This window comes from Pseudomonas sp. P4_D7 (assembly GCF_056401755.1).
Genome location: NZ_JBFUIR010000049.1, coordinates 1 through 56227, shown reverse-complemented (window position 1 = coordinate 56227; position 56227 = coordinate 1). Strand labels below are relative to the sequence as shown.

The following is a 56227-nucleotide window of genomic DNA, read 5'->3' as shown; positions in this document are numbered from 1 at the left end:
ACTGATGGCCGAAGTGCGCGAGAAAGTCGGCGGCGGTCCGGTGTATCTGAGCTTCGACATCGACGGCATCGATCCGGCCTGGGCACCGGGCACCGGCACCCCGGAAATTGGTGGTCTGACGACCATTCAGGCGATTGAAATCGTTCGCGGCTGCCAAGGCCTCGACCTGATCGGTTGCGATCTGGTAGAAGTCTCGCCCGCTTATGACACCACCGGCAACACCTCGCTGCTGGCCGCCAACCTGCTGTACGAAATGCTCTGCGTACTGCCTGGCGTGGTCCATCGCTGAGGGTCGGGTCATGAACGAACGTGATCAGGTTCTGCAAGCGGCCGCCGATCTGGTGTCCGCCTTCGCCCGTAACGATCGCGAAGCTTACTTCGGCGCCTTCAGCGCCGATGCGAGTTTCGTTTTCTACACCCTCGAACAGCCGCTGCTGTCGCGCGACGCCTATCAGGCCTTGTGGGACAGCTGGCGCGCCGAGGATGGCTTCGAGGTGCTTGCGTGCACGTCGAGCAACGCCTTCGTCAGCCTGCAGGGTGACGTAGCGATTTTCATCCATGACGTGGCCACCGAGCTGCGCATGCAAGGGGAGCAACACTTCAGCCAGGAGCGCGAGACGATTGTTTTCAAGAAACAAGCGTCGAGCCTAGAACAACAAGGCCATTGGCTGGCCTGCCACGAACATTTGTCCGCAATGSCGGAAGGGCTGCCATCCCCTTAGCCAAGACAGGTGACGCTCACGCACGATGAGCGCGCCTTTATGATCGGAGCAGATCATGAATAACAACAACAACGACCAAAGCCTTACGCAAATTGAAACCCACGGGGTCGAACAGATCCCGGACCACGAACGCAGCGCAGGCCCGACGGACTTGTTCCGGATGATCTTCGGTGGTTCGAATACCTTTGCCACCGCCGTGCTCGGCAGTTTCCCGGTGCTGTTCGGTCTGTCTTTTCAGGCCGGCGTCTGGGCGATTGTGTCGGGCGTGCTGCTTGGCTCGCTGATCCTCGCACCGATGGGCCTGTTCGGCCCGCTCAACGGCACCAACAATGCCGTGTCGTCGGGTGCGCATTTCGGCGTGCATGGGCGCATCGTCGGTTCGTTCCTGTCGCTGTTGACCGCTATCGCGTTTTTCTCGCTCTCGGTGTGGAGTTCGGGGGATGCGTTGATCGGCGGTGCAAAACGCCTGATCGGTCTGCCGGAAACCGACCTGACTCTGGGCCTGGCCTACGGTCTGTTCGCAATTCTGGTGCTGACCGTGTGCATCTACGGCTTCCGCTTTTTGCTGTGGGTGAACAAGATCGCGGTGTGGAGCGCCAGCCTGTTGTTCCTGCTGGGCATCTTCGCCTTCGCCGGTCCTTTCGATGTGAACTACGCCGGTACGGTGAGCCTCGGTCAGCCAGGCTTCTGGGCCGCGTTCATCGGCGCCGCGCTGGTAGCCATGAGCAACCCGATTTCCTTCGGCGCGTTCCTCGGCGACTGGTCGCGCTACATCCCGCGTGACACCTCCAAACAACGGATCATGGCAGCGGTCGTGCTGTCGCAGATCGCCACGTTCATCCCGTTCCTGTTCGGCCTGGCCACCGCAACCATCGTCGCGATCAAGGCGCCGGACTACATCGCGGCGAACAACTATGTCGGTGGTTTGCTGGCGGTGTCGCCGAGCTGGTTCTTCCTGCCGGTGTGCCTGATTGCGGTGATCGGCGGCATGTCCACCGGCACCACCTCGCTGTATGGCACCGGGCTGGACATGTCCAGCGTATTCCCCCGCGTGCTCTCGCGAGTGAAAGCGACGCTGCTGATCGGCGTGCTGTCGATTGCCTTCATCTTCATCGGTCGCTTTGCCGCGAACCTGGTACAGAGCGTGTCGACCTTCGCCGTGCTGATCATTACCTGCACCACGCCATGGATGGTGATCATGATCATCGGCCTCTTGGTGCGTCGCGGCTTCTACTGCCCGGATGACCTGCAAGTGTTCACGCGTGGCGAACAGGGCGGACGCTACTGGTTCAGCCACGGCTGGAACTGGCGCGGTCTGGGCGCATGGATCCCGAGCGCGGCGGTCGGTTTGTGCTTCGTCAATTTGCCGGGGCAGTTCGTCGGTCCGCTGGGTGAAATGGCCGGCGGTATCGACATCAGTTTGCCGGTGACCCTGGGCCTGGCTTCGGTGGTGTACCTGACGCTGCTGAGCCTGTTCCCGGAACCGCGCGAAGTGTTCGGCCCGACGGATGCCCGCAGCCAAGTCGGGGAGTCGTCGGCTAAAGCGCAAGCTGCCTGAGTAAACGCCTACCCCCTGTGGGAGCGAGCTTGCTCGCGAAAGCGATCTGTCAGTCACATCACTTTTGAATGTGCCGCCGCCTTCGTCGGATCGCCGCCCGGAGCAAGCTCGCTCCCACAGGGAGATTCGAATCAGCCTCACATAAAAAAGACAATCGGAGACACGCCATCATGGCTTTGGATTTATTCGTCGTCCTCATCTACGCCGCCGGCATGCTCTTGCTTGGCTACTTCGGCATGCGCAAGGCCAAGACCAACGAGGACTTTCTCGTCGCCGGTCGTAACCTCGGCCCAAGCTTGTACATGGGCACCATGGCCGCGACTGTTCTGGGTGGCGCGTCGACCGTCGGCACCGTGCGTCTGGGCTACGTGCATGGCATCTCCGGCTTCTGGCTGTGCGCGGCTCTGGGTTGCGGCATCGTTGCGCTGAACCTGTTCCTCGCCAAACCGCTGCTGAAACTGAAGATCTACACCGTTACCCAGGTCCTGGAAAAACGCTACAACCCGATGGCCCGCTCGGCGAGCGCGGCGATCATGCTGGCCTACGCACTGATGATCGGCGTGACCTCGATCCTGGCGATCGGCACCGTCCTGCAAGTGCTGTTCGGCCTGCCATTCTGGGTGTCGGTATTGCTCGGCGGTGGCGTAGTGGTGATCTACTCGGCGATCGGCGGTATGTGGTCGCTGACCCTGACCGACATCGTCCAGTTCATCATCAAGACCGTGGGCCTGATGTTCATCCTGTTGCCGATCTGCCTGTACCGCGTCGGCGGTTGGGACGAACTGGTGCTGAAACTGCCGGCGACTGCCTTCAGCTTCACCACCATCGGCTGGGACACGATCATCACCTACTTCATGATCTACTTCTTCGGCATCCTGATCGGTCAGGACATCTGGCAACGGGTGTTCACCGTCAAGACCGCCAAAGTCGCGCAATACGCCGGCAGCATCGCCGGCATCTACTGCATCGTCTACGGCCTGGCCTGCGCGCTGATCGGCATGGCTGCACACGTGCTGATTCCGGATCTGGACAACGTCAACAACGCCTTCGCCGCCATCGTCAAACTGTCGCTGCCGGACGGCATCCGTGGCCTGGTGATCGCTGCAGCACTGGCGGCAATGATGTCCACCGCTAGTGCTGGCCTCCTTGCCGCCGCCACCACGCTGACTGAAGACCTGCTGCCAAAACTGCGTGGCGGCAAACAGTCGAGCCTGGGCGTCAACCGCCTGTTCACCCTGCTGACCGGTGTCGTGGTGCTGGGTATCGCGCTGGTGGTAAATGACGTGATCAGCGCCCTGACGCTGGCGTACAACCTGTTGGTAGGTGGCATGCTGGTTCCGCTGATCGGTGCGATATTCTGGAAACGCGCAACCACCGCCGGCGCCATCGCCAGCATGGGCCTGGGTTTCGCCACCGCACTGCTGTTCATGTTCAAGGACGGTCTGGATGCCAATACACCGATCTACTACAGCCTGGCGGTGGGTCTGGTGAGTTTTGTCGTGGTCAGCCTCGCCTCGCGCCGTCCTGTCTCGGTGGCCCGCGCGATCTAAGCTGAAACATAACGACTTGATGCTTTCTTCGACGAGTGTGGCGTCGGTTGCCACACTCGTTTTTTTACGCTTGGAGAAAAGTACCGATGAAGATCGTTTCTCGTGATCAGTGGTTTGAAGTGCAGCACCTGAGCGATGGCATTCGGTTGATTCACGAGCCGTATATCCGCCCGTTCTACCGCTGCAACCTCTGGCATGTGCAGGGCCGTGACAAAGACCTGCTGCTGGACAGCGGCTCAGGACTGGTCAGCCTGCGCGAACAGTTGCCGTGGATTACCGAGCGGCCACTGGTGGCAGTGGCCAGTCATTGCCATTTCGACCATATCGCCGGGCATCACGAATTTGCTGAACGGCTGGTGCATCCGGCCGAAGCGGACATTCTGGCCGCGCCGGATGGCGAAAACGACTTGAGCCGCGCTTTCGTTGGCGACGACATGTTCGAAGCGCATCCGGATTGCCCGTTGTGCTACGCCGAATACCGGGTCAAAGCCGCGCCGGCGACCGGGTTTGTCGAGGACGGCGATGTGCTCGATCTGGGCAATCGCACGCTGCAGGTGCTGCATACACCGGGGCATTCGCCGGGCGGCATCAGCCTGTATGAAGCGGCGACTGAAACCCTGTTCAGCGGCGACATCATTTACGACGGGCCGCTGATCGAAGACGCCTACCACTCCAATCTTGAGGATTACGCCGCCAGCCTGCGACGTTTGCAGGCGTTGCCGATCCGCACGGTGCATGGCGGGCACTTCGGCAGTTTTTCCGGGGAGCATTTGCGTTCGATGATTGACGAGTGGTTGCGCGGCCACGTCTGAGGCCTGCTTCACTCAAGCACAACAACAATCAGAAATATCTGCCATGAGAAGAGCTGCCGTGCGTGCCGCCGTGCACCGATATATCCGGCGTCTGTTGGAAACCCGCGAATTCAACGACAACACCAGTCTGGTGCAACTGGGCCTGGAGAAAGCCGATATAGAAGATCTGATCTTTCATCTGGAAGATGAATTCGGCCTGACGGCGTTTACCGCCGAGGAAGACCGCATGCTCAAGACCGCGAAGACCGCGAATGACTTGAGCCGGTTTTTGCTGGAAATCGGGCGGCACTGAAAACAAAAGATCGCAGCCTTCGGCAGCTCCTACACGGACTAATGCAGGAGCTGCCGAAGACTGCGATCTCTTGATCTTGAATCCTTGATCTCGGATCGGAGGCGTTACCGGCGCCGTTGTTGACGGCGGCGCTGCTCGTCATCGGTGCGGATCGGGACAGGTTGCAGAGGCGGTTCGATCAAGCCAAGGGCAACACCCAAGTCGTGCAGCCAGTTTTGAATTTTCTCTTTCATCGTCATGCCCCCTTCAGGGTGGTGCTGAGCGGCCGGAATTCTGAGGTCGCTTCGCACTGATAATAGTCCGAAGTCCTACGTAATGCTCGGCCAAATCCGCAATGATCTGTTACTGAATTGAACAGAATATGCCGCCATTGGTTCAGGCTGTTTCTCGGGTTTCAATCTGAGCCGCAGGATAGACAGCCTGTTGCACCTCGATCCAGGCATTGAGGTTGGCGCCGACCATGCCCTTGCGCCACATGAGCCACGTTGTCGCACCCACAAATGGCTCGGCCAATGGATGCACCGCGACGCTGTCACGCCCCGGCAGACTGGCCAGCATCGACTCCGACATCAGCGCCACGCCACTGCCGGCAATCACACAGGCGAGCATGCCCTGATACGACTCGATCTCCATCGCCCGGCCCATAGTCGCGTGATAGTGCGAAAACCACGCCTCCAGGCGCATGCGGTAGGAACAGCCGCGACGAAAGGTGAACACCGAACGCCCTTCAACATCCCGCGCGCTGCGCACCGGCGGATGATCGATTTCAGTGATCAACACCAACCGCTCCTCGCACAACGGCACGCCGTCGAGCCCGGCGAGTTCCAGCGGGCCGTCGACCAACGCGGCATCAAGGCGCCCGGTGAGCAACCCCTCCAGCAACTCGCCACTCGGTGCTGACTGCACTTGCAGATTCACCGCTGGATAGCGCTTGTGATACTGCGCCAGCAGCGCCGGCAGATGAATCGCCGCCGTGCTGTACATGGTGCCCAGAGCGAAGTCACCGGCGGGTTTGCCGCCCATCACCGCCGCACTGGCCTGATCGCGCAGGGCGAAGAGTTTACCGGTGTAGTCCAGCAGGACTTTTCCTGCAGGCGACAGTTGCAAACGCTGACGCTCACGGACGAATAACTCGACACCGAGCTGCTCCTCCAGTTGCTTGAGTCGGGTCGATAGATTCGATGGCACGCGGTGCAGGCGTTCCGCAGCGCGGGTGATGGAACCTTCCTCGGCCACGGCCTGGAAGATCCGTAGTTGGCTGAATTCCACAACCTTTCTCCAGAACAGAACAAGTTACTCACTATTATTCAATTTTAAAGAAAGTCAATCAGTCCTAGCCTGACGGTCATTGAAGCCCTCACGGAATTCCGACCATGTCGCCGCTTATTCGCTTATCTGCCTGCTTCGTGGCCCTGATGATGGCCATGGGCATCGGACGTTTCGCTCTCACCCCGCAAATGCCGCACCTGCTCAGCGAAGGTCAGATCGACCTGACAGCCGCTGGTCTGATTGCAGCGGCCAACTACCTCGGTTACTTGCTCGGCGCGGTGGACGCGATGTTCGCCCATCGCCCGCAACAGGTTCGGCGGCGCCTGCACGGTGGCTTGTGGCTCTGTGTGCTGCTGACCCTGGCATCGTTCTGGGCCGATGGTTTTTGGTCGCACCTGGTGCTGCGCTTCGGCACCGGGGTGGCGAGTGCCTGGGTGCTGGTGATGATCACGACTTTAAGCCAACCGTTGGCTGCGGCAGCGGGTCGTCCACGTTTGGGCGCACTGGTATTCGCCGGACCGGGTTTAGGGATTTTTCTGACAGGATTGTTGGCACTGGTCTCACATCTGCTCAACCAGACTTCCGCGACGTTGTGGCTGATTTACGCAGCGGCTGCGCTGGTGATGATGCTGGGGGTCTGGCGACTGCTGCCTAAGCCCGTCGCAACGGCTGCGGTTGCAGTGGCGGCAGGCAATCCATCGAATCGCGGCATCGGGCGGCTGGCCGTGATTTATGCGCTGTACGGCGTCGGCTACATCATTCCCGCGACCTTCCTGTCGCAGATGGCCACTGGGCAATTTCACGGACAATGGCAGGCGGACTTGTTCTGGCCGTGCTTCGGTCTGGCCGCGGCGCTTGGCGTGTTGCTGGTGAGTCTACGGCGTCACGATCCCGAAACGACGCGCCACTGGTTGATGGCGACGTTGTGGCTGCAAGCGGCCGGTGTCTTTGCCTGCCTGCTCGGCAGTGGCCTGGGCCTCGCACTGGGCGTGATCCTCTGTGGCACACCGTTCCTCGCCTGCATGCAACTGGTCATGCAACGCTCGCGGGAACTGGCGCCGCATGCCACCCAACGCAATGCCGGCATGCTCACCGCGTGCTTCGCCGTCGGCCAACTCAGCGGCCCGTTGCTGGCGGCGTTGAGCAGCCATTTCAGCGGCGGTTTGCAGCCAGCATTGGTAATCGCCGGCAGCGGATTGTTGATTGCCGGCGGTCTGGCGATGCAATCGACTAGCGCTGGCCCAGCGCTTTGCGCAAACGCCGACGCAGCCACTGCTCGGCGCTGACAAAAGTGATGCCGAACAGCACCAGTACAGCGCCAACGACGAAGTTCACAGTCAACTGTTCGCCGAGCAGCAACACGCCAAAGGTCACGCCGAACAGCGGCGTCATGAACGAAAACACCGCGAGGTTGGCTGCCAGATAACGGCGCAGCAGCCAGAACCAGATCAGGTAACTGAAGAACGACACCACCAGGCCCTGGAACAACACGCTGGCCACCGCCACGGTGGTCAGGCTGACGTGGGTGATCTGGCCGCTGAACAGCGCAATCAAGAGCAGCCCGATGAAGCCGACGATCAATTGATAGAACAGGGTCAGCGTCACCGGTGCTTCCGACAGACGCGAAGCGCGCACTACCACCGTGGTCGCGCCCCAACAGGCACCAGCCAATACGCCAAAGGCATCGCCGAGCAGCATGCGCCGGTCGAGGTTGTCCCACGACACACCGCCGGCAAAGGCAATCGCGATGCCGATGAAGGCGAGCAGGATGCCAAGCCATTGCAGCGGCCGCAGTCGCTCACTGGCCAGCAGAAAGTGCACACCCAACGCGGTGAAAATCGGTGCGGTGTAGAGGAACACCGACATGTGCGCAGCAGTGGTCAGTTGCAAGCCTTCGGCGATGAAAAAAAACTCCAGACCAAACAGCGCACCGGCCAGTAAGCCACCGCGCCAGGTCGTACCGACCTGATCCCAGCCGCCTTTCCAGCAGATCAGCAAACCGACCAGCAACGCGGAAATTCCCGAGCGCCCCGCCGCTTGCATAACCGGTGCGATGTCCGCTGCGGCCCACTTGATCATCACCTGTTGCACGCCCCAGATCAGGCAGAGGCCGATCATCACTTGCAGGGCAAAACTGTCGGCATTGCGCCGCTCGACACTCACCGCAACACCTCGAATACACACAACATGGCAGGCCATCCAATGGTCAGAAAACAGTGTCGAGGATTATCAATGACTCGAGCGCAAAAAGCCGTCTGGAAAAGACATTTTGTGCTTCATTGGCGCCAGTGGTGAATGGCTGTCGGCTACGCCGTCATTCGCGAACGAGCTCGCTCCCACTTTGGAATGCGTTCGCCTGTGGGAGCGAGCCTGCTCGCGAAGAGGCCGGCATTGCCAACCCAGACTACCGATCAGATATGCCAAACCGTTTAGCCAACAAAAACCCGACGCTACAAGCCACAGCAGTAGCAAACGTCCCCCACGCCCAATCCATCAGCGTCACCTGCACCGACCAGCCACGCAACGTCGCCCAATTGGTCAGGTCATAGGTGCCATAAGCCACCAGCCCCAACAACGCGCCCCGCTTCGCCGCCCACTGCCAGGTCGCCGCAGGCAGCACCACAAACACCACGCAGCCAAAAACATACAGGCAATAAAAAACCGCTGCAGGAATCAGCAGCGGTTTTTCGAGCATCAGCGGGCCGAGCAGTTCGCGATAGGTCGGCGCCATCAACAGGCCGAGCCAGATACCATCGAGCAATAAAAACATCACCAGTGTGGCGACGTAGGCAATCAGCGTTTTTTTCATCGACCCGATCTCGTGTGTGTCCCATGCAAGATGGGCCACCCAAGGCTCAGGTTAGTTCAATGCGATCAGCATGAATAACGATCTTGCCTTCCTTGTACAGCGAGCCGATGGCCTTCTTGAAGTTGCCTTTGCTGACGCCAAACAGGCTGCTGATCAACGCTGGATCGCTCTTGTCGCTGACCGGCAACGTGCCGCTGTTGTCACGCAACTTGGCGAGGATCTTCGAGTTCAGGCTGCTCGCAGCTTCCTGGCCAACCGGTTGCAGGCTCAGGGCGATCTTGCCGTCGGCACGCACTTCCTTGATGTAGCCCTTCTCAAGCATGCCGGCGCGCATGAACTTGAAGATCTCATTCTTGTGAATCAGACCCCAGTGCTTGTTGTTGATGATCGCCTTGAAGCCCATGTCGGTGGCTTCGGCAACCAGCAGATCAACTTCCTGACCCTGACTGTAATTGGCCGGAGTCTTGTCGAGGTAGCGATCCAGTCGCGCAGTGGCGGTGATACGGCGGGTGTGCTTGTCGAGGTAGACATGCACCACGCAGTATTCGCCGGCGGTCATCTGGCGCTTCTCTTCGGAATACGGCAGCAACAAATCCTTCGGCAGCCCCCAATCGAGGAACACACCGATGCTGTTGACTTCAACGACTTTCAGACTGGCAAATTCGCCGACCTGCACTTTCGGTTTTTCCGTGGTGGCGAGAAGTTTGTCTTCGCTGTCCAGATAAACAAAAACGTTGAGCCAATCTTCATCTTCGGTCGGAATATCTTTCGGGATATAACGATTAGGCAAAAGAATCTCGCCATCGGCACCGCCATCCAGATATAAACCGAAGTTAGTGTGTTTAACCACTTGCAAACTGTTGTAACGCCCGACTAAAGCCATTTCCAGAACCCTCATTGCGTGGGCGGCATTCTACCCGTTTTTATCGTGGCCGTCGGGTGACAGATCGGCACGCTTGTGAAACCGGTTCAACACCTTGATTTTCCTCGGGCGCAGCAGGGCCGAGGTGCCGCTCGTCAGACAGGCACGAACGCTCATGACTGAATATTTCAATGCACGCGCACATAAATGTTGTTATTTAAAACAGCAGGTTAGCCGGATATTTCGAATATTGGATCGAGAATAATGCAGCAATGCGGTTGGTTATTCCGGGGGATATTTACCAAGCAATTGTCAAGTTATTCCTGTACGATGCCTGGCCGAGTTACTTTTCTACAGGTTAATGGCCGCCATGCGTGTAAAAGCATCCTCCAGCAAAGCAAAGCCAGCTCCAGCCGTTGAAACCAGCGAATCGATCAACGATCAGATCGCAGCGTTTCTCAAGTCTGGTGGCGAGATCCAGCAAATTGCCAAAGGCGTCAGTGGCCAGACATTCGGCCCGTCCAAGCAGATCAGCCTGGGCAAGAAGTAACACCGGTTTTACACCCGTCCAGAGGCGCTTTGAGCTTTGAAGCGCCTGGACTGGCACCGCGTAACCTCCCTCCTTTTTAAACAAAATTCCTTGTGAATCGACGAACGGCCTTCAATGCCGATCATTCGCCGGTATCCTTGCACGCGTCTAGATCAAGCGTTTCAGCAGGCCCGCATTCCTGCGCTCGCTGTTCATGGAGTGACGCATGCGCAAATCTTCCTGTTTATTGCTCGTAAGCCTGATAGTCGGCTCGACCGCGCACGCGCAGATTTTCCAGCGTGAACTCGGCGACTTCGATCTCAAACTCGGTACCACGCCCACGCGCAGCATGGCTCAAGGCCTGGTCAAACCGGCAGCCGTCGGTTCGTTCCATGGCGGCCTCGACCTGAGCCACGACAGCGGCCTCTATGTCGGCCAGTACGCACCGAGCATGGGCATCTCGCCGGGAAAGAACCTCGAGATCGACTCCTACGTCGGATTTAAACAACCTTTCGATCAGACCCTCGGCTATGAAGTCGGCATGATCCACTACAGCTATCCCAAGGTAGACACTCTCGACAGCCAGGAGCTGTTCGGTGGCCTGACCTTGCTCGGCAGTCGTTTCGGCGTGGCCTTCAGCAATGACCCGGATAAACAGAACAACACGTTGTTTGCCGACCTGGGCGGCAACCAGCCATTCGGCATTGGCGTCAGCATGAAATACACCACCCACCAACTGAACACGCCAGTGGCCGTGGACGGTGGTTATGTCGGCAGTTTTACCGATTGGTCGGTGAAATTGTCCCGACCATTCATGGGCGTCGACCTCGATCTGATCTACAGCGACTCCAGCCTCAGCGGCAGCGATTGTTCTGCCTACTCCGGGCACAACAGCGAGTGCGACGGCCTCGTCACCCTCAAGGCTGCGCGCGCGTTCTATTGATCGGCTGAACTGCCGGGTTCATTCTGCGTTCACATAGGAATCAGTTCCTCGAAGCCAGGCTCACGCAAGGATTCGCCCATGTCTCGCTGGTTCAAACAGATCGCCGCGCTACTGATCTTCACCCTCGCCCTCGGCGCTTGCAGCCGTGTCGGCCTGGCCTATCGCAACCTCGACGTGATCATTCCATGGACGCTCAGCGACTATCTGGACATGAACGGCGAGCAGAAAGACTGGTTCAACGAACGCCTCAAGGACCACCTGAGCTGGCATTGCACCACGCAATTGCCGGGCTATCTGGACTGGCTTGATCGCCTGCAGACCATGGTCGAATCCAATCAGGTCACCGATGCCGCGCTACAGGCGCGCACTACGGAAGCCAAGCAGGCCATTGCCGAAACCGCTCGAGAGATCACCCCGTCGGCGATCGAGTTGCTGCAAGGGCTGGATGACAAACAGGTCGCCGAGATGAATGACGCGTTTGCCAAGGATTTGCGCAAGCGTCAGCAGGAATACCTGAAACCACCGCTTGATCAGCAAATTGCCGAACGTGGCGCGCGCATGGTCAAACGCCTGAACGACTGGCTCGGCCCCTTGAGCGCCACCCAGGAACAGCGGGTAATGGCGTGGTCGACCGCGCTGGGCGATCAGTACACGCAATGGATCGCCAACCGCGCCCATTGGCAAAAGCAATTCAGTGCAGCCGTCGCGCAACGCAAAAGCCCCGAATTCCCACAGAGAATCGAGACGCTTCTGGTCAATCGCGAGAGTTTATGGACAGCCGATTACCGCAAGGCCTTCGCCGAAACTGAAGCACAAGGACGATCTCTGGCGGTGGACTTGATGGCCGAAAGTACGCCGCAACAGCGTCAGCGGTTGTTGAAGAAAATCGAAGGAGTGCGCAAAGACTTCAACGAGCTCAAATGCCTCAAGGCCGCGCGAGAAACCTGAACAAAACGAAGATCAATGTGGGAGCGAGCCTGCTCGCGAAAGCGGTGCATCAGTTACTTCAAATGTCACTGACAGACCGTATTCGCGAGCAGGCTCGCTCCCACATGGGGATATCTTTGGACTCAGGCGATCTGGGCTTTAGACGCCACTTCCTCAAAGGTCGCCTCGGCCAGCGCATCCTCTTGCTCATCCAGCACCTGACGCGGGTGATCGTTGCCAGGAATACTGCTGTCGATCAGGCTCAGCAGGCTGGAACCGCGAGGCGTCAGAACAAAATTGTTTCCCGTGCTGCCCTCTTCATCCGGACGCGGTGCGATGTAACCGCGCAACAGCAGCAACCTTTCATAGTCGCAAGCCAGCGTTTTCAGGTGATCCAGATTCTCGATCGGCTCGCCGGCGCTGGCTTTCGCCGCCGCATAATCTTCGGCGTAAGCCCGAGGGGCAAAGCTATGGCCGGCACTGTTCTGCACTTCGTGCAGCAAGCGTTCAATCAAATCCCAGTTATAAGTCGTCATCCTGATACAACCTCCGGTGCGCGTGATTTATGGCGCGTTCATAGGTTGTGACCTGAGCGGTTCCCAGCCGTTCAGCCGCATTTCCCGGGGCGACCGACCGGCGGTCTGTCGATCCTGCGCTGGGTTAAACGACTAGTCTGATACAGGCTTCAACCCCGCAGGAGAAATCATCATGAACGTTGAGAATCATCCGGTGGTGTCGCGCGAAGAGTGGCTCGCCGCCCGTAAGCAGCATCTGGCCCATGAGAAAGCTTTCACCAAGGAACGCGATCGCCTCAGCGCCGAGCGTCGAGCCTTACCATGGGTGAAGGTCGACAAGGACTACCACTTCCAGGGTCCGAACGGCGAGTTGAAATTGGCTGACCTGTTTGGCAAACACAGCCAACTGGTGATTTACCACTTCATGTTTGCCAAGGACTGGGAGGAAGGTTGTCAGGGTTGCTCGTTCCTCAGTGACCACATTGATGGCGCTAACCAGCATCTGGCCCATCACGACATCGCCGTGGTCGCTGTGTCCCATGCGCCCCTCAACGAATTCCAGGCGTTTAAACAACGGATGGGCTGGAAGTTTGACTGGGTGTCGTCAGAGGGTTGCGACTTCAATTATGACTTCGGTGTTTGTGCCCGGGCTGAAGATGTCGCGGCGGGAAAGGCTACGTACAACTACGAAAAGACTGACAGTGCTGAGGAGGAAATGCCGGGGTTGAGTGTGTTTTATCGCGATGAGGCCGGGGAGATTTTCCACACCTACTCGACCTACGCTCGCGGTCTCGACATGCTGGTCGGCGCCTATAACTACCTCGACCTCACGCCCAAGGGCAGGAATGAAAACGAGATCATGGAGTGGGTGCGGCATCACGATCGCTATGAGCTAGCGACAAAATCCAGTTGCTGCCACGGTAAATGAAAGCCTTTTGTGGGAGGGAGCTTGCTCGCGCCCATAGAGTCTGAACTTTTCGCCAGTTTCGCCGCTCAACCGGTTAACCCGCCTTAACCGGAACTGAGGCCTGCCCATGAAAACCCTGATCAAGCTCACCCTCGCCGCCACCTTGGCCTGCGCCCTGCCCGTCTGGGCCTGCACGCCGGAGGAAGCCACCGAAAAGCGCGAACAACTGGCCAAGGAAGTCGCCAAGCTCACCGAACAGAATCCGGCCAAGGCCAAGGAGATCAACGCCGAGTTGCAGAAGATGGATCTGGGCACGGCCAGTGCCGATCTGCCGGATAAATGTCAGTTGATTGATCAGCGGTTGAAAGAGTTGGGCACGGCGGAGAAAAAAGCGGAAAGCTAAAAGCCAGATCAAAAGATCGCAGCCTGCGGCAACTCCTACACCGATCCCTGTAGGAACTGCCGAAGGCTGCGATCTTTTGCTTATGAAAATGCATTAATGCATTTATTTATTTGCATTAGCGCATATCCACATCTACGGTTACATCGAGCAACGAGATCGGAACCCGCCATATGACATGGCAACCCGTGAACACCGATCGCTCGGCAACACCGCAACACCCACACAAGCTGGACGCTTGTTTTCACTCATGGAGGATTGAAAAATGTTAACAACAGCAGCAACACAATTCACCGGCGAATCACTGCCAAGGTGCCTAGCCGGTCACTTGCTCGACCCGCAGCTAGTCGAAGCCGCTGAACAGCTCAGCGCCCTCGCCGCCGGCAGCCTCAACTTCAATATGCAGAAACAGACCCAGACCAACTGGTGCTGGGCCGCCGTGTCCGCCTCGGTCGGTAACTATTACGGCACCGGCAACTGGACGCAATGCGGCGTGGCCAGCACTCAGCTCGATCGCAATTGCTGCAATCAGCCGGGGCCGTGCAACGTCTACGGCTATCTGGATTCCGCTCTGCAAACCACTCGCAGCTACAACGGCATGAATCAGGGCTCGCTGCAGATGTCGGCCATCCGTAACCAGATCAGCATGGGCCGCCCGGTCGGACTGCGCTGCGCCTGGTACGGCGGCGGTGCGCACTTCCTGACGATCTACGGCACCAACGGCGATTACGTATTGGTTGCAGACTCCATCTACGGCTATTCGACCCGCGCGCTGAACGCGTTCCCCCGCGCCTACAACGGCGGCGGCAACTGGACCCACACTTACTTCACCGTGAAAAACTAGGAGGGCGAGATCATGCAACTGACTTATCCAAAGGCGCCTTCCAACGGCGTACAGACCTTGCGCCCGGCGCTGCAAGCGGCACTGCAAACCCAAGGCTTTGGCGCCAATCGCCAGTTCGCCAATGCAGCACCTGCGAAGATCAGCCTCAGTGAGGCCTATCGCGGCTACTCACTGAATCTGGAAGACCTGAGCCACGGCAAAGGTCTGAAAGACGCACGAATCGGCGACTGGCATTACCTGGTGTTTGCCGACGGCGTGACGATTGCCGATGCGCAACTGGCCGAGGTGCGCGGGCATGTCGAATTCGCCTCGTTGAACCACGGCGATCACGCCGCCGCTACGGTGGCTGCGCTGAAACTGGCGGAACAAGCGCCGCAATTGCAGGGTAAAACCGTTGAGCTGCGCGTGCTGTTTGTCTCGGCACTGCACGTTGTCGCAATCTGGCTGCACGCCGACGGTGAGGACGTGCTGATCCCGATCGAGCCGACGCCGAAGGAGCTGGCGGTCACGCGGTTGTACAGCGAGGCAGCCTTGCTCGCAGCATTGAAGCCGGCGGCCGATCAAGCCAAACGGCGCTTTGATGCCGACACCAGTGGTCAGCTCGGCAACTGATGGACGAAAAAAACCCGGACACTGTCCGGGTTTTTTATGCACGCTTGAAACGCCTTACTCAGCCGCAGGCTCTGCTGGCTTGCGACGCTTGAGCGGTGCCATGCCGTCGCTGCTCACCAACGAGTCAGGCTTCGGACGATTGACGCTCTTGCGCTTGGTCGGCGTCTTGGCGGCAGTTTTCTTCTTGTCACCCTTGGCGTCGGTCTTTTTCTTCTTCACACCAACGGCTTTGCCCGAGGCCTTGACCTTTTTCGGTCCGCCGTAGGTGCCTTTGACTTCCTTGATGGTGCGGCGCTCGAAGCTCTGCTTCAGGTAGCGCTCGATGCTCGACATCAGGTTCCAGTCGCCGTGGCAGATCAACGAGATCGCCAGACCGTCGTTGCCGGCACGACCGGTACGGCCGATGCGGTGCACGTATTCGTCGCCGCTGCGTGGCATGTCGAAGTTGATCACCAGATCCAGGCCATCAACGTCCAGACCACGGGCCGCGACGTCGGTGGCGACCAGAATCTTCACGCCGCCCTGCTTCAGACGGTCGATCGCCAGTTTGCGATCCTTCTGGTCTTTCTCGCCGTGCAACACGAACGCTTTGTATTCCTGAGCCACGAGGCGGCCGTAGATGCGGTCGGCCATGGCGCGGGTGTTGGTGAAGACGATGGCCTTCTGGTAGGTCTCGTTGGCCAGCAGCCAGTTCACAATCTGCTCTTTGTGCTGATTGTGGTCGGCGGTGATGATCTGCTGACGGGTGGTCGAGTTCAGCTGGCTGACCGCGTTGAGCTGCAAGTGCTCAGGGTTGTTCAGTACCTTGCCGATCATCTCGCGCAGGCCGGAACCACCGGTGGTGGCCGAGAACAGCATGGTCTGCTGACGGTTCGGGCATTCGTCAACCAGACGCTGTACGTCTTCGGCGAAGCCCATGTCGAGCATGCGGTCAGCTTCGTCGAGCACCAGCACTTCGACTTCTTTGAGGTCGAGGTTGCCGGCGTTGAGTTGCTCGATCATCCGGCCCGGGGTGCCGATGAGGATGTCCGGCACTTTGCGCAGCATCGCGGCCTGGACCTTGAAGTCTTCACCGCCGGTGATCAGGCCGGACTTGATGAAAGTGAACTGCGAAAAGCGCTCAACTTCCTTCAGCGTCTGCTGGGCCAGCTCGCGAGTCGGCAGCAGGATCAGCGTCTTGATGCTGACGCGAACCTTGGCCGGGCCGATCAGGCGATTGAGGATTGGCAGTACGAAAGCGGCGGTTTTGCCGCTACCGGTTTGCGCCGTCACCCGCAGATCACGCCCTTGGAGCGCCAGCGGGATGGCCGCGGCTTGCACAGGCGTTGGCTCGACAAATTTCAGCTCGGCCACAGCTTTAAGCAGGCGTTCGTGCAGGGCGAATTGGGAAAACACGGGTGCTACCTCGAAGATATGCAAAAAAACAGCTGCATAGGTTACCGGTTTCGAGCGCTCAGGCCGAGTTTCTTTATACAAACGGACGTAATCAGTGGCTTTTTTGTTGCTCGATTTGTCTTCAACGGTAATACACGGCGTCTTAAATGCTCTAATCGCCCATCGCGTCTTACAGAAGAATCGTTGCTCATATGGATTTCAAACAGCTCTGGCACAACGCCCAAGACCTCTGGGGCACCCTCGAACAGCATCCGTTCTTGCAGGCTGGCCTCGCACTGACCGTGCTATTGGTCATCGCACTGGTGCTCGGACGAGTGGCGCGTTACCTGATCCTGCACGCCAGCCGCATGCTCGGACGCCAGCCGGCGTTGCACTGGATCAATGACTTTCGCCATAACAAGGTGTTTCAGCGTGTGGCGCAGATGACGCCATCGCTGGTCATCCAGTTCGGCCTGCATCTGGTGCCGGAACTGAACAAAACCGCGATGACCTTTCTCGGCAACGTCGCGTTGTCGTTCACCATTCTGTTCCTGCTGCTCTCGGTCAGCGCTCTGCTCAATGCCCTGCTCGACATCTATGCGCGTACCGAACATGCGCGTACACGTTCGATCAAAGGCTACGTGCAACTGGCAAAAATGGTCTTGTACGTATTCGGCGCGATCATCATCGTCGCCACATTGATCGACCGTTCGCCGCTGTTGCTGCTCTCCGGTCTGGGTGCAATGTCGGCGGTGATTCTGTTGGTCTACAAGGACACCCTGCTGTCGTTTGTCGCCAGTGTGCAGTTGACCAGCAACGACATGTTGCGCGTGGGTGACTGGATCGAGATGCCACAAGTCGGCGCCGACGGCGATGTGGTCGACATCACCCTGCACACGGTCAAGGTGCAGAACTTCGACAAGACCATCGTTTCGATCCCGACCTGGCGGCTGATGTCCGAGTCGTTCAAGAACTGGCGCGGCATGCAGCAGTCCGGCGGGCGGCGGATCAAGCGCAGCCTGTTCATCGACGCCAGCGGTGTGCGTTTCATCCGCGATGACGAAGAGGAAAAGCTCTCCCAGGTGCACCTGCTCACCGACTACATGAGCCGCAAAAAAGCCGAGCTCAAGGCATGGAACGAGGCGCAGGGCAATGTCGCGGCGATGTCGGCCAACCGCCGGCGCATGACCAACATCGGCACGTTTCGCGCCTATGCACTGGCGTATCTGAAGAGTCATCCGGAGATTCAGCCGAACATGACCTGCATGGTGCGGCAGATGCAGACCACGGCGCAGGGTATTCCGCTGGAGATTTACTGCTTCACCCGCACCACGGTGTGGGCCGATTACGAGCGGATTCAGGGCGATATTTTCGATTATCTGCTGGCGGTGTTGCCGGAGTTCGGGCTGAGTCTGTATCAACAGCCGAGTGGTGGGGATTTGCGCTCTGGCCTGCTGCCGGCGGTGCTCGGCGCGGCGAGCATTCCCGAACCACAGAAACACCTCATGTAACCCAAAGATCAAATGTGGGAGCGAGCCTGCTCGCGAATGCAATGTGTCAGTCGACCCATACTTATCTGACCCAGCGCCTTCGCGAGCAGGCTCGCTCCCACAGGGGTTATGCAGCGACCGTTTTTTTTCGGATGCCCAGTCGGCTGATCCATACGGCGGCAAGGATGACGCTGCCACCGAGGAACAATCTTCCAAGTTCCTCATGCTGATTCCAGATCAGCAGATTCAGCAGCAACCCCACCGGCACATGCAGGTTGTTCATCACCGCCAACGTGCCGCCGTTGACCATGCACGCGCCCTTGTTCCACCAGTACATGCCCAACGCGGTCGAGACCAGGCCGAGGAACAGCAACACGCCCCACTGCAACGGCGCTTCCGGGAGGAAATTGGCTTTGCCGAACATCAGGAATGCCGGCAACACCACCGCCAACGCGCCGAGGTAGAAGAAGCCGAAACGCCGATAGTGCGGTAGATCGCTCGGGTGTTTCGCCACCAGATGCTTGTACATCACCTGCCCGGCGGCGTAGGTGAAGTTGGCCAGTTGCAGCAGCAGGAAGCCCATGAAGAAGTCCGGGCTGATGCTGTCGAAACGAATCACCGCCGCCCCGCCCACCGCGACCAGCGCGGCAATCAGCGCCCACGGATTGAAGCGCCGGTTCAGGGCGTCTTCGATCAACGTCACGTGCAGCGGCGTGAGGATGGTGAACAGCAACACTTCCGGCACCGTCAGCACGCGGAAGCTCAGGTAGAGGCAGACGTAAGTTACGCCAAACTGCAAGGCGCCGATCATCAGCATGCCGCGCATGAACGAAGGTTCGACCGAGCGCCAGCGGGTCAACGGAATGAACACCAGCCCGGCCAGCACGACGCGCACCAGCACCGCGAAATAACTGTCAACGTGACCGGCCAGGTATTCGCCGATCAGACTGAAGGAAAACGCCTGGATCAGCGTGACAAAAAGTAGATAGCCCATGCTCGCCCCTAATTTGAATGGCGGCGACGATAGCGGTTTTTGCGCCAGACCGCGAACCCTCGAACAACACAAATCCCCTGTAGGAGTGAGCCTGCTCGCGATGGCGGTTGTTCAGACACATCAGCATTGACTGACACACCGCTATCGCGAGCAGGCTCACTCCTACAAGGGAAATTGCGTTGTTCATCAAATCGCAGACAAAAAAAAGCCCGATCTCGCTAATGCGTTCAATCGGGCTACAGCACTCAGGAGCAACAAGTGCAAAGGGAGGTTCGATGCGCGTAGAGCCTTGAAGGGGTTGCGCCAGGTCACTTAAACAATCGGCGATTATCTGGGGATTAACCTATCAAGCGACCTGGGACAGCTTGGCATTGGCCTGATTCAGGCCCTTCTCCTGAAAGTCGCCACCGAGGTTCATGCCCTCGGCGTGAATGAACGTCACGTCGTTGATGCCGATGAAGCCCATGACCTGACGCAGGTACGGTTCCTGATGGTCGGCCGGGCCGCCGGCGTAGATGCCGCCGCGAGCGGTGAGCACGTAGGCACGTTTGCCGCTGAGCAGGCCTTGGGGGCCGGTTTCGGTGTACTTGAAGGTCACGCCGGCACGCAGCACGTGGTCGAGCCAGGCCTTGAGGGTGCTCGGGATGGCGAAGTTGTACATCGGCGCGGCCATCACCAGTACGTCGGCGGCGAGCAACTCATCGGTCAATTCGTTGGAACGATCCAGCGACGATTGCTCGTTGGCGTTGCGCTGATCGGCAGGCTTCATCCAGCCACCCAACAGATTGCTGTCCAGGTGTGGCACCGGGTTCACGGCGAGGTCACGCACAGTGATCTGATCGTTGGGATGCGCTGCTTTCCACTGACTGATGAAAGTCTGGGTCAGTTGACGGGAAACCGAGTCTTGCTGGCGGGCGCTGCTTTCGATGATCAGAACGCGGGACATGGTGTGTAGCCTCCATCCGAGAATGTTGTAGGTCGATGGAGTGAAGGTTAAACAGAGTCGAATCGATGAAAAAGCGCAAATAATTGCTGCAAAGCATCGAATAATTCGTTTAGATGCTGACACACATCTGACACACCGCTATCGCGAGCAGGCTCACTCCTACAAGGGATCGACCGTTATTTCGGGGTGCAGGTCAGTTTGATGCGCAGCTTGATGATCTCGCGGGTGAACTTGGCCGTGGCGTTTTTATGTTTGCCGGCTGCCACTTCGATGTTGCGGGTGCGCGGCGCCTCGGGTCCATTGGTGAAGACGGCCTTGCACACTGCGTCGACATCACCGTAGTTGGCCACCCGAATCGAGCCGATGTCGTTATCGGTATCGAAGGTCTCGTAATCGATCTTCATGCCGTTGAGATCCTTCTGCACATCGATCGGATAAGCAAAAGCGGTCAGCGGCAGCAGCGCCAGCAGCACACAACAGAATTTTTTCATTCGGCAGTCTCCATGAGGGACGGCCAGCTTAGGACAAGAGGAGCTATTGATGAAAGCGCCCCGCGTGACCCTTGATCAATGGCGAACATTGCAGGCCGTGGTCGACCACGGCGGATTCGCCCAGGCCGCCGAGGCCCTGCACCGTTCGCAATCGTCGGTGAGTTACACCGTCGCCCGCATGCAGGACCAGCTCGGCGTGCCGTTGCTGCGCATCGACGGGCGTAAAGCCGTGCTCACCGAAGCCGGCGGTGTGTTGCTGCGCCGCTCGCGGCAACTGGTGAAACAGGCCAGTCAACTGGAAGACCTCGCCCATCACATGGAGCAAGGTTGGGAAGCCGAAGTGCGGCTGGTGGTCGATGCAGCCTATCCAAGCGCACGCATCGTCCGCGCGCTGACCGCGTTCATGCCGCAGAGTCGTGGCTGCCGCGTGCGTCTGCGTGAGGAAGTATTGTCGGGTGTCGAGGAGGTGCTGCTCGAAGGCGTGGCCGATCTGGCCATTACTGGCCTGAGCATTCCCGGTTACCTCGGCGCGGAATTGAGCGACGTAGAGTTTGTCGCCGTCGCCCACCCCGATCACCCGCTGCACCGGCTCAACCGTGAGCTGAGCTTTCAGGATCTGGAAACCCAGATGCAAGTGGTGATCCGCGACTCCGGCCGCCAGCAACCACGGGATGTCGGCTGGCTCGGCGCCGAACAGCGCTGGACCGTTGGCAGCCTCGCCACAGCGGCGACGTTCGTCAGTAGCGGCCTCGGTTTTGCCTGGCTGCCTCGCCACATGATTGAACGAGAGCTGAAGGATGGCACGCTCAAGCTGCTACCGTTGGACAGGGGCGGCAACCGCAACTCCAGCTTCTATCTGTATTCGAACAAGGACAAACCCTTGGGCCCGGCCACGCAAATCCTCATCGAACTGCTGCGCACCTTCGACACTTTGCCGCTGGACGCCCCGTTCGCCGCCCCTGAACAAGCCTGACACGGAGTTCACCGATGGCGTATTTCGAGCACGAAGGTTGCAACCTGCACTACGAGGAATATGGCCACGGTGCGCCGTTGCTGCTGGTTCACGGGCTCGGTTCGAGCACGCTGGATTGGGAAATGCAGATCCCGGCGCTGGCCGCGCACTATCGGGTGATCGTCCCGGATGTTCGGGGCCACGGGCGTTCGGACAAACCGCGCGAGCGCTACAGCATCGCCGGTTTCAGCAACGACCTGCTGGCGTTGATCGAGCACTTGAACCTCGGCCCGGTGCATTACGTCGGGCTGTCGATGGGCGGCATGATCGGCTTCCAGTTCGGCGTCGATCATCCGCAAATGCTCAAGAGCCTGACCATCGTCAACAGTGCGCCCGAGGTCAAAATCCGCAGCCGCGACGACTACTGGCAGTGGTTCAAACGCTGGAGCCTGATGCGCGTACTCAGCCTTTCGACCATCGGCAAAGCCCTCGGCGGTAAACTTTTTCCGAAACCGGAACAGGCGGATCTGCGACAGAAAATGGCCGAACGCTGGGCAAAAAACGACAAACGTGCTTATCTCGCCAGCTTCGATGCGATTGTTGGCTGGGGCGTTCAGGAACGACTTTCCCGAGTGTCCTGTCCAACGCTCGTCATCAGCGCCGACCGTGACTACACACCGGTGGCACTGAAAGAAACCTATGTAAAACTGCTGCCGAATGCGCGGCTGGTGGTGATCGCCGATTCGCGCCACGCCACCCCGCTCGATCAACCCGAACGTTTCAATCAAACGCTGCTGGAGTTCCTCGCCGCAGCCGATATTCAATCTCAGGATCACTGACCCATGTTGAAAAAACTCGCCCTCGCCGCTGGTACTGTGCTGTTTGCCGCCAACCTGATGGCTGCCACGCCAACCAAGGCACCGCATGTGCTGCTGGACACCACCAACGGCCAGATCGAAATCGAACTGGATCCGGTCAAGGCACCGATCAGCACCAAGAACTTTCTCGATTACGTCAACAGCGGCTTCTACAACAACACGATTTTCCACCGTGTGATCCCGGGCTTTATGGTCCAGGGCGGTGGTTTCACTCAACAGATGCAGCAGAAAGAAACCAAGGCTCCAATCAAGAACGAACACAAAAACGGTCTGGCTAACGTTCGTGGCACCTTGTCCATGGCTCGCACTTCCGTACCTGATTCGGCGACCAGCCAGTTCTTCATCAACGTCAAGGACAACGACTTCCTCGACCAGGGCGATGGCTACGCAGTATTCGGCAAAGTGGTCAAAGGCATGGACGTGGTCGACATCATCGTCAACTCGCCGACCACCACCAAACAAGGCATGCAAAATGTGCCTTCCGACCCTGTCTTCATCAAGTCGGCCAAAGTCATCGACTAAGCTGTACAGGGCGTATCGAGCGGCGCTGGCCTGATCCCGCGCGCCGCTCACACCGATAAAAGGAGAGCCCGTTCCCCGGGCGGTTATCTGATGCTCTATCGCCGTTTCGAACAACTGATCGACGTGTTCCGCGACGCCCCCACGGCATCCCCGCCGGATCGCGTGCTGCCCTTCTACACCTATTACCTGAAGCAGGTCTGGCCGAGTTTTGCCGCCCTGCTCACCGTCGGACTGTTCGGCGCCTTGATCGAAGTGGCGTTGTTCAGCTACCTCAGTCGCATCATTGACCTCGCCCAAGGTGCACCGAATCCGAATTTCTTTCAGGAGCATGGCCTGGAATTGGCCTGGATGGCCGTGGTCGCGCTGATCTTGCGCCCGGTCTTTGTCGGCCTGCACGACCTGCTGGTGCACCAGACCCTGAGCCCGAGCATGACCAGCATGATCCGCTGGCAGAACCACAGCTACGTGCTCAAGCAGAGCCTTAACTTTTTCCAGAATGACTTCGCTGGTCGTATCGCCCAACGCATCATGCAGACGGGCAACTCGCTACGTGACTCTGCGGTGCAAGCAGTGGATGCGTTGTGGCATGTGCTGATCTACGCGATCAGCTCGCTGGTGCTGTTCGCCGAGGCGGACTGGCGCCTGATGATTCCGTTGCTGACGTGGATCGCCGCTTACATTGGCGCGCTCTGTTACTTCGTGCCGCGGGTCAAGGAGCGCTCGGTGGTGTCCTCCGATGCACGCTCCAAACTGATGGGGCGGATCGTCGATGGTTACACCAATATCGCCACCCTGAAGTTGTTCGCCCATACCAATTACGAGCAGCAATACGCCCGCGAAGCAATCGAAGAACAAACCGAAAAAGCCCAACTGGCAGGCCGCGTTGTGACCAGCATGGACATCGCCATTACCACCATGAACGGCCTGTTGATCGTCGGCACCACAGGCCTGGCCTTGTGGCTGTGGACGCAGTCGCTGATCACTGTCGGGGCGATTGCCCTGGCCACCGGTCTGGTGATTCGCATCGTCAACATGTCCGGCTGGATCATGTGGGTGGTCACCGGCATTTTCGAAAACATCGGCATGGTCCAGGACGGCTTACAGACCATTTCGCAACCGGTCAGCGTCACCGATCACGAGCAAGCCAAACCGCTGGACGTGGCCCGTGGCGAAGTGCGTTTCGAGCACGTGGATTTTCACTACGGCAAGAAGCGCGGGATCATCGGCGATCTCAATCTGAACATCAAACCGGGTGAGAAAATCGGTTTGATCGGGCCATCCGGCGCCGGCAAATCGACGCTGGTCAATCTATTGCTGCGCCTGTACGACGTCGAGGGTGGGCGGATTCTGATTGATGGCCAGAACATCGCCGAAGTCGGTCAGGAAAGCCTGCGTGCACGGATCGGCATGATCACCCAGGACACCTCGCTGCTACACCGTTCGATCCGCGACAACTTGCTGTACGGCAAACCGGATGCGACCGATGCCGAGTTATGGGACGCGGTGCACAAAGCGCGCGCCGATGAGTTCATTCCGCTGCTGTCGGACGCCGAAGGGCGCACCGGGTTTGACGCGCACGTCGGTGAGCGCGGGGTGAAACTGTCCGGCGGCCAACGCCAGCGCATCGCGATTGCGCGAGTGTTGCTCAAGGACGCGCCGATCCTGATCATGGACGAAGCGACCTCGGCACTGGATTCGGAAGTCGAGGCGGCGATCCAGGAAAGCCTGGAAACCCTGATGCAGGGCAAAACTGTCATCGCGATTGCGCACCGACTCTCGACCATTGCCCGTATGGATCGGCTGGTGGTGCTGGAGAACGGCAAGATTGCCGAGAGCGGCACCCATGCCGAGCTGTTGGCCCATCGCGGTTTGTATGCACGACTTTGGGCGCACCAGACCGGAGGGTTTGTCGGCATAGATTGATGCACTGGACTTCCCTGTGGGAGCGAGCTTGCTCGCGAAAGCGTCGTATCAGTCGCCACTTGCGTTGCTGATCCACCGCTTTCGCGAGCAAGCTCGCTCCCACAATGGACATGCAACAGCTCACAAGGCCGCCACAGCCCGCAAACCAAGGGCGCTGGCGGTTTTTTTGTGGCTGCTGGAAATCCGCAGAAAGCCTGCTGTACTCAGCCAAGGTTTCGGTACGAAACCTGTCGTAAATCTGCAGGGATGCACAACTCGATGCAGTCTCGATAGCAGGGCTATCAAGGACGCCTCTCATGTCTCTGTTCAAACGTTCAGTCACTGAGTTGTTGGGTACGTTCTGGTTAGTATTGGGTGGTTGCGGCAGCGCGGTGATCGCCGCGTCTTCACCGTTGGGAATCGGGGTGCTGGGGGTGGCCCTGGCGTTTGGTCTGACGGTGCTGACCATGGCATTCGCCATCGGTCACATCAGCGGATGTCACCTAAACCCGGCCGTGTCGGTCGGTCTGTTCGTCGGCGGTCGGTTTCCGGCCAAAGAGTTGCCCGCCTACATCATCGCGCAGGTGCTTGGCGCGATTCTCGCGGCGGCGCTGATCGCGCATATCGCCAGCGGCAAGGAGGGTTTCGATATCGCTGCAGGCCTCGCTTCCAATGGTTATGGTGAGCATTCGCCGGGGAAGTATTCCATGGCGGCAGGGTTTGTGACCGAGCTGGTGATGACGGCGATGTTCGTGATCATCATTCTGGGCGCGACCGATAGACGCGCACCACCGGGGCTGGCACCGATCGCCATCGGCCTGGGCCTGACGCTGATTCACCTGATCTCGATTCCCGTCACCAACACCTCGGTGAACCCGGCCCGTAGCACGGGACCGGCACTGATGGTCGGCGGCTGGGCAATTGCGCAGTTATGGATGTTCTGGGTCGCACCGTTGATTGGCGCGGTGGTCGGTGGCGGGATCTATCGCTGGTTGGGCAAAGAAGAGTAGCCAAGGCATACACAAAACAAATGTGGGAGCGAGCTTGCTCGCGAAGGCGGTGTGTCAGCTGATATCCATGTCACTGCAACACCGCTTTCGCGAGCAAGCTCGCTCCCACAAGGGATCTAGGTTTGGCGATAAGGCAACGCGGTTTTCGCTTCTTCGGCATAAGCGAGGACGCCGGCGCGTTCCTGTTTCAGGAAATCCTTAACCGCCGCTTTCAACCCCGGATGACGCAAGTAATGCCATGAATGGGTGATCACCGGCTCGAAGCCACGAATCAACTTGTGCTCGCCCTGAGCGCCAGCATCGAAACGCTGATAACCCTGCGCGATCGCGTAATCCATGCCCTGATAAAAACAGGTCTCAAAGTGCAGTCGATCAAACTCTGCCAGACAGCCCCAATAGCGCCCGTAGAAACTGTCGCCACCGACCAGACTGAAGGCCATCGCCACCGGCCGTGAGCCTTGTTTGGCCAGTACCACGCGAATCGCCTCGGGCATCCGTTCGGCCAGCAGACTGAAAAACTCCCGCGTCAGATACGGCGTCTGGCGCCGCACCGCATAGGTGTTGGCGTAACAAGCGTAGACAAAATCCCACTGCGCCTCGTCCAGCTCGCGCCCCTCCAGCCATTCAAACGCAAAGCCCTGCCCCGCCACTTGCTCGCGTTCCTTGCGCATCTGTTTGCGCTTGCGCGAACTGAGTACGTCGAGGAAATCCTGAAAGTCGCGATACCCGCGATTCTGCCAGTGATATTGACAGCCAATACGTTGCAGCCAGCCTGGTTGCTCGGCCATTGCAGCGTCGGTGAAAGGATCCGTGAAGTTGATGTGCGCGCTGGAAAGCCCTTCGATTTCCAGGTAACCGGGCAGGCTCTTGAGCAGCTCGAAACCGTCTTCGACATTGGCCGCCAACAAGCGCGGGCCGCTGACCGGGCTGAACGGCACGGCGCTCAACAGCTTGGGGTAGTAATCGATGCCGGCGCGGGCGCAGGCGTCGGCCCAGCCATGATCGAACACGTACTCGCCGTAGGAATGCCACTTGCGATAACTGGGCAGTGCGGCGATCAGTCGATCATCTTCAATATGCAGCAAATGCTCAGGTTGCCAGCCGGTGTGAGGGCCAACGCTGCCACTGTCTTCCAGTGCACTGAGAAAAGCGTGGCGCAGAAATGGCTGGCTTTCAGGCACCAGCGCATCCCAGGTTGCCGGAGCGATTTGCGACAGGTTTTGCAGGCATTGCAACGGCATCGACAGCTCTCCACAACAAGACTTCAGCGCCCGGCGAGTATCGCCGATTGCGTGGCATTGCACACCCGCAATCGGCCGACAGCGCTCTAGATCAATAGTTCAGGACAAATCGATATCGTCATCAACCTGCCATCACTGTGCCACTGCTCTGTCATAAACCATCGCGATACTGGCGCCTGTTTTTAGAGCGCCGGGTTCTACCCGGACACTGTTTTCCGACGCTCGAATCGTCGGTTGTGCCCCGGATGGTTGTGCCATCCCCTCTCATCTTCGGAGATTGCTATGCGTCTTGCTTCCACGAAAACTGCGGCGGCCCTGTGCGGTGGCTTGTTGCTGGCCATGAGTGTTCCGGCCAGTGCTGCAGTCGACGCCAAACTGCTCGACATGCTCAAGGCTAACGGTTCCATTTCCCAGGCGCAGTACATCGAACTGCAAACTGAACTGGCCAAGGATCAGAAGGCTCAGCAAATCGCGCAGCAGGCGCAGCAAGAGACCAACGAACAAGTCGCCGCTGTTGCGAAGAAAACCAACGAACAAAGCGTCTTCGACCAGAAACTCGCCTGGGCAGCCAAGACCCAATTCAAGGGCGATGTGCGTATCCGTCAGGAGACCATCAAGATCGACGGCGAACCGAACAACGGTGGCCGCGACAAGGACCGTCAGCGCATCCGCGCCCGTCTGGGTGCCTACACCGAGATCAACCCCCAAGTCGACACCGGTATCCGTATCGCCACCGGCGGCGGCGATGATGCCCGTTCGACCAACCAGGACCAGGACAACTACTTCGACAAGAAGCAGATCTGGCTGGATCTGGGCTACATCGACTACCACCCTGACCAGATCAAGAACCTGCACATCATCGGCGGCAAGATGCTCCAGCCGTGGGTCAGCATGGGCGACGTGATCTGGGATAGCGACATCAACCCGGAAGGTCTGGCCGTTACCTACAAATACCCGTTGGGCAGCAGCGCCGAACTGTTCGGCAGCCTGGGTAACTACAACCTCAAGGACAACGTTGACGGCGATGGCGTGCAATTCCGTCACGACCTGCGTCTGACCGCCGGCCAGTTGGGTAGCCGCTTCAACATCACTGACAACTTGAAAGTGACTCTGGGCGGTAGTGTCTATGCCTACCAGAACGACGAAGACAGCCGCTGCACCGGCACGTCCACTCCGTGCGCACTGGCGGTCAACGGCAACTCGGCCAACAACGAATTCCGTCTGTATGAAGGCTTCAGCCAGGTCGACATCGGCGGCCTGCCGATGCCATTGTCGTTCTACGGTCAGTACGTGAAGAACAACGATGCCGTGACCGATCAGGACACTGCGTGGCTGTTGGGTGCCAAGTCGAAAGTCTTCGGCCTGAACCTCGATTACAACTATCGTGACGTGCAGCGCAACGCCGTAGTCGGCGCTTTCACCGACTCCGATTTCGCCAACGGCACCACCGGTTCCCGTGGCCACAAGTTCAAGGTCGGTTACGACATCGACAAGAACTTCGCTATCGGTGCCACGTACTTCCTGACCAAGGCTGACTTCGCCAGCCGTACCCAGCGTGACGCTGACGCCAACACCTTGCAGCTGGACGCGGAAGCCAAGTTCTAAGAAAACAGCTACAAGCTTCGAGCGACAAGCCGCAAGTCACAGCTCCCCTTGCGATTTGCCGATCGAAGCTGATTTTCCTGCAGCCCGGTGCAGTTACAGCGATCCCCATCATCCGTTCGCTGGCGCTGCACCGGGCTGTGTTTTTACGGGCTATCGTCCCGCCTCTGCGTAGCCAGACGCTCAGCCAGCGCGTCCACACCCTCTTCCGGTTTCTCCGGCATCGCCTTCAAGGTCGCTTGCATCAAACGCATCTGACGAATGAAACGCCGACAGTTCGGGCAAAACATCAGGTGATGGCGCACCATCAGTTTTTCACGAAAGCTCAATTGGCCATCGAGATAATCGCTGGAGCGCGCCACTTGTTCCTTACAGGTCAGCATTCCCCTGTCTCCTCAAAATGCTCCACGGTCGCGAAGACTTTCAGCCGCGCACGATGCAGCAGCACACGGACATTGGAGAGCGAGATCTCCAGAAGATTACAGATCTCCTCCAGCTCCAGCCCTTGGCGTTCGCGCAACAACAAAACGCTGCTTTGCAGTTCCGACAGGTTCAGCAGAGTGTGCTCCAGACAGTCACGCAATTCACCTTCGGTCAGCAAGGCTTCCGGGGTGTCCTGATGCCAGGCGAACGGGGCAACCAGCCAATGGCCGTCACCGGGAGAAAAGCGGTCATCGTCGATCGTGCCATGGGGTGACGGCAGATCATCCATCAACACTTCCCGGCGATTTTGTTTATAACGGCTTTTGGCCGAGTTGGCCGTGATGGTCAACAGCCAGGTCTTGAGACTGGAGCGGCCTTCGAAGCTGGCGATGTGGCGCACCACCGACAACCAGGCGTCCTGCACCACTTCTTCGACATGACGCTGGCCGACAATCGCATACGCCACGGCGCGCATAGCGCTCTGATACGTCGTCACCAGTTCCTTGAAAGCCTTTTGCTCACCCGCCAGCAGGCGCGCAAGCAGTTGGGTGTCGTCAGCCGCCATCCAAAAATCTCCTTGTGCCGATTCCGAAAATGATAGCGGCAGGTCTTCACCTGCCGCCATTTCCGAAAAATTACAGCGTTTGAGCCGATTCGGATGTAGGAAAGGTCGGCGCGATCAGGTGGAAATTAAACCGATTTTCAACGCTTGCGCAGAATCACGCTACCGATCGAATAGCCTGCACCGAACGAACTCAACACCGCCAGCGAACCGGCAGCCAGATCATCCTGATACTTGTGGAAAGCAATCACAGAACCCGCCGAGCTGGTGTTGGCGTAGGTGTCGAGAATCACCGGGGCTTCTTCTTCAGTGGCTTCGCGACCCAGCAACTTGCGCACGATCAGGTGATTCATGCTCAGGTTGGCCTGGTGCAGCCAGAAGCGCTTCACGTCGCCGACGTTGAGCTGGTTCTCTTGCAGATGTTCGCCGATCAGCTCGGCAACCATCGGGCAGACATCCTTGAACACCTTGCGGCCTTCCTGCACGAACAGTTTGTCGCGGGCACCAATGCCCTCTTCCGCCGCGCGGTTGAGGAAACCGAAGTTGTTGCGGATGTTGTTGGAGAACTTGGTCAGCAGCTTGGTGCTGACCACATCGAACTGGTGTTTGGACGTCGCGGTCTCAGCGCGCTCGATGATCACTGCAGTCGCCGCATCGCCGAAGATGAAGTGGCTGTCGCGGTCACGGAAGTTCAGGTGACCGGTGCAGACTTCCGGGTTGACCATCAGGATCGCCCGGGCCTGGCCCAGTTGCACGCTGTTGGCGGCGGCCTGGATGCCGAAAGTCGCCGAGGAGCAGGCCACGTTCATGTCGAAACCGAAACCCTGAATGCCCAGGGCTTCCTGGACTTCGATGGCGATGGCCGGGTAGGCGCGCTGCAGGTTGGAACAGGCAACGATCACGCCGTCGATGTCGGCAGCAGTTTTGCCGGCACGTTGCAGGGCCTGTTCGGCAGCGCCGATAGCCATCTGGCAAAGCACCGACCATTCGTCGTTGGAACGCTCCGGCAGACGCGGGGCCATGCGTTGCGGATCGAGGATGCCGTCCTTGTCCATGACAAAGCGGCTCTTGATGCCTGAAGCTTTTTCGATGAACGCGGCGCTGGATTCGGTCAGGGCCTGGACTTCGCCGCGGGCAATGGCCTCGGCGTTGTCGGCGTTGAACTGGGCGACGTAGGCGTTGAAAGACTGCACCAGCTCTTCATTGGAGATGCTGTTGGCCGGGGTGTACAGGCCGGTGCCGCTGATGACGACGTTATGCATGGTCGTTTCTCTAATCTGTTCAGGCAGAAAGTGCTGGAACCGTCGTACCAACACACAAAGGGTCTATTCCCATCCGGGGGACGCAAACCTGGCATCGCTTTATTCCGTCGCGCGAACCGGGCGAAGGCTCTGGGTCGCGAAACCGGCGTTTATGGTGGCGAAGTTTGCCATAAACGCGGGGTTTTGGCGCCTTTCTCAAGCACAACCCAAATCCCAATGTGGGAGCGAGCCTGCTCAGGATTGCGGTCTGTCTGCCAGTGGCAAGGTGACTGACACACCGCAATCGCGAGCAGGCTCACTCCTACAAGGGACTGCATATGCCTCTAGGTCAGGGCTCGACCTGGGTCCACTGCTTGTTCAGGCGTTTGTCGGAAATCGGTACTTTCGTCCCCAACTGCTGGGCGAACAGCGACACCCGGTATTCCTCCAGCCACCAGCGATACAGCTCAAGCTGCGGATCGCGTTTGCCTTCCTGAGCATGTTTCGCCGCGCGAGTCTGGTATTGCCCCCAGAGGCCGGCGAGTTCGCCGCTCCAGACGCGATCCTTCTGCACCTGCGCGCCGAGCTTTTCGAAGCGCTGCTCGACCGCTTTCAGGTAACGCGGCAACTCCTTAAGCCACTGCATCGGCGTTTCGCGGACAAACCCCGGATACACCAGACTGTTGATTTGCTGCTTGATGTCATTGAGCGCCACAGCCTGGGCCAGATCGATCTTGCCCTTGAAGCGCTTTTGCAGGCTGTGCCACAGCTTGAGAATTTCCAGCGTCAGGCGCGCCACGCGTTCGGCGTGTTCAGTCCAGTTGCCGCGTTTGCGCTCGGCCAGTGCCGCCAAACCGGCGCCGTCGCGGGGCAACGGGTCTTCGCCTTCGAGAATGCAGCTGTCGAGGCTCGCCAGCAGAATATCTTCAACCAGCGCATCAACCCGGCCCAACTCGCGATAGAGCAAGCCCAGCTCAGTCTGCCCCGGCAACTTGCCACGCAGGAACTTGGCCGGCTCCGCCAGTTGCTGCATCAACAACCGCTGCAAGGCGCGACGATGCTGGAATTCGGCCTCGGCCGGGGTCGAGAAGCGCCCTTCCTTGACCGTGCCGCCCTCTTCAACCAGCGCCGGATATACCGTCATCGACAGCCCGGCGATCTTCTGCTGAGTCTTCTCCGCGACCGGCGCGAAGACCTTGGCCTCCACCGGTTGCTGACTTTTCGCACTCTGCGGCACCGCCAGCGCGGCCTGACTGGCTTCGGCAAACCGTGCGGTCAGCTCGGCCAGATCGCGACCTTCGCCGAGGAATTTGCCTTGGCCGTCGACAATTTCCAGGTTCATCCGCAGATGCCCCTCGACGCCTTGCTCGGCTTCGGCCCACGCCTCGTCACTGACCCGCGCGCCAGTCATGCGCAGCAGTTCGCGACCGAGCGCTTGCGGCAACGAACCCTCGGCAAAGGTCATGCGTTGCAGCGCGGCTTTGATGAAGTCCGGCACCGGCACAAAGTTCTTGCGCAAGGCCTTCGGCAGGTTGCGCACAAGGGCGATGCACTTGGCCTCGATCATCCCCGGCACCAGCCATTCCAGGCGTTCCGGTGGCAGCATCGGCAACAGCGGGGCCGGCACGCGCAGGGTCACGCCGTCGCGCGGATGATTGGGCTCGAAGTGATAAGTCAGCGCCAGTTCCAGATCGCCGATGTGCAGCGTGTCCGGGTAATCCCGCGCGGTGACTTCACTGGCTTCGCGGGCCAGCACGTCTTCTTCGCGCATGATCAACAACTGCGGATTCTTCTGGCTGTTGATGCGGTACCAACTGTCGAAGGTCGCGGTCTGGTGAATCTCCGCCGGCAACCGCGCGTCGTAGAACGCGTACAGGGTTTCTTCATCCGCGAGAATGTCGCGACGACGGGCCTTGGCTTCCAGTTCGTCGAGCTGTTCGAGCAACTGTTGGTTGGCGGTCAGGCACTTGGCTTTCGATTGAATCTCGCCACGCACCAAGCCTTCGCGAATGAACAACTCGCGAGAAACCACGGGATCCACCGGACCGTAATGCACCGGCCGGCGGCCGACCACGATCAGCCCGAACAGAGTGATCTGCTCGTAGGCCACGACCTGGCCGCGCTTCTTTTCCCAATGCGGTTCGAAGTGGTTTTTCTTGATCAGGTGCCCGGCCAGCGGCTCGATCCAGTCGGCGTCGATCTTGGCGACCATGCGTGCATAAAGCTTGGTGGTTTCCACCAGTTCGGCGGTCATCAGCCACTGCGGGCGCTTCTTGCCGATGCCCGACGACGGATGAATCCAGAAACGTCGCTGACGCGCGCCGAGGTAATCGCCATCCTCGGTTTTCTGACCGATCTGGCTAAGCAACCCGACCAGCACCGCTTTGTGCAGTTTCGGGTAATCCGCCGGCTCCTTGTTGAGGCTCAGCTGCATGTCGCGGCAGATCAGGCTCAACTGCCGATGCGAGTCGCGCCACTCGCGCAGACGCAGATAGTTGAGGAAATTCTTCCGGCACCAGTTACGCAACGGGCTGGCAGTCAGCGCCTGGCGCTGCTCTTCAAAACCGCGCCACAGATTGACCAGTCCGGCGAAGTCCGAATCGGTATCCTTCCATTGCGCGTGGGCCTGATCGGCAGCTTGCTGACGCTCCGGCGGCCGCTCGCGCGGGTCTTGAATCGACATCGCACTGGCGACGATCAGCACTTCCTGCAAACTGCCGAGCTTGGCTGCTTCAAGCAGCATACGGCCCATGCGCGGGTCGACCGGCAGGCGCGCCAGTTGGCGACCGAGTGGCGTCAGCTGACTGTTGCGGTCAACCGCCGAGAGTTCTTGCAGCAGGTTGAAACCGTCGCTGATCGCCTTGCCATCCGGCGGCTCGATGAACGGGAATGCGGTGATCTCGCCGAGACGCAGATGCAGCATCTGCAGAATCACGGCAGCGAGGTTGGTGCGCAGAATCTCTGGATCGGTGAATTCCGGGCGCCCGTTAAAATCTTCTTCGCTGTACAACCGAATGCAGATACCCGGCTCGACCCGACCGCAGCGACCTTTACGCTGATTGGCGCTGGCTTGGGAAATCGCCTCGATCGGCAGACGCTGGACCTTGGCACGGTAGCTGTAGCGGCTGATGCGCGCGGTGCCGCTGTCGATCACGTAACGGATGCCCGGCACAGTCAACGAGGTCTCGGCAACGTTGGTCGCCAGCACCACGCGACGGCCCGGGTGCGACTGGAAAATCCGCTGCTGCTCGGCCGGCGACAAGCGCGCGTACAGCGGCAGGATTTCCGTGTGTTTGAGTTGCGCCTTGCGCAGCATGTCGGCGGCGTCGCGAATCTCGCGCTCGCCGGGCAGGAATACCAGCACGTCTCCCGGACTGCGGCGTTCGCTGCGCTCGTAAGCGGCGATTTCGTCAAGGGTCGCGAGGATCGCTTGATCCACCGTCAGGTCATCCTCGACGCGGTTGCCCTCTTCGTCCTGCTCCAGGGTCAGCGGGCGATACCAGGTGTCCACCGGGAAGGTGCGGCCGGAGACTTCGACAATTGGCGCATCGTCGAAGTGCTTGGAGAAGCGCTCCAGATCGATGGTCGCCGAAGTGATGATGACTTTCAGGTCCGGGCGACGCGGCAGCAGGGTTTTCAGGTAGCCGAGCAGGAAGTCGATGTTGAGGCTGCGTTCGTGGGCTTCGTCGACGATGATCGTGTCGTAGCGTTCGAGGTAGCGATCGTTCTGGGTTTCCGCCAGCAGAATACCGTCGGTCATCAGCTTGATCAGGGTGTTGGAATCGCTTTGATCCTCGAAACGCACCTGATAGCCGACCAGCGCACCAAGTGGCGTAGCGAGTTCTTCGGCGACCCGGCTGGCGACGCTGCGTGCAGCGATTCGACGCGGTTGGGTGTGGCCGATCAGACCGTGCTGGCCGCGACCGATTTCCAGACAGATTTTTGGCAACTGGGTGGTTTTACCCGAGCCGGTTTCGCCGGCGATGATCAGCACCTGGTGTTTTTCCAGCGCCTTCTTGATCTCGTCGCGCTTGGCCGCAATCGGCAGACTGTCGTCGTAACGAATCACCGGCAGGCTGGCACGGCGGGCCAGTACCTGATCGCAGGACGCCTGCATGCGCGTCACCCATTGGGCCAGTTTGGCCTCGTCGGGTTTCTTGCGCAGCTCAAGCAACTGCCGCCGCAGCCGGTGACGGTCGGCGAGCATGGCGTGATCGAGGTTCTTCAGCAGTTTGTCGATGGAGGGCGATTCGTCGGTCATCGGGTAGGCAATTCGGTCGTCTATTTATGCAGGGGGCGGATTGTCGCAGATTTGGCGGATTTGTGGCGTGTCAGGGGGATTGCTGCCCTCACCCTAGCCCTCTCCCAAAGGGAGAGGGGACCGACCGAGTCAACTTTGCCAGCTTCGCCGACCTGAACGCGCATCACCGAATCCACAATCGCCAAGCTCTTTCAGGTCGGTGTTTGGCGCAAGACACCTCGGTCGGCCCCCCCTCCCTACGGGCGGTCCGACGTTTCGGGAGGGCTGGGGTGAGGGTGTTTTTTTAAAAGAGCTACTCGTTATCGAGACCTTTACGCCGATACGGGAAAACATCGATGACCTTCCCCGCCCGAATCGCCTCCTGCAAGCCCTTCCAGTAATCGGCGTTATACAACTCGCCATGCAACTGATCGAACAACTTGCGCTGCCCCGAATCGGCAAACAGAAACGGCGGAAACTCCTCGGGAAAGACATCCAGCGGCCCGATCGAATACCACGGCTCCGAGGCCATTTCATCCTCCGGTGTGCGCGGTTGCGGGATGTGGCGGAAGTTGGCTTCGGTCAGGAAGCAGATTTCGTCGTAGTCATAAAACACCACGCGCCCGTGGCGAGTGACGCCAAAGTTCTTCAGCAGCATGTCACCGGGAAAGATGTTCGCCGCCGCCAGTTGCTTGATCGCCAAGCCGTAATCCTCCAGCGCCTCACGCACCTGCGCATCGTTGGCGTTTTCCAGATAGAGGTTGAGCGGGGTCATCCGCCGCTCGGTCCAGCAGTGACGGATCAACACCGTGTCGCCCTCGACCGACACCGTCGACGGCGCCACCTCCAGCAGCTCCTCCAGGCACGCCGGATCAAACTTGCTCAGCGGAAAACGGAAATCGGCGAACTCCTGGGTATCAGCCATGCGCCCTACCCGGTCGACGCTTTTCACCAGTCGGTACTTCTCGATCACCGTGGCGCGGTCGACGTTTTTCGACGGCGAGAAACGGTCCTTGATGATCTTGAACACGGTGTTGAAGCCCGGCAGCGTAAACACGCTCATGACCATGCCGCGCACACCCGGCGCCATGATGAACTGATCATCGGTGTTGGCCAGGTGATTGATCAGCGCGCGGTAAAACTCGGATTTGCCGTGCTTGTAGAAGCCGATTGAGGTGTACAACTCGGCAATGTGCTTGCCCGGCAGAATGCGTCGCAGGAAGCCGATGAACTCCGCCGGCACCGGTACATCGACCATGAAATACGAACGGGTGAACGAGAAGATAATCGATACATCGGCTTCGTCGGTGATCAACGCGTCGATCTGAATCCCGCGCCCCTCTCGATGCAACAGCGGGATCACCAGCGGCCATTGCTCGTCGCGGGTGTAGATGCGTCCAACCAGATAGGCGCCCTTGTTGCGGTACAACACCGAGGAAAACAGCTCGACGCTCAGCTCCGGATCCTTGCACACCCAGTCCGGCAGGTTCTCACGCAGTTGCGCTTCGAGGCGACGCAGGTCACCCGGCAGATCGGCGTAATCCTCGCTGAAGCGATAGTCGGCAAAAATGCTCGCGAGCATCCCCGACAACTGCCCCTGCGGTTTGTAGGTGCGGGTTTGCGCGGCGCGGGCTCGGCGCAGGCTCGGGCGGGTGGTGTGGATGAACATGCAGCCGTCGCTGATCAGGTCGTGGCTGAACAGCCCGCAGAAAATCGAGTTGTACCAGGTCTCGGACAACTCATCATCGAAGCGCAGGTCGATGACGCTGATGTAGGCACTTTTCACCAACGGCCAGCAGCTGACGTTCATCAGCGTTTCATCATCGAAGTATTCGCGCAGGCGAGCGATGGTTTCGCTGACCTTTTCTTCGTAGAGATTGATCCGTGCCGCCGACGCCGTTTGCGTCTCCTGCCAGCGCGCCTGCTCGAAGCGCTCCCGGGCGCCGTCGGTGATTCGCCGGAAATGCTCGCGGTAATCGTCAAAGCCATCGAGGATCATGCGGGCGATATCGGTGGCTGGCCATTGCTGCGGCATAGATAAGACCTCGGGGTGCGTGGGGAAATCTGTGCCTGAGCTTAGCCACGCAAGCGTGTGCGCGTGAAGTGCAATTTCTGCCAATCCGCGTCAGGGTTGTACAGCGACACAGTTTTTAGCAAAGTTTTTTTAATCGACCGTTCGGTCAGTTAATCACCTTGATGGTCCTTCTGGCCGCCCTGCGCCAGGCCGCGAATTCTCTGGACTTCGGATCCAATACTGATCAAACGCGTCTAGCTCGTGGCTTTACTGCAAATGCGCTTACCGACGGCAACGCTTCCAGATTGGTCTTACCAAAATAGTGGCACTTTGATATACAGCCCACCATTCCCCCCTTCATAACAAGATCCTCGCTGACGAGGACGACCTCCCCCCCTCAAAGATCAAGGAGCACACTGATGTCTATCCGGAATCTGCGCATAGGTTTGCGCGCCAGTTTGAGCTTTGCCGTTTTGGCCGGTCTGCTGGTGGTGGTCGGCCTGTTCGGTCTGGGCCAGATGAAAACCCTGCGCGAGAGTGCAACAGTGATTGAAGAATCGTGGATGCCAAGCATCGAGAGCATCCATGACACGGCGGCGAACATCGCCAGCATCCGTCTTGAATCCTTGCGCCTGATCACCAGCACCCAGTCTGCTGTGCGCGACAGAAGCAAAGGCCTCATCAAGGCGCAGCGCGAAGAACTGCTCAAGCGCCTCGCCGATCACAAAGCCCTGCTCACCAGCGAAGAAGAACGGCTGATGCTCGACGGTTTGAATGCCAACACCGCCAAGTACATGAGCATTCTCGAACAGATCATCGGCCAGATCGACGCCGGGCAAAGTGAGCAGGCCTACACGCGGCTTAACAATGAACTGGCGCCACAGGGAACGCTGCTCGACAAAACCCTCGAGCAGATGATCGCGTTCAATCAGCAAGGTGCCGACGCCGCCGCAGATGCCGCCGCAGCGATGTACCAACGGGCATTGTGGATCGTCGCGACCATCATCGTGGTTGCCCTGATTGCCACGCTGCTGCTGGCCTGGCAACTGACACGCAGCATCACCACCCCGATCAATCAGGCCCTGAATGTGGCGCGGCGCATTGCTGCCGGCGACCTCAGCGGCGAGATCGTCAGCACCGGTAAAGATGAGGCTGCGCATTTGCTCAACGCCTTGGCCGAGATGCAGGGCAATCTGCGCTCGACCATTCGCGGCATCAGCGAATCGGCGCAGCAGTTGGCTTCCGCGGCCGAGGAAATGAGTTCGGTGATGGAGCAAAGCACTCGCGGCCTGCAACAGCAGAACGATCAGATCGAACAAGCCGCCACCGCAGTGACCGAGATGAGCACCGCGGTGGACGAAGTCGCGGCCAACGCGGTGTCCAGCGCCGAGGCGTCTGCCGCGTCGAACGAGGACAGCAAGCACGGTCATGTGCAGGTCAGCGAAACCATCAGCTCGATTCAAGAACTGGTCGACGCCGTACTGGGCGCCTCAGCACAAGCTGAAGGCCTGGCCACGCAGGCACAGGACATCAGCAAAGTGCTGGAAGTGATTCGCGGGATTGCCGGACAGACCAACCTGCTGGCGCTCAATGCGGCGATCGAAGCGGCCCGCGCCGGTGAAGCCGGGCGCGGTTTCGCGGTGGTGGCCGATGAAGTGCGCTCGCTGGCACAACGCACGCAAAATTCCACTGAAGAAATCGAGCTGATGATCAGCAGCATCCAGCAAGGTACGGGGTCGACCGTGGGCGCGCTGCAGAGCAGTGCCGAACAGGCTGGCCAGACGTTGCGTCGGGCCAACAGCGCAGGTCAGGCGCTGGAGAAAATCACCGCGTCGATCTCGCAGATCAACCAGCGCAATCTGGTAATCGCCAGTGCAGCCGAGCAACAGGCCTTGGTCGCTCGCGAGGTCGATCAGAATCTGGTGACCATCCGCGACCTCTCGACCCAGACCGCCGCTGGCGCCACCCAGACCTCGGCCGCAAGCCAGGAGCTGTCGCGTCTGGCCGTCGACTTGAACGGCCTGGTCACACGCTTTGTGATCTGAACGAACAGTTGCATGCCCGATTAGCGGTTGCCTTCGGCAGGGCGCTCGGCAACACTCTCGTCCCGATCAAGGAAGGAGACCCGCCGTGAGCCCTGTCGATATTTTCCGTATGTTGTCGCTGGCGGCCATCTGGGGCGCGAGTTTTCTGTTCATGCGCATTATTGCGCCGGTGATCGGCACGATCCCGACCGGATTCTTTCGCGTGTCGATTGCGGCCCTTGGCCTGCTGGTGATCCTCGGGCTGATGCGCGTACGCTGGGATTTCAAAGGCAAACTGAAAACCGTGATGCTGCTGGGTGTGATCAACTCGGGGATTCCGGCGACGCTGTATTCGGTCGCGGCCCAGGTGTTACCGGCCGGCTACTCGGCGATTTTCAATGCCACCACGCCGTTGATGGGCGTGCTGATTGGCGGGTTGTTCTTCAGTGAAAAACTCACCGCAGCCAAACTGGGTGGGGTGTTCCTCGGCCTGTTCGGCGTTGGCGTGCTGACCCGCGCCGGCCCGGTGGCGTTCGACTTGCAACTGTTGATGGGCGCCCTCGCCTGTTTGCTGGCGACCACTTGTTATGGTTTTGCCGGTTTCCTCGCACGGCGCTGGCTGGATCAGGCTGGTGGTCTGGACAGTCGCCTGTCGGCGCTGGGCAGCATGCTCGGTGCGACGTTGTTTCTGTTGCCGTTGTTTGGATATAGCGTGATCACCGCACCGCCGGCCAGTTGGGGTGGCTGGAATGTCTGGCTGTCGCTGTTGGGCCTGGGTCTTGGCTGCACGGCGTTTGCCTACATCATTTATTTCCGCCTGCTCAGTTCGATCGGGCCGGTGAAGTCGATGACCGTGACCTTCATGATTCCGCCATTCGGCGTGCTGTGGGGGGCGTTGCTGCTGGATGAGCCGTTGTCGATGGCGCACATTTATGGCGGGGTGTTGATTGCGCTGGCGTTGTGGCTGGTGTTGAAGCCGGCGGTGGTGAAACCGGCTGAGGCGCCGGCCCGATAAATTTGTGCGGTTGCCGAAAAGGCCATCGCGAGCAGGCTCACTCCTACAATTGGAATGCGCTCCCCTGTAGGAGTGAGCCTGCTCGCGATCGGCGGCCTAAAAGCCGCCACCTGACGATCTGTTAGCTGGTTTTACGGAACACAAACGCCAGACCGACAATGATCAACAGCATCCCCAGCACACTCAACGCCGCCAGGCGATTGCCGAAAATCAGATAGTCCATCACTGCCGTCACCGCCGGCACCAGGTAGAACAGACTGGTGACATTGACCAGATTGCCCCGCGCGATCAACCGATACAGCAACAGCGTCGCCAGCACCGACACCACCAGTCCCATCCACAACACCGGCACGATAAAACCGGTGCTGTGCTCGAAGTGGAACGGCTGAAACGGCACGAAAATCCCGCATAACAACAGACCGGCCAAGTACTGCACCGGCAGCGTACCGAGAGGATTGTCGGTGATGCGTTTCTGCATGATCGAGCCCAGCGTCATACTCGCCAGCGCCAGCAACCCGAACACCATTCCCACCCAGGACATCCCGGCCAGGCTGATGCCTTGGTAAACCACCATGATCAGCCCCGCCAGCCCCAAGGCCAGACCAAACATCCGGCTCGCCGAGCGCTGCCGCTCCATCAACACCACGGTGAGAATCGGCTGCACGCCCATGATGGTCGCCATCACGCCCGGAGTGACTTTGCTGTTCAAGGCCAGTAGATAAAAGATCTGATAGGCCCCCAACAACACCACACCCGTGGCAATCGCAAACAGCATTGGTTTGCCGCCCTTGGGCAACTTGAGCTTGAGCAGCGGCGCCAACAACAAGAGGCCGCACAAGGCAATCGCGAAACGAATTAGCAGAAAGGCAAATGGTGACGCGTGGGCCAGCCCCCATTTGGAGAAGATCGCGCCGCTGCTCCACAGCAGAACGAACAGGCTCGTGGACGCGGCCGCGAGCGCGGTTTTTTTCGACAGGACAAACATGATTACCACCTGTAGTCAGGCAAGAAGCCAACTCAGCCGAAGCTGAAATTCAGTAGGTTTTTCTGGCGGGCGCAGGGGTCAGCAAAAACTGCCGATCAGCCCGAAACGCCAACGCCCGGCGGTGATACGACTGCGCACACCGGCGTGCTACTGACAGGTGGGGGGTAATGACTGATCTGCTTGGGCTGCTGATTCCCGCACGGCACGACGCCAGCGTTGACCGCTGAATCGACTACCGCGTTGCTGAGGGATGCAGGCATTGGCGCAGATCTTTTTTGAAGGGTTGGAAGGTGAGCCATGGGGGCTCACGAGCGCCGACTATAACCAGCGGGCGACATGGATTGCAATGATTTGGACAAAGGGCCAGCAAGGACAGTTGGCCGCAAGGTGAATAGGCTGGATTGCAATCGAGACACCCAACCATGGGGGACAAGGAATGCACAGGATCACATGCCAAGGGAACGGACGTATTTGCGCTACCAGGTCTACAAATCACAGGCTCGACAACAGGCTGCTGTTACTTTCGCAAAACTGCACAAAGACTTGTTGCTGCAAGGGATAGTGGATGTTGATCACTCCAGAGTTCGTTTCGAAGCAATCGATGCTCAAGCGCTGAGTGCCTATGAAGCGTGGTTTGATCCTCATTTCTCTTGGCAAGATGTTGTCAGGTGGAAGGCCAAAGAACCACTGAGCTTCGATTTGGCAATCTGGTTTGATCAGGAGTTATGCGGACTTTGCTTTGCAAACCCTAATCAGAGCCGGTTGCGAGTGAAAATTGTGCGCCTGGAAGGAAAGCCCGATAACGATCACCCTCTCAAAAGCCGAGTAGCGACATTTGCTTTGACCGCCGTGACTCACTTCGCGCGAATCATCGGCAGTACCCAAATTGAAATTCAGGAACCTCTCCCTGGAGTGATTTCCCTGTACCGGCAACTGGGTTTCGAATTCGATTCGGAGGGCAGGCTTGTGAAGCTAATTTGGTAAGACTAGTATCGGACAACTGCTCATTTAATGATCAATGCCGGAGGCACCATGAAGGCTGCCGTTGAAAAAAAGGCGCCAGGCGCCAGATCGATAAAAGCTGATAGAAAACGCTCTTCCGCAAAGTTATCTGAACGGGAGTTGCACCGAATCAGAGAAGCATTGGTGAATCCAGCCGCGGAAGAGCCAGGAGGCGTCCTCGCTGGCGCCTCATTCACCTTCTCTTCATAAAAAAACCGCTCACAAGGAGCGGTTTTTCTACAATATCCAGCCTCAGCCAAACAGCCAATACCCCAACAACGTCAATACCACCACCGCCAGCACCGGACGCATCACGCGGTAGGCTTTCGGATGACGGCGTTTCCACTGCTTGACCACTCCACTGAACTTGTCGCTGAAGTTCTTGCTCCAGGCGTAGGCCTGGTTGATCCCGCCGACGCGTTCATCATCAAGGTTCTGCGGTGCGGTGGCACGGCCGAGCCAGGCGCTGATGGAGCGGTTGATGCGGGTCATGAGGCGGTTGCTCAGCGGACGCTCGACGTCGCAGAACAGGATCACGCGGGTCTTCTCGGTTTCATTCTTGACCCAATGCACGTAGGTCTCGTCGAACATTACGTCTTCACCGTCACGCCAGGCATAAACCTGACCATCAACAAAGATCCGGCAATCGTCGGAGTTTGGCGTCGACAAGCCGAGGTGATAACGCAGCGAGCCGGCGAACGGATCGCGGTGCGGGTTCAAGTGGCTGCCACCCGGCAACAGCGCGAACATTGCGCCTTTGACGTTGGGAATCGCACTGACCAGCGCCACGGTTTTCGGGCACAGGGTTTCGGCCGATGGCAGCGGTTTGTCGTACCACTTGAGGTAGAAACGTTTCCAGCCCTTCTTGAAGAACGAGCCGAAGCCGGCGTCGTTGTTCTTTTCTGCCGCGCGAATATAACCCTCGTCGAACAGGTGCATGGCCTCGTCGCGAATTGTTTCCCAATTGTCGCGCAGCACGTCCAGTTCCGGAAATTTGCTGCGATCCAGGTACGGCTTGGACGGCACGCCGGAGAACAGGTACATCAGGGCGTTGTACGGAGCGAACAGCGCCGAGTGGTTGACGAACTGGCGCAGAACCGGCAAACGCGCCTTGCCGCGCAAATGCACATAGAGGATGCTGCCCACGAACAGCAGCAGCACCAATACCTTGGCGGCTAACGAAAAGGTCATCAACGACTCCTTGAATAAAGACAACGCTGCGCAATGCCCTTTACCCGGCATGGCAGCCGGCCATGATAAACACTACCGGCGCCGGGCAAAACCCGCCTTACACAAGATTCAGTGTTAAGAATTGCGCAACAAAGCATTTATTAGCATAACGATCCTGAACCCCGGCTGATCTGAATCAACTGGATTACTGCTGAGTCTCCTGCTCAGTGAACAGATCGCTGAACAGCATGCTCGACAGATAACGCTCGCCGGAGTCCGGCAGAATCACCACGATAGTCTTGCCCTGCATCTCCGGCGTCTCCGCCAAACGCACCGCGACTGCCATCGCTGCACCGCAGGAGATGCCGCATAGAATCCCCTCTTCCTGCATCAAGCGCAGGGCCATGGCCTTGGACTCTTCGTCGGTGACCTGCTCGACCCGGTCGACCATCGACAGATCCAGGTTCTTCGGCACAAAGCCGGCACCGATCCCCTGAATCTTGTGCGGGCTCGGTTTGATTTCTTCACCCGCCAGCGCCTGGGTGATCACCGGCGACGACATCGGCTCCACGGCCACCGACAGAATCGGTTTGCCTTGGGTATTCTTGATATACCGCGAAACGCCGGTGATGGTTCCGCCGGTGCCGACGCCCGCTACCAGTACATCGACGGCACCGTCAGTGTCGTTCCAGATTTCCGGACCGGTGGTCTTTTCGTGAATGGCGGGGTTGGCCGGATTATCGAACTGCGATGGCATGAAGTACTTGTCAGCATCGCTGGCAACGATTTCGGCCGCCTTCTCGATTGCGCCTTTCATGCCCTTGGCCGGCTCGGTCAACACCAGTTCGGCGCCCAGAGCCTTGAGGACTTTACGGCGTTCGATGCTCATCGAGGCCGGCATGGTCAGCATCAACTTGTACCCACGGGCCGCGGCAACAAAGGCCAGACCGATCCCCGTGTTGCCCGATGTCGGTTCGACAATGGTCATGCCCGGCTTCAGTTTGCCGCTGCTTTCGGCGTCCCAGATCATGTTGGCGCCAATCCGGCACTTGACCGAGTAACCGGGGTTGCGCCCCTCGATCTTGGCCAGAATGGTCACGCCACGCGGCGCTATGCGGTTGATCTGCACCAGCGGCGTATTACCGATGGAATGGGCGTTGTCAGCAAAAATACGGCTCATGGCTGGGTCCTTATGCAGCGTTGAATTCAGCCTTCCAAGGTATGCCTGTTGCCCATCACAGTCCAGTCGGGTCGAACGTCTGCGCGACGTAACAGTCAATCGCTTACATCGTCAGGGAATTGCCGTCATGAAGCGTCGCTACAGTTGGCCACTAGGGATTTTCGCCGTCGTCGTTGTGCTGCTGATCGCACTGCACATCGCCCTGCCTTACATGGTGCGCGACTACCTGAACGGCAAACTGGCGGACATGGGTGACTATCGGGGCCAGATCACTGATGTCGACCTCGCCCTATGGCGCGGCGCCTACAAGATCAATGGACTGAAGATCGTCAAGGTCGACGGCAAGGTACCGGTGCCGTTCGTCAATGCACCGCTGATCGATCTGGCGGTCAGCTGGCATTCGCTGTGGTATGACCATGCCGTCGTAGCCCAGGTGAAATTCGTCAAACCTGAGATTAACTTCGTCGACGGCGGTGCCAACAAGCAGAACTCTCAAACCGGTCAAGGTACCGACTGGCGCGCACAACTGGGCAAATTGCTGCCGATTACCCTCGACGAGGTCCAGATTCACGAAGGCAAAATCACTTTCCGCAATTTCAACTCCAAGCCACCGGTCAATATGAACGCCACCAACGTCGAGGCCAGCATCTACAACCTGACCAACGTGGTCGACAATCAGGGCAAACGTGACGCACGTTTCGAAGGCAAAGCGCTTTTGCTCGGGCATGCGCCACTGGAAACCACTGCCACCTTCGACCCGCTGAGCAATTTCGAAGACTTCCAGTTCCGCCTGCGCGCCAAAGACATCGAACTCAAGAGCATGAACGACTTCGCCTCCGCCTACGGCAAGTTCGACTTCAACGCAGGCCACGGTGACGTGGTAATCGAAGCCCAAGCCAAAAAAGCCCAGGTCAACGGCTACATCAAACCCCTGCTGCGCGACGTCGAAGTGTTCAACTGGCAGCAGGACGTGGAAAACAAGAACAAGAGCATTTTCCGCTCGGTCTGGGAGGCCATCGTCGGCGGCTCGGAAACCGTGCTGAAGAACCAGGCGAAAAATCAGTTCGCCACCAAGGTCGAACTCAGCGGTAACGTGCATCAGCAAAACATCAGTGCATTCGAAGCGTTTTTGCAGATTTTGCGCAATGGATTCATACAGGCGTTCAACGCCCGGTATGAGCGGCCGAAGCCGGATGCGGGTTAGGGTTCATTTCTGGAAAAGCATCCAGATATAGAGTATCGGCGCCAATCTGAATATCCGGGGCCGGCCATTCAACGGTCCAACCTTTATCGCCCAAGATGACAGTCGCAAAGACTTGGGGATCAAGCAAAGGCTGCAACTGCTTACACGTTTGAATATCTCGACTTAAATCGAGTGTCAGCGCTCGACCATCAACAAAGTCCAGTGCAAGCCGGCAATCAGAGAGTGCAGTAACTGCCGCCAAGCGTGGTCGTTTTGTGGATAGCATCAATTCAGCGCCTCCAGGCACATGGGGACTGCTTCGCAGCCCAGCGGGAGCAAGCTCCCTCGCCACAGATTCAGCGGACATCCTGAAGGCTATCGCCAAATCGGCGATACCTGAATACTGGCCATCGGCCGAGACTGAGTCAACATGTGACGCCCCATTCAGAGACTGAATAAGCCGTCTGCGTTCACAGTCGACCGGGCTGCGCGTTATAGTCGGGCATCCGATTATTTCGCCCCCGCCCTGCCCGTCAGGTCGGCGTTACCGTTCGAGGATTAGCAGATGAAGTTCGAAGGCACCCAGGCCTACGTCGCCACCGATGACCTGAAGCTGGCAGTCAACGCCGCCATCACCCTGGAACGGCCACTGCTGGTCAAGGGCGAGCCGGGCACCGGCAAGACCATGCTCGCCGAGCAACTGGCCGAATCGTTCGGCGCCAAGTTGATCACCTGGCACATCAAGTCCACCACCAAGGCCCATCAGGGTCTCTACGAATACGATGCGGTCAGCCGTCTGCGCGACTCGCAATTGGGCAACGAAAAAGTCCACGACGTGCGCAATTACTTGAAGAAGGGCAAGCTCTGGGAGGCTTTCGAGTCCGAGGAGCGGGTCATTTTGCTGATCGACGAAATCGACAAGGCCGACATCGAATTCCCCAACGACCTGCTGCAAGAACTCGACAAGATGGAGTTCTACGTTTACGAAATCGACGAGACCATCAAGGCGAAAAAACGCCCGATCATCATCATTACCTCCAAYAATGAGAAAGAGCTGCCGGACGCCTTCCTGCGCCGCTGCTTCTTCCATTACATTGCCTTCCCCGACCGCACTACCCTGCAAAAAATCGTCGACGTGCACTACCCGGACATCAAGAAGGATCTGGTCAGCGAAGCGCTGGACGTGTTCTTCGACGTGCGCAAGGTGCCGGGCCTGAAGAAGAAGCCGTCGACCTCAGAGCTGGTCGACTGGCTGAAGCTGCTGATGGCCGACAACATCGGCGAAGCGGTGCTGCGTGAGCGCGATCCAACCAAGGCGATTCCGCCACTGGCCGGTGCTTTGGTGAAGAACGAACAGGACGTGCAATTGCTTGAGCGCCTGGCGTTCATGAGCCGTCGCGGCTCTCGCTAAGCACTTGTAAGCAGGGGCCATCGTTATGCTGCTCAACCTCTTCAATGAAATGCGTGCAGCCAAGGTGCCAGTGTCGGTGCGCGAGCTGCTCGACCTGATCAACGCGCTGAAACAGCGCGTGACCTTCGCCGACATGGACGAGTTTTATTATTTGTCGCGGGCGATTCTGGTGAAGGACGAACGTCATTTCGACAAGTTCGACCGCGCGTTCGGCGCCTACTTCAATGGCCTGGAAAAGCTCGACGATCACTTGCAGGCATTGATTCCCGAAGACTGGCTGCGCAAGGAGTTCGAGCGTTCGCTGACGGATGAGGAGCGTGCTCAGATCCAGTCCCTTGGTGGCCTGGACAAGCTCATCGAAGAGTTCAAAAAGCGTCTGGAGGAACAGAAGGAGCGCCACGCCGGCGGCAACAAATGGATTGGCACTGGCGGCACTAGCCCGTTCGGCTCCGGTGGCTTCAACCCGGAAGGCATTCGGGTCGGCGATGCTGGCAACCGCCAGGGCAAAGCCGTGAAAGTCTGGGATCAGCGCGAGTACAAGAACCTCGATGATTCGGTGGAATTGGGCACGCGCAACATCAAAGTCGCCCTGCGCCGCTTGCGTAAATTCGCCCGTCAAGGCGCAGCGGAAGAGCTGGACATCGACGGCACCATCGACCACACCGCCAAGGACGCCGGTCTGCTGAATATTCAGATGCGCCCGGAACGGCGCAACACGGTGAAGTTGTTGTTGCTGTTCGACATCGGCGGCTCGATGGACGCGCACGTGAAGATCTGCGAGGAACTGTTCTCGGCCTGCAAGACCGAGTTCAAGCATCTGGAGTATTTCTACTTCCACAACTTCATTTATGAATCGGTGTGGAAGAACAATATGCGCCGCACCTCGGAACGCACTTCGACCCAGGACCTGCTGCACAAGTACGGCGCCGACTACAAAGTGATCTTCATCGGTGACGCCGCCATGGCGCCGTATGAAATCACCCAGGCCGGCGGCAGTGTCGAGCACTGGAACGAAGAGCCGGGTTACGTGTGGATGCAGCGCTTCATGGAGAAGTACAAAAAGCTCATCTGGATCAATCCGTACCCGAAAGACACCTGGGGCTATACCTCGTCGACCAATATCGTGCGGGATCTGATCGAGGATCAGATGTATCCGTTGACGTTGCGCGGGCTTGAGGAAGGGATGCGGTTTTTGTCGAAATAACGGCCAGAGGGGTTCCCACGTGAGCGTGGGAACCCTCAATTCCGTACGGAATCGGTGGCCGTTTTACCAACCTGATGCGAGATAGGTCTTGCAGAGCCTGTCCATAAAAACGGTGTCCTGAATCGCCGGCCCGACTGAGGCAGTTTTTTGCCCGCGACGTTTTTTCTTCCCTTTGGCGACCACTTTCACCCCACCGCTTTCCAACTCTACCCTGCGAGTTTTTTCAATATCCGTTTCAGAACTCAGGGTCATTTCACTCTTCATCTCGCCCTCTGGCGACAGAAAACGAAACCTGACCCGGGTCGCCTCCGTTTCGCAGCTTTTCCCCTCGGCAATCAGTTCCATGGATTGACCGCGTGCCTCTGTGCGGTGATTCCAGTGAAACATTCGCATCATGTCGACCGTTGCGGTGGACATGAATGTCTCGATACGCGCAACGATGTCCTGATTACCGGCATGTTCGGCGTCCAGTCGTTGCACATTGTAGAAACGATCGATGCTCGCCCGATAAACCGGCACGCTGCCCACATCCTCATAAAAACCGACAATGTGCCCATCGACACGGTTCGCACACTCGCCCTCTGACGGGGCCATCACTTTCATAAAACGCATCTGTAACTTCCTTGTAAAAGATGAAGACCGATAGTTCCACACCCTCTCGACGCGTGATGTAGGGCGACTTACCAAAGTGTCAGGAAACGTCTCGGTCTTCAGTCCGAAATACGGACAATTACAAGTAGGACTTCAGGTAGTTGATATGGTCGTGCCATGCACGTTCCTGCATGACCGGGGTGAACCGAACCTTGTCACCCGGCAGACGCTGCGCCAGCCGCGCCAGCGCCAACGGCGTCAACGCCCCCAAGCGTGGATATCCACCAATGGTCTGGCGATCATTGAGCAAGACGATCGGCTGCCCGTCCGGCGGCACTTGCACCGCACCGAGCGGAATGCCTTCGGAAATCATCGGTTGTCCCTGATAGTGCAAGGCGCTGCCCAACAAGCGAATGCCCATGCGATCAGCGCGACTGTCCACAGCCCAGGTCGTGTTAAACACATCAAACAGGCTCTGTCCGCTGAACTGGCCGATCTGCGCGCCGAGTACCAGATCCAGCGGTGCATTCGATTTCAGATCCGGCTGCAACGGCAAAGGCACTTCCCGCAGCAGCCGCGATTCACCGCAATAACTCAGCACCGCCCCTTTCGCCAACGGTAAGCCCATGCCATCAAGTCCACCGAGTTCTTCGCGGACAACCGTGGCGCTACTGCCCAAGACCTGCGGTGCTTGAAAACCGCCGGGCGCGGCCAGATAAGCCCGGGCACCAAGCAACGGTTGAGTGAGTTGCAACGTCTGCCCTTTGCCCAACTTGAAACTGCGCCACGGCGCCAGCGGCTGCCCGTCGATCCGTGCGGCAAGATCCGCACCGGCCAAGGCCAGCCAACACTCCTCTTCGGCCACCACGGCCAGGCCGCCGAGGGTGATTTCGATCACCGCTGCGTCCAGTTCATTGCCGAGCAGCCAGTTGGCCCAACTCATCGAACACCAGTCTGCCGCGCCGCCCTGGGTCACGCCCAGATGCCGCACGCCGAAACGGCCCGCGTCCTGCAACAGGCACAGCGGTGTACTCGCTTCAATCCTCAGTCGGCTCATGCCAGCGCCTCCAGTGGTGTGTCATCGCCGCCCAGATTGATGAACTCGGCATGACTGACCGCTTCGAATTGCACCGTGTCGCCCGGTTGCATCAGGCTGTAGCCATCCCGTGTGCGATCGAACAGTTTCGCCGGAGTGCGGCCGATCAGGTTCCAGCCACCGGGCGAGACCACGGGATACGCAGCGGTTTGGCGCTCGGCAATGCCGACACTGCCCGCGGCGACTTTCTTGCGCGGCGTGTTAAGACGTGGCGCCGCCAGAACCTCTTCGACCAGCCCCATAAAGGCGAACCCCGGTGCGAAACCCAGGGCGAATACCTGATATTCACGTCCGCTGTGACGACGGATCACCTCCTCCACTGCTAGCCCGCTGCGCTCGGCGAGCAGGCTCAATTCTGGCCCGACGCTGAGGTCATACCAGACCGGCAACACATGACATTGACCGCCAGTTCGTGCATTCGGCGACAGGTCGATCAACGCTTCGGCGATCAATTCCCGCGCCTGACTCGGGTTCAGTGCAGTCAGATCGTAATGCACCATCAACGTCGTATAGGACGGCACCAGATCGATCAGTTGCGCGCCGAATGCCCCGCGCAAACGCTCACTGGCAGCGAGCATCCACGGCATGTTGGCTTCGGCGATCTCATCAAACAGACGCAGCATCAGGCAATCCAGCGCCACCACTTCAATCCTTGGGTTCATGAGGCACTCTGCTGATTCAAGGCCTCGCGAATGCGCTGCACGGCGGCCACCGAACTGGCGTTATCACCGTGCACGCAGAGGGTATTGGCGTGCAGGCGCAAGGCGCTGCCATCGCTGGCGGCGAGGTTGTCACCACGGGCAATGGTCAGGGCTTGTTCAATGATTTTTTCCGGGTCGTGATGCACCGCGCCCGGCAATTGTCGTGAAACCAGTTTGCCAGCACTGTCGTAAGCACGGTCAGCGAAGGCTTCGAACCACAGGTTCACGCCATACTCATCGCCGATCTGCTGCGCGGCGGCGTTGTGGCGGGTGGCCATCAGCATCAGCGGCAGGCTGCGGTCGTAAGCGGCCACCGCCTGAATCACCGCACGCAATTGTGCCGGGTTGGCCATCATGTCGTTGTACATCGCGCCGTGGGGTTTGACGTAACTGACACGCCCGCCCTGGGCTTTGCAGATGCCATCGAGGGCGCCAATCTGATAATGCAGGATGTCTTGCAGCTCTTGCGCCGAATACGCCATGGAGCGACGGCCGAAACCGACCAGATCCTGATAGGCCGGGTGTGCACCGATTTGCACACCGTGGCTCAGGGCCAGGCTGACGGTCTTGCGCATGATGCTCGGATCGCCGGCGTGGAAACCACAGGCCACGTTGGCGCAATCGATGAAGGGCATGATTTCGGCGTCCAGACCCATGGTCCAGCTGCCGAAGCTCTCGCCTATGTCGCAATTCAATAGCAGGCGGCTCACGGTGAACACTCCTGTAGGTGCTTGTCTTTTTATCTGTAGGACTTTGCTTTGCAGGTTATCAGTTACTGCGCATCGAGTTGCTTGCCACGGGTTTCCGGCAGACTCAGTGCCGCGATAATCACCACGCCGTAGGACACCGCCGCGAAGGCGCCAATGCCGACGCTCAACGGCACCTTCTGGCTGAGCAGGCCGATCAGCAGCGGAAACAGGGCCGCCAGCGCCCGACCGATGTTGTAGCAGAAGCCCTGCCCCGAACCGCGAATTCGCGTAGGGAACAGCTCGGTCAGAAATGCGCCCATGCCGCTGAAAATCCCCGAGGCAAAGAAGCCCAGCGGGAAGCCCAGCCATAGCATCACGCCGTTGCTCACCGGCAGTTGCGTATAGAGCAGAACGATGGTGAACGAACCGACAGCGAAGAGGATGAAGTTCTTTTTCCGCCCCAACAGATCAGTCAGATAGGCGCTGATCACATAGCCGACGTAGGAACCGACAATCACCATGGCCAGATAGCCGCCGGTGCCGAGTACGCTCAAGCCGCGTTCGTTTTTCAGGAAGGTCGGCAGCCAGGAAGTGATCGCGTAATAGCCGCCCAGCGCACCGGTGGTCAGCAGTGAAGCGCGAAACGTTGTGAAGAGCATGCCGGAGGCGAAGATCTCGTAGAACTTCGACTGAGTCTCCGGCGTTTGTTGGGCCTTGGCCTCGCGATATATCTCCGGATCCTTGACCAGACGACGGACAAAAATCACAAAAATCGCCGGCACGATGCCAAGAATAAACAGCGCGCGCCAGGCGTCTTCCGGCGGCAACACCGAGAACAGCAGCGCATACAAAATCGCCGTCAGCCCCCAACCCAGCGCCCAACCGGATTGCACCATGCCCACCGCTTTGCCTCGGTCCTTGGCGCGGATCACCTCGCCGATCAGCACTGCACCGGCCGTCCACTCGCCGCCGAAACCGAAGCCCATCAAGGTACGTGCGATCAACAGTTGTTCGTAGTTTTGCGCGAAGCCGCAGAGAAAGGTGAAGAAGGCGAACCACAGCACGGTGAGTTGCAAGGTGCGTACACGGCCGATGCGGTCAGAGAGAATCCCCGCAACCCAGCCGCCGATGGCCGAAGCGATCAACGTGCTGGTGTGAATCAGTCCTGCTTCGCCGGTGGTGATGCCCCACATCGCGATCAGTGTCGGCACGACGAAGCTGAGCATCTGCGTATCCATGCCGTCCAGACCGTAGCCGATCTTGCAGCTCCAGAACGTGCGACGCTCCTGCTGATTGATGTTGCGATACCAGTCGAACGGCCCCGGACGCGCCGATGCCGTGGATGTTTCTAGGGTGTCGGGAGCACGCATGGCTTATCTCCGCAGGTTTTTTATTGGTCTTGTTCGTAGCCCCGACGACGCCTATCGTGGGAACCGGATGCGTCGATTTTTCGTCGCGCGGCCCTGCTGCGTCCAACGAATAAAAACCCGACCTAGCCATAAGAAAAATTTGTCACCCGAGCCTTGCCCATGAACCTGAAGTTTCTCGAGACCTTTGTCTGGGTCGCCCGACTGAAGAGTTTTCGCCTGACCGCCGACAAGCTGTTCACCACTCAGGCGTCGATCTCCAGCCGCATTGCGGTGCTGGAAGGCGAGCTGGGGGTGAAGCTGTTTCTGCGCGATTCGCGCGGTGTCAGCCTGACGCCCGAAGGCTTGAAAGTGCTGGAATATGCCGAGCAAATGCTCGACACGATGTCGGCGCTCAAGCAATCGATCGAAACCCGCTCAAGCAAGGTCGGCCGGGTGCGTATCGGCGTGATGGACACGGTAATTCACACTTGGCTCAGCCCGTTGGTGGCGCAGATGACCGAGCTGTATCCGCGGGTGGAAATCGAGCTGGTGGCGGATACCTCGCTGAACCTCTGCGATCAACTGCAAAAAGGCTTTCTCGACATCGTTCTGCAAACCGATCTGATCCGTCATGAAAGCGTGCGCAGCCTGGAGCTGGCCAGCCATCCGCTGGGCTGGATTGTCGCCAGTAATTCGATCTACAACCGCGACTACGCCGACCTCGCCGAACTGGCCCAGGAACGGATCATTACCTACTCGAAAAACTCCCGGCCGCATCAGGATCTTCTGGCGCTGATGCAGACCAATGGCGTGCCGGCGCCGCGCTTGAATTGCGTGAATTCGGTGTCGGCGATCACGCGGTTGTTGCGCGATGGATTCGGGATTGGTGTGCTGCCGCCCGTGTTGGTGGCCGAGGAACTGGCGCGAGGGGAATTGACCTTGCTGGCGATTGATCAACGGCCACCGAACTTGCAGGTGGTGGTGTCGTGGCGGGTGGGCGTTGAGTGGGTCGAGGAGATTGTGACGTTGTGTCAGCAAGTGTTGGCGGGGTATGCGCAGAAAGTCGGTGATGGTTACATCACCCTCACACCGTGATCGTTCCCACGCTCCGCGTGGGAATGCCGCCCGGGACGCTCCGCGTCCCTTCCAAAAGCCGAACGCGGAGCGTCCGTTGAGGCATTCCCACGCAGAGCGTGGGAACGATCCTTGCTGCGCTGATCTCAGAGACCGCRCACGTCGCGGTCTTCGATCGGCCGGCTCTGGCGCAGACGCCGGCCACCGAGTACGACCCAGTCGATCAAGCGGAACAGGCATTCAATGCCGAACGACAGCAGCAACGCGCCGCTCATGCCCCAGATCATCGCTTCCGGCGTCAGCAGGATCTGGTAGCTGTAGCCATTCCAGGTTTCCTTGCGAATGTCCGGGTCGGCGGCCAGCACCACTTGCAGGAAGCGGATGTACCACGGCCCTTGCATCGCCTGGAACTGCTTGTCCAGCGCGATCTGACGGCTGAGCAAGGTGCTCAGGCTGTCGGCATCGCTGCGAAATACCGGGTCTTCACTGGCGCGGTAATGCGCCACCAGCGCCTGCATATCGCCCTTGAAAAACTGCTCGGCGGTGCCCTGAAAACCGCGCAGGCCGGTCTGCGCCTCGATCAGGTGCGCCTCCACGCGTTTCGCGTAATCGTTGATGAAGCCTGGCACCTGGACACCGATCAACAGGCCCGCCGCAAACAACACCAGCCGTACATAACTGAGCAACATGGGGTGCAATCCTTATTCGGTCTTGCCCTGACTGACGCATTCGCCGCGTCGCCACAGGCTCCATTGGCCCGGTTCGTAGCGGGTCCAGGTTTCGTTTTCGGTCAAAGGCTCGGTGGCGATCACGGTGACCACGTCGTTGGGCGTGGTTTCCGCCTGGAAATCGACGATCACGTCGACATCTTTCAGGCGCGCCGGGCCGAACGGGGCGCGGCGGGTGATCTGGGCGAGTTTGGTCGAGCAATAGCAGAACAGCCAGTCGCCATCGCTGAGCAGGCAGTTGAACACGCCTTTGCTGCGATATTCGGCGCACGCAGCGACCAGATCCGGCAACAGCGCTTCTATATCGACCGGCTCCGGGAATGCTGCACGCACGCGGTTAAGCAAATCGCAGAACGCCGCTTCGCTGTCGGTATCGCCGACCGGCCGGTAGAAGCTTTTGATCGGGGTGAAATCGGCGAGCTGGCCGTTGTGCGCAAAGCACCAGTTGCGTCCCCAGAGTTCACGGACGAACGGGTGGGTGTTGGACAGGCAGACCTTGCCGACATTGGCCTGGCGGATGTGGCCGATGACCACTTCACTCTTGATCGGATAGCGCTGCACCAGATTGGCGACTTCCGACTCGCAACTCGCGGCCGGGTCCTGAAACAGACGCAAGCCACGGCCTTCATAAAAGGCGATGCCCCAGCCGTCGCGGTGCGGGCCGGTGCGGCCGCCGCGCTGCATCAGGCCGGTGAAGCTGAACACGATATCGGTCGGCACGTTGGCACTCATGCCCAGTAATTCACACATGTGCGGACTCTCGGGTTACAGGCGCGGCTCGACCCGCATACGCTGCGGATTGTTTGGCAGAGGTGGACGGCCATAGCGGTCATCGCCGGCGCCGCCAAACGGCTGATCGTCGTCGCGGTCATCAGCGCGGGCAGCTGCTTTGGCGGCCTCTGCCTGTTCACGACGCGCACGGGAAGCCCGTTCGATCGGAAAGCGGATCAGCACAAAGATCAGGTAGATGCCGAAAGCGATCATGCTGTACATGAACAGATCGGAGATCGCTCGCCAGGCGTTGTTGCCGACCTTGAAGGCCAGATCCAGCGCAGTAATGGCGATGGACGGCGCAACTTTGGCTTTCACCGGATCAATGATGGTCGGGCTGAACAGCAACACGGCCATCAAGACGCGCAGCGGTTCGCGCAACCAGCGCCACATCCAGGTGGTCAGGCGCATCCATACCAACAGGCAGCCCACAGCAGCAAAGGCGTAGAGGCCCCAGGCGATCAGATAGTCGTTCTCGGTCATGGTGTCCATGGCAAGGCAGGCAAAGAGGCGCTTATAGTAACGACTTTTCGCCCGTGCGGCTTGTCCCAATACCAGACGGCCAGCAGCAAACCCTGTGGGAGCGAGCTTGCTCGCGAAAGCGGTGGGTCAAACAACATA

Annotated in this window: 56 protein-coding genes (1 of these 56 cut by a window edge); 28 read left to right on the top strand and 28 right to left on the bottom strand. The window is 58.9% G+C overall.

All coding sequences use genetic code 11. The features are described 5' to 3' along the window. The 6 genes from speB to AC1DVF_RS24110 all read left to right on the top strand — a co-directional run. A protein-coding gene (gene speB / locus AC1DVF_RS24135) for an agmatinase (protein WP_003222717.1) crosses the window boundary here: on the top strand, positions 1-289 show its 3' end. Its footprint begins 662 nt before the window's first position; only the last 289 of its 951 coding nucleotides appear in the window; its start codon lies off the left edge, out of view; its stop codon occupies positions 287-289. A 10-nt stretch (positions 290-299) separates the two neighbouring features. Continuing rightward, a complete protein-coding gene (locus AC1DVF_RS24130; RefSeq protein ID WP_477783250.1) occupies positions 300-722 on the top strand; it encodes a YybH family protein in 423 nt (140 codons plus the stop codon). 55 nt (positions 723-777) lie between these two features. Continuing rightward, entirely contained in the window at positions 778-2280 is a 1503-nt protein-coding gene (locus tag AC1DVF_RS24125; protein ID WP_099758302.1) for a purine-cytosine permease family protein, read from the top strand. A 170-nt stretch (positions 2281-2450) separates the two neighbouring features. Next, positions 2451-3830: a sodium:solute symporter family protein gene (locus AC1DVF_RS24120; RefSeq protein ID WP_320337362.1), complete on the top strand. Its 1380-nt coding sequence runs from the start codon at positions 2451-2453 to the stop codon at positions 3828-3830. 86 nt (positions 3831-3916) lie between these two features. Then, positions 3917-4642 (top strand): MBL fold metallo-hydrolase, encoded by a 726-nt coding sequence (locus AC1DVF_RS24115; RefSeq protein ID WP_093438035.1) that lies wholly within the window; start codon positions 3917-3919, stop codon positions 4640-4642. A gap of 43 nt (positions 4643-4685) precedes the next feature. Next, on the top strand, positions 4686-4934 hold the full coding sequence (locus tag AC1DVF_RS24110) for a phosphopantetheine-containing protein (protein ID WP_034153223.1): 249 nt from the start codon (positions 4686-4688) through the stop codon (positions 4932-4934). A 104-nt stretch (positions 4935-5038) separates the two neighbouring features. Here the strand turns inward: AC1DVF_RS24110 and AC1DVF_RS24105 are convergent, their stop codons facing one another. Both AC1DVF_RS24105 and ptrR read right to left on the bottom strand, forming a co-directional pair. Further along, a complete protein-coding gene (locus tag AC1DVF_RS24105; RefSeq protein WP_007914492.1) occupies positions 5039-5167 on the bottom strand; it encodes a PA1414 family protein in 129 nt (42 codons plus the stop codon). 142 nt (positions 5168-5309) lie between these two features. Further along, positions 5310-6203, bottom strand: coding sequence for a putrescine utilization regulator PtrR (ptrR, locus tag AC1DVF_RS24100; protein WP_095125552.1), 894 nt, complete (start codon positions 6201-6203; stop codon positions 5310-5312). Positions 6204-6307: 104 nt separating this feature from the next. Here ptrR and AC1DVF_RS24095 point away from each other — a divergent pair, with 104 nt between their 5' ends. Beyond that, positions 6308-7489 carry an MFS transporter gene (locus AC1DVF_RS24095; RefSeq protein ID WP_477783249.1) on the top strand — a complete coding sequence of 394 codons (1182 nt, stop codon included), beginning with the start codon at positions 6308-6310 and terminating at the stop codon, positions 7487-7489. On the opposite strand, the gene AC1DVF_RS24090 is transcribed toward AC1DVF_RS24095, so the two are convergent. The 3 genes from AC1DVF_RS24090 to AC1DVF_RS24080 form a co-directional block, all read right to left on the bottom strand. After that, positions 7434-8366 (bottom strand): DMT family transporter, encoded by a 933-nt coding sequence (locus AC1DVF_RS24090; protein WP_460090150.1) that lies wholly within the window; start codon positions 8364-8366, stop codon positions 7434-7436. The two genes, AC1DVF_RS24095 and AC1DVF_RS24090, sit on opposite strands and share 56 nt — an antisense overlap. 241 nt (positions 8367-8607) lie before the next feature. Beyond that, complete coding sequence (locus tag AC1DVF_RS24085; protein WP_099758296.1) at positions 8608-9012, bottom strand: DUF2177 family protein; 405 nt, start codon at positions 9010-9012, stop codon at positions 8608-8610. A 46-nt stretch (positions 9013-9058) separates the two neighbouring features. Then, on the bottom strand, positions 9059-9895 hold the full coding sequence (locus tag AC1DVF_RS24080; RefSeq protein WP_093438054.1) for a CvfB family protein: 837 nt from the start codon (positions 9893-9895) through the stop codon (positions 9059-9061). Between the two features lie 340 nt (positions 9896-10235). On the opposite strand from AC1DVF_RS24080, the gene AC1DVF_RS24075 reads away from it, so the two are divergent. The 3 genes from AC1DVF_RS24075 (at position 10236) to AC1DVF_RS24065 (ending at position 12294) form a co-directional block, all read left to right on the top strand. Next, positions 10236-10424 (top strand): hypothetical protein, encoded by a 189-nt coding sequence (locus AC1DVF_RS24075; RefSeq protein ID WP_170844885.1) that lies wholly within the window; start codon positions 10236-10238, stop codon positions 10422-10424. A 205-nt stretch (positions 10425-10629) separates the two neighbouring features. Then, positions 10630-11346 (top strand): TorF family putative porin, encoded by a 717-nt coding sequence (locus AC1DVF_RS24070; protein WP_093438058.1) that lies wholly within the window; start codon positions 10630-10632, stop codon positions 11344-11346. A gap of 78 nt (positions 11347-11424) precedes the next feature. Further along, complete coding sequence (locus tag AC1DVF_RS24065) at positions 11425-12294, top strand: DUF6279 family lipoprotein (protein WP_477783248.1); 870 nt, start codon at positions 11425-11427, stop codon at positions 12292-12294. 122 nt (positions 12295-12416) lie between these two features. Here the strand turns inward: AC1DVF_RS24065 and AC1DVF_RS24060 are convergent, their stop codons facing one another. Continuing rightward, a complete protein-coding gene (locus AC1DVF_RS24060; protein WP_220558295.1) occupies positions 12417-12809 on the bottom strand; it encodes a transcriptional regulator in 393 nt (130 codons plus the stop codon). A gap of 172 nt (positions 12810-12981) precedes the next feature. On the opposite strand from AC1DVF_RS24060, the gene AC1DVF_RS24055 reads away from it, so the two are divergent. From AC1DVF_RS24055 to AC1DVF_RS24040, 4 genes are all read left to right on the top strand, one after another. Further along, positions 12982-13716, top strand: coding sequence for a DUF899 domain-containing protein (locus AC1DVF_RS24055; RefSeq protein WP_477783247.1), 735 nt, complete (start codon positions 12982-12984; stop codon positions 13714-13716). A 106-nt stretch (positions 13717-13822) separates the two neighbouring features. Further along, on the top strand, positions 13823-14098 hold the full coding sequence (locus AC1DVF_RS24050; protein ID WP_093438074.1) for a hypothetical protein: 276 nt from the start codon (positions 13823-13825) through the stop codon (positions 14096-14098). Positions 14099-14360: 262 nt separating this feature from the next. After that, positions 14361-14939 (top strand): papain-like cysteine protease family protein, encoded by a 579-nt coding sequence (locus AC1DVF_RS24045; RefSeq protein WP_477783246.1) that lies wholly within the window; start codon positions 14361-14363, stop codon positions 14937-14939. A gap of 12 nt (positions 14940-14951) precedes the next feature. Next, positions 14952-15551: a hypothetical protein gene (locus tag AC1DVF_RS24040; RefSeq protein WP_093438082.1), complete on the top strand. Its 600-nt coding sequence runs from the start codon at positions 14952-14954 to the stop codon at positions 15549-15551. Positions 15552-15605: 54 nt separating this feature from the next. On the opposite strand, the gene AC1DVF_RS24035 is transcribed toward AC1DVF_RS24040, so the two are convergent. After that, entirely contained in the window at positions 15606-16946 is a 1341-nt protein-coding gene (locus AC1DVF_RS24035) for a DEAD/DEAH box helicase (protein ID WP_038358505.1), read from the bottom strand. A 191-nt stretch (positions 16947-17137) separates the two neighbouring features. Here AC1DVF_RS24035 and AC1DVF_RS24030 point away from each other — a divergent pair, with 191 nt between their 5' ends. Beyond that, the gene (locus AC1DVF_RS24030) at positions 17138-18436 is read left to right on the top strand and encodes a mechanosensitive ion channel family protein (RefSeq protein ID WP_093438086.1); all 1299 of its coding nucleotides are present in this window, start codon (positions 17138-17140) and stop codon (positions 18434-18436) included. Between the two features lie 106 nt (positions 18437-18542). On the opposite strand, the gene AC1DVF_RS24025 is transcribed toward AC1DVF_RS24030, so the two are convergent. The 3 genes from AC1DVF_RS24025 to AC1DVF_RS24015 form a co-directional block, all read right to left on the bottom strand. Beyond that, positions 18543-19409, bottom strand: coding sequence for a carboxylate/amino acid/amine transporter (locus tag AC1DVF_RS24025; protein ID WP_116254449.1), 867 nt, complete (start codon positions 19407-19409; stop codon positions 18543-18545). Between the two features lie 346 nt (positions 19410-19755). Continuing rightward, the gene (locus AC1DVF_RS24020; RefSeq protein WP_099758291.1) at positions 19756-20355 is read right to left on the bottom strand and encodes an FMN-dependent NADH-azoreductase; all 600 of its coding nucleotides are present in this window, start codon (positions 20353-20355) and stop codon (positions 19756-19758) included. Between the two features lie 176 nt (positions 20356-20531). Next, entirely contained in the window at positions 20532-20846 is a 315-nt protein-coding gene (locus AC1DVF_RS24015; protein ID WP_016985956.1) for a hypothetical protein, read from the bottom strand. 49 nt (positions 20847-20895) lie between these two features. Between AC1DVF_RS24015 and AC1DVF_RS24010 the strand changes: the two genes are divergently transcribed. The 5 genes from AC1DVF_RS24010 (at position 20896) to aqpZ (ending at position 26110) form a co-directional block, all read left to right on the top strand. After that, positions 20896-21819, top strand: coding sequence for a PA3225 family LysR-type transcriptional regulator (locus AC1DVF_RS24010; protein ID WP_477783245.1), 924 nt, complete (start codon positions 20896-20898; stop codon positions 21817-21819). 14 nt (positions 21820-21833) lie between these two features. Next, positions 21834-22637: an alpha/beta fold hydrolase gene (locus AC1DVF_RS24005; protein ID WP_477783244.1), complete on the top strand. Its 804-nt coding sequence runs from the start codon at positions 21834-21836 to the stop codon at positions 22635-22637. Between the two features lie 3 nt (positions 22638-22640). Then, the gene (locus tag AC1DVF_RS24000; protein ID WP_093438104.1) at positions 22641-23198 is read left to right on the top strand and encodes a peptidylprolyl isomerase; all 558 of its coding nucleotides are present in this window, start codon (positions 22641-22643) and stop codon (positions 23196-23198) included. 90 nt (positions 23199-23288) lie between these two features. Further along, positions 23289-25121 carry an ABC transporter ATP-binding protein gene (locus AC1DVF_RS23995; RefSeq protein WP_414925674.1) on the top strand — a complete coding sequence of 611 codons (1833 nt, stop codon included), beginning with the start codon at positions 23289-23291 and terminating at the stop codon, positions 25119-25121. 296 nt (positions 25122-25417) lie between these two features. Further along, positions 25418-26110: an aquaporin Z gene (aqpZ, locus tag AC1DVF_RS23990; protein WP_093438113.1), complete on the top strand. Its 693-nt coding sequence runs from the start codon at positions 25418-25420 to the stop codon at positions 26108-26110. Between the two features lie 116 nt (positions 26111-26226). Here the strand turns inward: aqpZ and AC1DVF_RS23985 are convergent, their stop codons facing one another. Then, positions 26227-27351: a GNAT family N-acetyltransferase gene (locus AC1DVF_RS23985; protein WP_257357477.1), complete on the bottom strand. Its 1125-nt coding sequence runs from the start codon at positions 27349-27351 to the stop codon at positions 26227-26229. Between the two features lie 282 nt (positions 27352-27633). Between AC1DVF_RS23985 and AC1DVF_RS23980 the strand changes: the two genes are divergently transcribed. Beyond that, positions 27634-28956 (top strand): putative porin, encoded by a 1323-nt coding sequence (locus AC1DVF_RS23980; RefSeq protein WP_007914428.1) that lies wholly within the window; start codon positions 27634-27636, stop codon positions 28954-28956. Positions 28957-29099: 143 nt separating this feature from the next. Here the strand turns inward: AC1DVF_RS23980 and AC1DVF_RS23975 are convergent, their stop codons facing one another. The 5 genes from AC1DVF_RS23975 to aceK form a co-directional block, all read right to left on the bottom strand. Next, entirely contained in the window at positions 29100-29336 is a 237-nt protein-coding gene (locus AC1DVF_RS23975) for an anti-sigma factor family protein (protein ID WP_093438121.1), read from the bottom strand. Continuing rightward, on the bottom strand, positions 29330-29941 hold the full coding sequence (locus AC1DVF_RS23970; RefSeq protein WP_093438125.1) for an RNA polymerase sigma factor: 612 nt from the start codon (positions 29939-29941) through the stop codon (positions 29330-29332). The genes AC1DVF_RS23975 and AC1DVF_RS23970 overlap by 7 nt, the downstream gene beginning before the upstream one ends. 137 nt (positions 29942-30078) lie before the next feature. Further along, positions 30079-31200 carry a beta-ketoacyl-ACP synthase III gene (locus tag AC1DVF_RS23965; RefSeq protein ID WP_093438130.1) on the bottom strand — a complete coding sequence of 374 codons (1122 nt, stop codon included), beginning with the start codon at positions 31198-31200 and terminating at the stop codon, positions 30079-30081. A gap of 328 nt (positions 31201-31528) precedes the next feature. Beyond that, a complete protein-coding gene (gene hrpA / locus AC1DVF_RS23960) occupies positions 31529-35440 on the bottom strand; it encodes an ATP-dependent RNA helicase HrpA (protein ID WP_093438135.1) in 3912 nt (1303 codons plus the stop codon). A gap of 292 nt (positions 35441-35732) precedes the next feature. Continuing rightward, complete coding sequence (gene aceK, locus AC1DVF_RS23955; RefSeq protein WP_099758286.1) at positions 35733-37454, bottom strand: bifunctional isocitrate dehydrogenase kinase/phosphatase; 1722 nt, start codon at positions 37452-37454, stop codon at positions 35733-35735. 398 nt (positions 37455-37852) lie between these two features. Between aceK and AC1DVF_RS23950 the strand changes: the two genes are divergently transcribed. After that, a complete protein-coding gene (locus tag AC1DVF_RS23950) occupies positions 37853-39478 on the top strand; it encodes a methyl-accepting chemotaxis protein (RefSeq protein ID WP_093438144.1) in 1626 nt (541 codons plus the stop codon). A gap of 85 nt (positions 39479-39563) precedes the next feature. Beyond that, entirely contained in the window at positions 39564-40472 is a 909-nt protein-coding gene (locus tag AC1DVF_RS23945; RefSeq protein WP_093438149.1) for a DMT family transporter, read from the top strand. 121 nt (positions 40473-40593) lie between these two features. Here AC1DVF_RS23945 and AC1DVF_RS23940 read toward each other — a convergent pair whose 3' ends face one another. Continuing rightward, complete coding sequence (locus AC1DVF_RS23940) at positions 40594-41457, bottom strand: DMT family transporter (RefSeq protein ID WP_477783243.1); 864 nt, start codon at positions 41455-41457, stop codon at positions 40594-40596. A gap of 450 nt (positions 41458-41907) precedes the next feature. Between AC1DVF_RS23940 and AC1DVF_RS23935 the strand changes: the two genes are divergently transcribed. Then, positions 41908-42441, top strand: a complete 534-nt coding sequence (locus AC1DVF_RS23935) for a hypothetical protein (RefSeq protein ID WP_460092323.1) — start codon at positions 41908-41910, stop codon at positions 42439-42441. 270 nt (positions 42442-42711) lie between these two features. Here the strand turns inward: AC1DVF_RS23935 and AC1DVF_RS23930 are convergent, their stop codons facing one another. Both AC1DVF_RS23930 and cysK read right to left on the bottom strand, forming a co-directional pair. Continuing rightward, on the bottom strand, positions 42712-43650 hold the full coding sequence (locus tag AC1DVF_RS23930) for an aspartyl/asparaginyl beta-hydroxylase domain-containing protein (protein ID WP_414925680.1): 939 nt from the start codon (positions 43648-43650) through the stop codon (positions 42712-42714). A gap of 184 nt (positions 43651-43834) precedes the next feature. Then, positions 43835-44809 (bottom strand): cysteine synthase A, encoded by a 975-nt coding sequence (cysK, locus tag AC1DVF_RS23925; protein ID WP_095049267.1) that lies wholly within the window; start codon positions 44807-44809, stop codon positions 43835-43837. 127 nt (positions 44810-44936) lie between these two features. Here cysK and AC1DVF_RS23920 point away from each other — a divergent pair, with 127 nt between their 5' ends. Then, positions 44937-46013 (top strand): DUF748 domain-containing protein, encoded by a 1077-nt coding sequence (locus AC1DVF_RS23920; protein ID WP_093438171.1) that lies wholly within the window; start codon positions 44937-44939, stop codon positions 46011-46013. Here the strand turns inward: AC1DVF_RS23920 and AC1DVF_RS23915 are convergent. Continuing rightward, positions 45973-46278 carry a DUF2442 domain-containing protein gene (locus tag AC1DVF_RS23915; RefSeq protein ID WP_186622724.1) on the bottom strand — a complete coding sequence of 102 codons (306 nt, stop codon included), beginning with the start codon at positions 46276-46278 and terminating at the stop codon, positions 45973-45975. The two genes, AC1DVF_RS23920 and AC1DVF_RS23915, sit on opposite strands and share 41 nt — an antisense overlap. Before the next feature lie 279 nt (positions 46279-46557). Between AC1DVF_RS23915 and AC1DVF_RS23910 the strand changes: the two genes are divergently transcribed. Both AC1DVF_RS23910 and AC1DVF_RS23905 read left to right on the top strand, forming a co-directional pair. After that, complete coding sequence (locus tag AC1DVF_RS23910) at positions 46558-47403, top strand: AAA family ATPase (RefSeq protein WP_025110627.1); 846 nt, start codon at positions 46558-46560, stop codon at positions 47401-47403. A 25-nt stretch (positions 47404-47428) separates the two neighbouring features. Beyond that, positions 47429-48607 carry a vWA domain-containing protein gene (locus AC1DVF_RS23905; protein ID WP_477783242.1) on the top strand — a complete coding sequence of 393 codons (1179 nt, stop codon included), beginning with the start codon at positions 47429-47431 and terminating at the stop codon, positions 48605-48607. Positions 48608-48670: 63 nt separating this feature from the next. On the opposite strand, the gene AC1DVF_RS23900 is transcribed toward AC1DVF_RS23905, so the two are convergent. The 5 genes from AC1DVF_RS23900 to AC1DVF_RS23880 all read right to left on the bottom strand — a co-directional run bounded on the left by AC1DVF_RS23900 (position 48671) and on the right by AC1DVF_RS23880 (position 53054). Beyond that, positions 48671-49219, bottom strand: coding sequence for a hypothetical protein (locus tag AC1DVF_RS23900; RefSeq protein ID WP_093438183.1), 549 nt, complete (start codon positions 49217-49219; stop codon positions 48671-48673). A 118-nt stretch (positions 49220-49337) separates the two neighbouring features. After that, entirely contained in the window at positions 49338-50255 is a 918-nt protein-coding gene (locus AC1DVF_RS23895; RefSeq protein ID WP_093438188.1) for a 5-oxoprolinase subunit C family protein, read from the bottom strand. After that, complete coding sequence (locus tag AC1DVF_RS23890; RefSeq protein ID WP_093438192.1) at positions 50252-50956, bottom strand: 5-oxoprolinase subunit B family protein; 705 nt, start codon at positions 50954-50956, stop codon at positions 50252-50254. The genes AC1DVF_RS23895 and AC1DVF_RS23890 overlap by 4 nt, the downstream gene beginning before the upstream one ends. Next, positions 50953-51705 (bottom strand): 5-oxoprolinase subunit PxpA, encoded by a 753-nt coding sequence (locus tag AC1DVF_RS23885; protein ID WP_477783241.1) that lies wholly within the window; start codon positions 51703-51705, stop codon positions 50953-50955. The genes AC1DVF_RS23890 and AC1DVF_RS23885 overlap by 4 nt, the downstream gene beginning before the upstream one ends. A 62-nt stretch (positions 51706-51767) precedes the next feature. Beyond that, positions 51768-53054 (bottom strand): MFS transporter, encoded by a 1287-nt coding sequence (locus tag AC1DVF_RS23880; RefSeq protein WP_186622714.1) that lies wholly within the window; start codon positions 53052-53054, stop codon positions 51768-51770. A gap of 159 nt (positions 53055-53213) precedes the next feature. Between AC1DVF_RS23880 and AC1DVF_RS23875 the strand changes: the two genes are divergently transcribed. After that, on the top strand, positions 53214-54128 hold the full coding sequence (locus tag AC1DVF_RS23875; RefSeq protein ID WP_477783240.1) for a LysR family transcriptional regulator: 915 nt from the start codon (positions 53214-53216) through the stop codon (positions 54126-54128). 125 nt (positions 54129-54253) lie between these two features. Here AC1DVF_RS23875 and AC1DVF_RS23870 read toward each other — a convergent pair whose 3' ends face one another. From AC1DVF_RS23870 to AC1DVF_RS23860, 3 genes are read right to left on the bottom strand one after another with little or no spacing between them, the layout of a single operon-like run. Further along, on the bottom strand, positions 54254-54796 hold the full coding sequence (locus AC1DVF_RS23870) for a DUF2937 family protein (RefSeq protein ID WP_477783239.1): 543 nt from the start codon (positions 54794-54796) through the stop codon (positions 54254-54256). A 12-nt stretch (positions 54797-54808) separates the two neighbouring features. Further along, a complete protein-coding gene (locus AC1DVF_RS23865; RefSeq protein ID WP_008085906.1) occupies positions 54809-55585 on the bottom strand; it encodes a class II glutamine amidotransferase in 777 nt (258 codons plus the stop codon). A gap of 15 nt (positions 55586-55600) precedes the next feature. Beyond that, a complete protein-coding gene (locus AC1DVF_RS23860) occupies positions 55601-56098 on the bottom strand; it encodes a hypothetical protein (protein ID WP_034153176.1) in 498 nt (165 codons plus the stop codon). Positions 56099-56227: the final 129 nt, after the last annotated feature.

What these genes read in the sequence shown, in the direction of transcription:
- AC1DVF_RS23865 (WP_008085906.1), bottom strand. Translation starts at nt 55,585, where the DNA reads ATGTGTGAATTACTGGGCATGAGTGCCAACGTGCCGACCGATATCGTG.
- AC1DVF_RS24075 (WP_170844885.1), top strand. Translation starts at nt 10,236, where the DNA reads ATGGCCGCCATGCGTGTAAAAGCATCCTCCAGCAAAGCAAAGCCAGCT.
- AC1DVF_RS24055 (WP_477783247.1), top strand. Translation starts at nt 12,982, where the DNA reads ATGAACGTTGAGAATCATCCGGTGGTGTCGCGCGAAGAGTGGCTCGCC.
- AC1DVF_RS24015 (WP_016985956.1), bottom strand. Translation starts at nt 20,846, where the DNA reads ATGAAAAAATTCTGTTGTGTGCTGCTGGCGCTGCTGCCGCTGACCGCT.
- AC1DVF_RS24070 (WP_093438058.1), top strand. Translation starts at nt 10,630, where the DNA reads ATGCGCAAATCTTCCTGTTTATTGCTCGTAAGCCTGATAGTCGGCTCG.
- AC1DVF_RS23900 (WP_093438183.1), bottom strand. Translation starts at nt 49,219, where the DNA reads ATGCGTTTTATGAAAGTGATGGCCCCGTCAGAGGGCGAGTGTGCGAAC.
- AC1DVF_RS23965 (WP_093438130.1), bottom strand. Translation starts at nt 31,200, where the DNA reads ATGCATAACGTCGTCATCAGCGGCACCGGCCTGTACACCCCGGCCAAC.
- AC1DVF_RS23905 (WP_477783242.1), top strand. Translation starts at nt 47,429, where the DNA reads ATGCTGCTCAACCTCTTCAATGAAATGCGTGCAGCCAAGGTGCCAGTG.
- AC1DVF_RS23985 (WP_257357477.1), bottom strand. Translation starts at nt 27,351, where the DNA reads ATGCCGTTGCAATGCCTGCAAAACCTGTCGCAAATCGCTCCGGCAACC.
- AC1DVF_RS23995 (WP_414925674.1), top strand. Translation starts at nt 23,289, where the DNA reads ATGCTCTATCGCCGTTTCGAACAACTGATCGACGTGTTCCGCGACGCC.
- AC1DVF_RS24060 (WP_220558295.1), bottom strand. Translation starts at nt 12,809, where the DNA reads ATGACGACTTATAACTGGGATTTGATTGAACGCTTGCTGCACGAAGTG.
- AC1DVF_RS24005 (WP_477783244.1), top strand. Translation starts at nt 21,834, where the DNA reads ATGGCGTATTTCGAGCACGAAGGTTGCAACCTGCACTACGAGGAATAT.
- AC1DVF_RS23970 (WP_093438125.1), bottom strand. Translation starts at nt 29,941, where the DNA reads ATGGCGGCTGACGACACCCAACTGCTTGCGCGCCTGCTGGCGGGTGAG.
- AC1DVF_RS24050 (WP_093438074.1), top strand. Translation starts at nt 13,823, where the DNA reads ATGAAAACCCTGATCAAGCTCACCCTCGCCGCCACCTTGGCCTGCGCC.
- AC1DVF_RS24085 (WP_099758296.1), bottom strand. Translation starts at nt 9,012, where the DNA reads ATGAAAAAAACGCTGATTGCCTACGTCGCCACACTGGTGATGTTTTTA.
- AC1DVF_RS24025 (WP_116254449.1), bottom strand. Translation starts at nt 19,409, where the DNA reads ATGGGCTATCTACTTTTTGTCACGCTGATCCAGGCGTTTTCCTTCAGT.
- AC1DVF_RS23940 (WP_477783243.1), bottom strand. Translation starts at nt 41,457, where the DNA reads ATGTTTGTCCTGTCGAAAAAAACCGCGCTCGCGGCCGCGTCCACGAGC.
- AC1DVF_RS24020 (WP_099758291.1), bottom strand. Translation starts at nt 20,355, where the DNA reads ATGTCCCGCGTTCTGATCATCGAAAGCAGCGCCCGCCAGCAAGACTCG.
- AC1DVF_RS24110 (WP_034153223.1), top strand. Translation starts at nt 4,686, where the DNA reads ATGAGAAGAGCTGCCGTGCGTGCCGCCGTGCACCGATATATCCGGCGT.
- AC1DVF_RS23935 (WP_460092323.1), top strand. Translation starts at nt 41,908, where the DNA reads ATGCCAAGGGAACGGACGTATTTGCGCTACCAGGTCTACAAATCACAG.
- AC1DVF_RS23895 (WP_093438188.1), bottom strand. Translation starts at nt 50,255, where the DNA reads ATGAGCCGACTGAGGATTGAAGCGAGTACACCGCTGTGCCTGTTGCAG.
- aqpZ (WP_093438113.1), top strand. Translation starts at nt 25,418, where the DNA reads ATGTCTCTGTTCAAACGTTCAGTCACTGAGTTGTTGGGTACGTTCTGG.
- AC1DVF_RS23950 (WP_093438144.1), top strand. Translation starts at nt 37,853, where the DNA reads ATGTCTATCCGGAATCTGCGCATAGGTTTGCGCGCCAGTTTGAGCTTT.
- AC1DVF_RS24120 (WP_320337362.1), top strand. Translation starts at nt 2,451, where the DNA reads ATGGCTTTGGATTTATTCGTCGTCCTCATCTACGCCGCCGGCATGCTC.
- AC1DVF_RS24045 (WP_477783246.1), top strand. Translation starts at nt 14,361, where the DNA reads ATGTTAACAACAGCAGCAACACAATTCACCGGCGAATCACTGCCAAGG.
- AC1DVF_RS23875 (WP_477783240.1), top strand. Translation starts at nt 53,214, where the DNA reads ATGAACCTGAAGTTTCTCGAGACCTTTGTCTGGGTCGCCCGACTGAAG.
- AC1DVF_RS23980 (WP_007914428.1), top strand. Translation starts at nt 27,634, where the DNA reads ATGCGTCTTGCTTCCACGAAAACTGCGGCGGCCCTGTGCGGTGGCTTG.
- AC1DVF_RS24125 (WP_099758302.1), top strand. Translation starts at nt 778, where the DNA reads ATGAATAACAACAACAACGACCAAAGCCTTACGCAAATTGAAACCCAC.
- AC1DVF_RS23975 (WP_093438121.1), bottom strand. Translation starts at nt 29,336, where the DNA reads ATGCTGACCTGTAAGGAACAAGTGGCGCGCTCCAGCGATTATCTCGAT.
- AC1DVF_RS23890 (WP_093438192.1), bottom strand. Translation starts at nt 50,956, where the DNA reads ATGAACCCAAGGATTGAAGTGGTGGCGCTGGATTGCCTGATGCTGCGT.
- AC1DVF_RS24115 (WP_093438035.1), top strand. Translation starts at nt 3,917, where the DNA reads ATGAAGATCGTTTCTCGTGATCAGTGGTTTGAAGTGCAGCACCTGAGC.
- AC1DVF_RS24065 (WP_477783248.1), top strand. Translation starts at nt 11,425, where the DNA reads ATGTCTCGCTGGTTCAAACAGATCGCCGCGCTACTGATCTTCACCCTC.
- AC1DVF_RS24010 (WP_477783245.1), top strand. Translation starts at nt 20,896, where the DNA reads ATGAAAGCGCCCCGCGTGACCCTTGATCAATGGCGAACATTGCAGGCC.
- AC1DVF_RS24040 (WP_093438082.1), top strand. Translation starts at nt 14,952, where the DNA reads ATGCAACTGACTTATCCAAAGGCGCCTTCCAACGGCGTACAGACCTTG.
- AC1DVF_RS23860 (WP_034153176.1), bottom strand. Translation starts at nt 56,098, where the DNA reads ATGGACACCATGACCGAGAACGACTATCTGATCGCCTGGGGCCTCTAC.
- AC1DVF_RS23915 (WP_186622724.1), bottom strand. Translation starts at nt 46,278, where the DNA reads ATGCTATCCACAAAACGACCACGCTTGGCGGCAGTTACTGCACTCTCT.
- AC1DVF_RS24105 (WP_007914492.1), bottom strand. Translation starts at nt 5,167, where the DNA reads ATGAAAGAGAAAATTCAAAACTGGCTGCACGACTTGGGTGTTGCCCTT.
- AC1DVF_RS23930 (WP_414925680.1), bottom strand. Translation starts at nt 43,650, where the DNA reads ATGACCTTTTCGTTAGCCGCCAAGGTATTGGTGCTGCTGCTGTTCGTG.
- AC1DVF_RS24095 (WP_477783249.1), top strand. Translation starts at nt 6,308, where the DNA reads ATGTCGCCGCTTATTCGCTTATCTGCCTGCTTCGTGGCCCTGATGATG.
- AC1DVF_RS24030 (WP_093438086.1), top strand. Translation starts at nt 17,138, where the DNA reads ATGGATTTCAAACAGCTCTGGCACAACGCCCAAGACCTCTGGGGCACC.
- AC1DVF_RS24080 (WP_093438054.1), bottom strand. Translation starts at nt 9,895, where the DNA reads ATGGCTTTAGTCGGGCGTTACAACAGTTTGCAAGTGGTTAAACACACT.
- cysK (WP_095049267.1), bottom strand. Translation starts at nt 44,809, where the DNA reads ATGAGCCGTATTTTTGCTGACAACGCCCATTCCATCGGTAATACGCCG.
- hrpA (WP_093438135.1), bottom strand. Translation starts at nt 35,440, where the DNA reads ATGACCGACGAATCGCCCTCCATCGACAAACTGCTGAAGAACCTCGAT.
- AC1DVF_RS24000 (WP_093438104.1), top strand. Translation starts at nt 22,641, where the DNA reads ATGTTGAAAAAACTCGCCCTCGCCGCTGGTACTGTGCTGTTTGCCGCC.
- AC1DVF_RS23920 (WP_093438171.1), top strand. Translation starts at nt 44,937, where the DNA reads ATGAAGCGTCGCTACAGTTGGCCACTAGGGATTTTCGCCGTCGTCGTT.
- AC1DVF_RS23880 (WP_186622714.1), bottom strand. Translation starts at nt 53,054, where the DNA reads ATGCGTGCTCCCGACACCCTAGAAACATCCACGGCATCGGCGCGTCCG.
- aceK (WP_099758286.1), bottom strand. Translation starts at nt 37,454, where the DNA reads ATGCCGCAGCAATGGCCAGCCACCGATATCGCCCGCATGATCCTCGAT.